General features: G+C 33.4%; 47 protein-coding genes, 3 tRNA genes and 1 riboswitch (1 of these 51 cut by a window edge). Of the genes, 28 read left to right on the top strand and 22 right to left on the bottom strand.

Annotated features, from left to right (window positions below; all coding sequences use genetic code 11):
- The first annotated feature begins 485 nt into the window (after positions 1-485).
- The 10 genes from thrS to E0I61_RS13990 all read left to right on the top strand — a co-directional run bounded on the left by thrS (position 486) and on the right by E0I61_RS13990 (position 9,161).
- A complete protein-coding gene (thrS, locus tag E0I61_RS14035) occupies positions 486-2,432 on the top strand; it encodes a threonine--tRNA ligase (RefSeq protein ID WP_131992610.1) in 1,947 nt (648 codons plus the stop codon).
- 16 nt (positions 2,433-2,448) lie between these two features.
- Entirely contained in the window at positions 2,449-3,006 is a 558-nt protein-coding gene (gene infC, locus E0I61_RS14030; protein WP_369800971.1) for a translation initiation factor IF-3, read from the top strand.
- Positions 3,007-3,121: 115 nt separating this feature from the next.
- On the top strand, positions 3,122-3,319 hold the full coding sequence (gene rpmI, locus E0I61_RS14025) for a 50S ribosomal protein L35 (protein ID WP_022827375.1): 198 nt from the start codon (positions 3,122-3,124) through the stop codon (positions 3,317-3,319).
- A 171-nt stretch (positions 3,320-3,490) separates the two neighbouring features.
- Positions 3,491-3,835, top strand: coding sequence for a 50S ribosomal protein L20 (rplT, locus tag E0I61_RS14020; protein WP_035633036.1), 345 nt, complete (start codon positions 3,491-3,493; stop codon positions 3,833-3,835).
- A 403-nt stretch (positions 3,836-4,238) separates the two neighbouring features.
- Positions 4,239-5,957 (top strand): tetratricopeptide repeat-containing sensor histidine kinase, encoded by a 1,719-nt coding sequence (locus tag E0I61_RS14015; RefSeq protein ID WP_132072159.1) that lies wholly within the window; start codon positions 4,239-4,241, stop codon positions 5,955-5,957.
- Positions 5,958-5,968: 11 nt separating this feature from the next.
- Positions 5,969-6,637, top strand: a complete 669-nt coding sequence (locus E0I61_RS14010; RefSeq protein ID WP_132072157.1) for a DNA-binding transcriptional response regulator — start codon at positions 5,969-5,971, stop codon at positions 6,635-6,637.
- Positions 6,638-6,826: 189 nt separating this feature from the next.
- Complete coding sequence (locus E0I61_RS14005) at positions 6,827-7,114, top strand: hypothetical protein (protein ID WP_131992619.1); 288 nt, start codon at positions 6,827-6,829, stop codon at positions 7,112-7,114.
- Positions 7,115-7,240: 126 nt separating this feature from the next.
- A complete protein-coding gene (locus E0I61_RS14000; RefSeq protein WP_132072155.1) occupies positions 7,241-7,546 on the top strand; it encodes a hypothetical protein in 306 nt (101 codons plus the stop codon).
- Positions 7,547-7,564: 18 nt separating this feature from the next.
- Complete coding sequence (locus tag E0I61_RS13995; protein WP_131992622.1) at positions 7,565-7,855, top strand: hypothetical protein; 291 nt, start codon at positions 7,565-7,567, stop codon at positions 7,853-7,855.
- 502 nt (positions 7,856-8,357) lie between these two features.
- Positions 8,358-9,161, top strand: a complete 804-nt coding sequence (locus E0I61_RS13990; RefSeq protein ID WP_132072153.1) for an endonuclease/exonuclease/phosphatase family protein — start codon at positions 8,358-8,360, stop codon at positions 9,159-9,161.
- 31 nt (positions 9,162-9,192) lie between these two features.
- On the opposite strand, the gene E0I61_RS13985 is transcribed toward E0I61_RS13990, so the two are convergent.
- Positions 9,193-10,035, bottom strand: a complete 843-nt coding sequence (locus E0I61_RS13985) for an isoaspartyl peptidase/L-asparaginase (protein ID WP_131992628.1) — start codon at positions 10,033-10,035, stop codon at positions 9,193-9,195.
- Between the two features lie 74 nt (positions 10,036-10,109).
- Entirely contained in the window at positions 10,110-10,982 is an 873-nt protein-coding gene (locus E0I61_RS13980; protein ID WP_131992631.1) for a cyanophycinase, read from the bottom strand.
- A gap of 259 nt (positions 10,983-11,241) precedes the next feature.
- Here E0I61_RS13980 and cphA point away from each other — a divergent pair, with 259 nt between their 5' ends.
- On the top strand, positions 11,242-13,866 hold the full coding sequence (gene cphA, locus E0I61_RS13975) for a cyanophycin synthetase (RefSeq protein WP_131992634.1): 2,625 nt from the start codon (positions 11,242-11,244) through the stop codon (positions 13,864-13,866).
- 244 nt (positions 13,867-14,110) lie between these two features.
- Here the strand turns inward: cphA and E0I61_RS13970 are convergent, their stop codons facing one another.
- Together E0I61_RS13970 and E0I61_RS13965 are read right to left on the bottom strand one after the other, a co-directional pair.
- Complete coding sequence (locus tag E0I61_RS13970) at positions 14,111-15,022, bottom strand: glutaminase (RefSeq protein ID WP_132072151.1); 912 nt, start codon at positions 15,020-15,022, stop codon at positions 14,111-14,113.
- 66 nt (positions 15,023-15,088) lie between these two features.
- Positions 15,089-16,348, bottom strand: a complete 1,260-nt coding sequence (locus E0I61_RS13965) for an asparagine synthetase B (RefSeq protein ID WP_132072149.1) — start codon at positions 16,346-16,348, stop codon at positions 15,089-15,091.
- A gap of 700 nt (positions 16,349-17,048) precedes the next feature.
- On the opposite strand from E0I61_RS13965, the gene E0I61_RS13960 reads away from it, so the two are divergent.
- On the top strand, positions 17,049-17,579 hold the full coding sequence (locus tag E0I61_RS13960; RefSeq protein WP_132072147.1) for a hypothetical protein: 531 nt from the start codon (positions 17,049-17,051) through the stop codon (positions 17,577-17,579).
- A 122-nt stretch (positions 17,580-17,701) separates the two neighbouring features.
- Here the strand turns inward: E0I61_RS13960 and E0I61_RS13955 are convergent, their stop codons facing one another.
- The 8 genes from E0I61_RS13955 to tgt all read right to left on the bottom strand — a co-directional run bounded on the left by E0I61_RS13955 (position 17,702) and on the right by tgt (position 26,380).
- Positions 17,702-18,382: a response regulator transcription factor gene (locus tag E0I61_RS13955; RefSeq protein ID WP_132072145.1), complete on the bottom strand. Its 681-nt coding sequence runs from the start codon at positions 18,380-18,382 to the stop codon at positions 17,702-17,704.
- A 2-nt stretch (positions 18,383-18,384) separates the two neighbouring features.
- Positions 18,385-19,176 (bottom strand): sensor histidine kinase, encoded by a 792-nt coding sequence (locus E0I61_RS13950; RefSeq protein WP_131992648.1) that lies wholly within the window; start codon positions 19,174-19,176, stop codon positions 18,385-18,387.
- 643 nt (positions 19,177-19,819) lie between these two features.
- On the bottom strand, positions 19,820-20,218 hold the full coding sequence (locus tag E0I61_RS13940) for a hypothetical protein (protein ID WP_132072143.1): 399 nt from the start codon (positions 20,216-20,218) through the stop codon (positions 19,820-19,822).
- Between the two features lie 241 nt (positions 20,219-20,459).
- Entirely contained in the window at positions 20,460-22,004 is a 1,545-nt protein-coding gene (dnaB, locus tag E0I61_RS13935) for a replicative DNA helicase (RefSeq protein ID WP_132072141.1), read from the bottom strand.
- A gap of 140 nt (positions 22,005-22,144) precedes the next feature.
- Positions 22,145-23,098 (bottom strand): acetyl-CoA carboxylase carboxyltransferase subunit alpha, encoded by a 954-nt coding sequence (locus E0I61_RS13930; RefSeq protein WP_131992660.1) that lies wholly within the window; start codon positions 23,096-23,098, stop codon positions 22,145-22,147.
- 121 nt (positions 23,099-23,219) lie between these two features.
- On the bottom strand, positions 23,220-24,101 hold the full coding sequence (locus E0I61_RS13925) for a DMT family transporter (protein ID WP_132072139.1): 882 nt from the start codon (positions 24,099-24,101) through the stop codon (positions 23,220-23,222).
- Entirely contained in the window at positions 24,088-25,176 is a 1,089-nt protein-coding gene (locus E0I61_RS13920; protein WP_131992666.1) for an LptF/LptG family permease, read from the bottom strand. The genes E0I61_RS13925 and E0I61_RS13920 overlap by 14 nt, the downstream gene beginning before the upstream one ends.
- Positions 25,177-25,249: 73 nt before the next feature.
- On the bottom strand, positions 25,250-26,380 hold the full coding sequence (gene tgt, locus E0I61_RS13915) for a tRNA guanosine(34) transglycosylase Tgt (protein WP_132072137.1): 1,131 nt from the start codon (positions 26,378-26,380) through the stop codon (positions 25,250-25,252).
- Between the two features lie 459 nt (positions 26,381-26,839).
- Between tgt and E0I61_RS13910 the strand changes: the two genes are divergently transcribed.
- The 10 genes from E0I61_RS13910 to E0I61_RS13865 all read left to right on the top strand — a co-directional run bounded on the left by E0I61_RS13910 (position 26,840) and on the right by E0I61_RS13865 (position 33,792).
- Positions 26,840-27,469 carry an FEKKY domain-containing protein gene (locus E0I61_RS13910; RefSeq protein ID WP_132072135.1) on the top strand — a complete coding sequence of 210 codons (630 nt, stop codon included), beginning with the start codon at positions 26,840-26,842 and terminating at the stop codon, positions 27,467-27,469.
- Positions 27,470-27,755: 286 nt separating this feature from the next.
- Entirely contained in the window at positions 27,756-28,313 is a 558-nt protein-coding gene (locus E0I61_RS13905) for a YdeI/OmpD-associated family protein (RefSeq protein WP_132072133.1), read from the top strand.
- A gap of 32 nt (positions 28,314-28,345) precedes the next feature.
- Entirely contained in the window at positions 28,346-28,723 is a 378-nt protein-coding gene (locus E0I61_RS13900) for a ribosomal maturation YjgA family protein (RefSeq protein WP_132072131.1), read from the top strand.
- Between the two features lie 105 nt (positions 28,724-28,828).
- Positions 28,829-29,251, top strand: coding sequence for a DoxX family protein (locus E0I61_RS13895; protein WP_132072129.1), 423 nt, complete (start codon positions 28,829-28,831; stop codon positions 29,249-29,251).
- Between the two features lie 101 nt (positions 29,252-29,352).
- Complete coding sequence (locus E0I61_RS13890; protein WP_132072127.1) at positions 29,353-30,063, top strand: DUF4328 domain-containing protein; 711 nt, start codon at positions 29,353-29,355, stop codon at positions 30,061-30,063.
- Positions 30,064-30,100: 37 nt separating this feature from the next.
- The gene (locus tag E0I61_RS13885; protein ID WP_132072125.1) at positions 30,101-30,607 is read left to right on the top strand and encodes a MepB family protein; all 507 of its coding nucleotides are present in this window, start codon (positions 30,101-30,103) and stop codon (positions 30,605-30,607) included.
- Positions 30,608-30,626: 19 nt separating this feature from the next.
- Positions 30,627-30,911, top strand: coding sequence for a rhodanese-like domain-containing protein (locus tag E0I61_RS13880; protein WP_132072123.1), 285 nt, complete (start codon positions 30,627-30,629; stop codon positions 30,909-30,911).
- Between the two features lie 202 nt (positions 30,912-31,113).
- A complete protein-coding gene (locus tag E0I61_RS13875; protein ID WP_131992693.1) occupies positions 31,114-31,683 on the top strand; it encodes a YciE/YciF ferroxidase family protein in 570 nt (189 codons plus the stop codon).
- Between the two features lie 217 nt (positions 31,684-31,900).
- Entirely contained in the window at positions 31,901-32,755 is an 855-nt protein-coding gene (locus E0I61_RS13870) for a transketolase (protein WP_131992696.1), read from the top strand.
- A gap of 83 nt (positions 32,756-32,838) precedes the next feature.
- On the top strand, positions 32,839-33,792 hold the full coding sequence (locus E0I61_RS13865) for a transketolase family protein (protein WP_131992699.1): 954 nt from the start codon (positions 32,839-32,841) through the stop codon (positions 33,790-33,792).
- A 118-nt stretch (positions 33,793-33,910) separates the two neighbouring features.
- Here E0I61_RS13865 and E0I61_RS13860 read toward each other — a convergent pair whose 3' ends face one another.
- Positions 33,911-34,822, bottom strand: coding sequence for a hypothetical protein (locus E0I61_RS13860; protein WP_132072121.1), 912 nt, complete (start codon positions 34,820-34,822; stop codon positions 33,911-33,913).
- Between the two features lie 174 nt (positions 34,823-34,996).
- Positions 34,997-36,007 (bottom strand): FKBP-type peptidyl-prolyl cis-trans isomerase, encoded by a 1,011-nt coding sequence (locus tag E0I61_RS13855; protein WP_132072119.1) that lies wholly within the window; start codon positions 36,005-36,007, stop codon positions 34,997-34,999.
- 79 nt (positions 36,008-36,086) lie between these two features.
- On the opposite strand from E0I61_RS13855, the gene E0I61_RS13850 reads away from it, so the two are divergent.
- Complete coding sequence (locus E0I61_RS13850; RefSeq protein WP_131992705.1) at positions 36,087-36,476, top strand: RNA-binding S4 domain-containing protein; 390 nt, start codon at positions 36,087-36,089, stop codon at positions 36,474-36,476.
- Between the two features lie 81 nt (positions 36,477-36,557).
- Positions 36,558-37,058 (top strand): phosphoribosyltransferase family protein, encoded by a 501-nt coding sequence (locus E0I61_RS13845; protein ID WP_131992708.1) that lies wholly within the window; start codon positions 36,558-36,560, stop codon positions 37,056-37,058.
- On the opposite strand, the gene E0I61_RS13840 is transcribed toward E0I61_RS13845, so the two are convergent.
- Entirely contained in the window at positions 37,050-37,568 is a 519-nt protein-coding gene (locus E0I61_RS13840; protein WP_132072117.1) for a shikimate kinase, read from the bottom strand. The genes E0I61_RS13845 and E0I61_RS13840 overlap by 9 nt on opposite strands.
- A gap of 127 nt (positions 37,569-37,695) precedes the next feature.
- Here E0I61_RS13840 and E0I61_RS13835 point away from each other — a divergent pair.
- From E0I61_RS13835 to E0I61_RS13825, 3 genes are all read left to right on the top strand, one after another.
- Positions 37,696-37,768: transfer RNA gene (locus E0I61_RS13835), tRNA-Lys, on the top strand.
- 38 nt (positions 37,769-37,806) lie between these two features.
- Positions 37,807-37,879, top strand: a tRNA-Lys gene (locus E0I61_RS13830).
- A 42-nt stretch (positions 37,880-37,921) separates the two neighbouring features.
- Positions 37,922-38,004: transfer RNA gene (locus E0I61_RS13825), tRNA-Leu, on the top strand.
- Positions 38,005-38,739: 735 nt separating this feature from the next.
- On the opposite strand, the gene E0I61_RS13820 is transcribed toward E0I61_RS13825, so the two are convergent.
- The 4 genes from E0I61_RS13820 to E0I61_RS13805 all read right to left on the bottom strand — a co-directional run bounded on the left by E0I61_RS13820 (position 38,740) and on the right by E0I61_RS13805 (position 40,882).
- The gene (locus tag E0I61_RS13820; RefSeq protein WP_132072115.1) at positions 38,740-39,273 is read right to left on the bottom strand and encodes a DUF4252 domain-containing protein; all 534 of its coding nucleotides are present in this window, start codon (positions 39,271-39,273) and stop codon (positions 38,740-38,742) included.
- Between the two features lies 1 nt (position 39,274).
- The gene (locus E0I61_RS13815; protein ID WP_235832129.1) at positions 39,275-39,850 is read right to left on the bottom strand and encodes a DUF4252 domain-containing protein; all 576 of its coding nucleotides are present in this window, start codon (positions 39,848-39,850) and stop codon (positions 39,275-39,277) included.
- 62 nt (positions 39,851-39,912) lie between these two features.
- On the bottom strand, positions 39,913-40,386 hold the full coding sequence (locus E0I61_RS13810; protein WP_132072113.1) for a hypothetical protein: 474 nt from the start codon (positions 40,384-40,386) through the stop codon (positions 39,913-39,915).
- Positions 40,373-40,882 (bottom strand): RNA polymerase sigma factor, encoded by a 510-nt coding sequence (locus E0I61_RS13805; protein WP_131992720.1) that lies wholly within the window; start codon positions 40,880-40,882, stop codon positions 40,373-40,375. The genes E0I61_RS13810 and E0I61_RS13805 overlap by 14 nt, the downstream gene beginning before the upstream one ends.
- Before the next feature lie 120 nt (positions 40,883-41,002).
- Here E0I61_RS13805 and E0I61_RS13800 point away from each other — a divergent pair, with 120 nt between their 5' ends.
- Positions 41,003-42,454 (top strand): S41 family peptidase, encoded by a 1,452-nt coding sequence (locus tag E0I61_RS13800; RefSeq protein ID WP_132072111.1) that lies wholly within the window; start codon positions 41,003-41,005, stop codon positions 42,452-42,454.
- Positions 42,455-42,618: 164 nt separating this feature from the next.
- On the opposite strand, the gene E0I61_RS13795 is transcribed toward E0I61_RS13800, so the two are convergent.
- From E0I61_RS13795 to E0I61_RS13785, 3 genes are all read right to left on the bottom strand, one after another.
- Positions 42,619-44,529 (bottom strand): TonB-dependent receptor plug domain-containing protein, encoded by a 1,911-nt coding sequence (locus E0I61_RS13795; RefSeq protein WP_132072109.1) that lies wholly within the window; start codon positions 44,527-44,529, stop codon positions 42,619-42,621.
- 77 nt (positions 44,530-44,606) lie between these two features.
- A riboswitch (cobalamin riboswitch) is annotated at positions 44,607-44,870 on the bottom strand.
- Between the two features lie 46 nt (positions 44,871-44,916).
- Entirely contained in the window at positions 44,917-45,453 is a 537-nt protein-coding gene (gene cobC, locus E0I61_RS13790; protein WP_132072107.1) for an alpha-ribazole phosphatase, read from the bottom strand.
- A protein-coding gene (locus tag E0I61_RS13785; protein WP_132072105.1) for an adenosylcobinamide-GDP ribazoletransferase crosses the window boundary here: on the bottom strand, positions 45,438-45,593 show its 3' portion. Its footprint extends 651 nt past the window's final position; only the last 156 of its 807 coding nucleotides appear in the window; its start codon lies beyond the right edge, outside the window; its stop codon occupies positions 45,438-45,440. The genes cobC and E0I61_RS13785 overlap by 16 nt, the downstream gene beginning before the upstream one ends.

The following is a 45,593-nucleotide window of genomic DNA, read 5'->3' as shown; positions in this document are numbered from 1 at the left end:
ATTAACCCAAACTTTAACTCGCTGAAAACATGATTCTTGAATGACAAAGTTTTTTGACTAAATTAAAAAGAAGAACCGAAAAACACACCAAACCCTCCTTTTATCAACTCTATACTATATATACGTATCCTTTATCTTTATCCTCCTTTTTATTCAATATTCCCAATTACTCAGCATTACGGATGATTTAAGCGAAATATAACTAACCAAAACCACTCTCCTAGCCCCGACAACAGTGAAAATTCTTCTCTCTCGTTTCTTTCACGAAAGAAAAAATTACTCACTATACTTTTATTTTTATTAGACTTCAGTGAATTTCATTTGTAACGAATAGCGGGAAATAGCTCCTAAACAAAAAAAATTGCTCTTTACCTATATATAATGTGTACCTATTTTGTTTTTACACCTATATAGTAACAAACCTTACATATATATTGTATGTATTTTTGTAATGGTCTATATTTGCATTCTTAAAATAACAAACAATGATTAAGATTACTTTGCCCGACGGGTCAGTTAAAGAATTTGCTCCAGGGACAACTCCTATGGATGTTGCCAAGAGCATTAGTGAAGGATTTGCCAGAAATGTAATTTCGGCTTCTTTTGATGGTACAACTGTGGAAACAACAACTCCTTTGACGACGGACGGCAGTCTTATATTATATACATGGAATGACGAAGGCGGAAAAAAAGCTTTTTGGCATTCGACTTCACACGTAATGGCGCAGGTTCTTGAAGAAATGTATCCTGGGATAAAATTAACTCTTGGACCAGCAATATCTAATGGATTTTATTACGACGTAGATTTTGAAGACCAGAAAATCACAGATGCCGACTTTAAAAAAATCGAAGATCGTATTCTTGAAATTTCAAGAGGCAAGCATGAATTTAAACTACGCCCAGTTTCTAAAGCTGAAGCTTTGGAACTATATAAGGACAACGTTTACAAAACAGAGCTGATTACCAATCTTGAGGACGGGACAATTACGTTTTGCGATCATGATACATTTACTGATTTATGTCGTGGTGGTCATATTCCAAATACCGGAATTATCAAGGCAATGAAAATCATGAGTGTTGCCGGAGCCTACTGGCGTGGTGATGAAAAAAACAAACAGTTGACTCGTGTTTATGGAACTTCGTTTCCTAAACAAAAGGATCTAACTGAATATCTGGAATTACTGGAAGAGGCAAAACGTCGTGACCATAGAAAGCTAGGGAAGGAACTTGAACTGTTTGCATTTTCACAAAAAGTAGGCGCAGGTTTGCCATTGTGGTTGCCTAAAGGAGCAGCTTTGAGAGATCGCCTAGAACAGTTCTTGAAAAAAGCACAGAAAAAAGGCGGATATGAGCAAGTGGTTACGCCACATATAGGTCAGAAAGAATTATATGTAACTTCAGGACATTATGCAAAATACGGTGCAGATAGTTTCCAACCTATAAGTACTCCAGCTGAAGGAGAAGAGTTTTTATTGAAACCAATGAACTGCCCTCATCACTGCGAAATATACAATGTACGTCCTTGGTCATACAAAGATTTACCGAAACGTTATGCTGAGTTTGGTACAGTTTACAGATACGAACAGAGTGGTGAATTACACGGTTTGACTCGTGTAAGAGGTTTTACTCAAGATGATGCCCATATTTTTTGTACTCCGGAACAGCTGGATGAAGAGTTTAAGAAAGTAATTGACTTGGTACTATATGTATTCGGTTCATTAGGATTTGAAAACTTTACAGCTCAGATTTCTTTGAGAGATAAAGAAAATAGAGATAAGTATATAGGTACCGATGAAAACTGGGAAAAAGCAGAAAATGCCATTATCAATGCCGCTGCCGACAAAGGATTGAATACTGTTGTTGAATACGGCGAAGCAGCTTTCTATGGTCCAAAATTGGATTTCATGGTAAAAGATGCTTTAGGAAGACAATGGCAATTAGGAACGATTCAAGTGGATTACAACCTACCAGAACGTTTTGATTTGACGTATAAAGGATCTGATAACGAATTACATAGACCTGTGATGATTCATAGAGCACCTTTTGGATCTATGGAACGATTTATTGCGATTTTATTAGAACATACAGCAGGAAATTTCCCTCTTTGGCTAATGCCGGAACAAGCTATAATATTGTCTTTGAGCGAGAAATATGAAATATATGCGAAAAAAGTTTTAGATTTGCTAGAAAATCACGAAATTCGCGCCCTCATTGACAACAGAAACGAGACTATAGGTAAGAAAATTAGGGATGCCGAAATGCAAAAAACCCCGTTTATGTTGATAGTAGGCGAGGAAGAAGAGAAAAATGGCACTATATCTATCCGTCGTCATGGGCAGGAAGGAAAAGGAAATATCAGCGTTACAATAGAAGAATTTGCTGCTATTGTGAACGAAGAGATCAATAAAACATTAAAAGTATTTACAGTTTAACTTAAATTATAAAGTCATAGCAATAAGAAGCAACAGAGGTTACCAACCTCGCGTAGAAAAAAAAGATGCCCACAGAATAAACAGCCTTATTCGTGGTGTACAAGAAGTAAGACTTGTAGGTGAAAATATTGAGCCTGGAGTTTTTAAACTTTCGGAAGCTTTAAGATTAGCTGATCAATTTGAATTGGATTTAGTTGAGATTTCACCAAATGCTGATCCGCCGGTTTGTAAAATCATGGATTACAAGAAATTTGTTTACGAGCAAAAGAAACGTGATAAAATCCTGAAAGCGAAATCTACACAAGTAGTCGTTAAGGAAATTCGTTTTGGACCTCAAACAGATGAGCATGATTATGAATTTAAGAGAAAGAATGCTGAGAAGTTCTTGAAAGAAGGAGCTAAATTGAAAGCTTTTGTTTTCTTTAAAGGGCGTTCGATTATCTATAAAGATCAAGGTCAAATATTATTATTGAGACTAGCAACAGATCTTGAAGAGTTTGGTAAAGTGGAAGCGATGCCAGTTCTTGAAGGAAAGAGAATGATTATGTTCATTGCTCCGAAAAAGAAGAAATAAGTCTTAAAGTCGGAAGTCATAAAGCCGAAAGTCATAAGCTGACTTTTAAACTTTAGACTTTTAAACTTTAGACTAAAAGATAGTAAGTAAGAATAAATTAAAACACTAGGAAAAAATGCCTAAAATGAAAACCAAATCTAGCGCCAAGAAACGTTTCAAAGTTACTGGTTCTGGAAAGATTAAAAGAAAGCATGCTTTTAAAAGTCACATCTTGACTAAAAAGTCTAAAAAACGTAAATTAGCTTTGACACACTCAGCGCTAGTTCACAAAACAGATATGAAAAGCATCAAACAACAATTAAGAATTATTTAATTAAGTCTTAACGTTGAAAACTCAAAGGTCTTAAAGACTTTCGACATTCGACTTTAATAACTTTTGACTAAATAATCTTTAGGTTAAAACAATTTAAAATAACCTTGGAGTATGGCCATTAAGTGCTTTTGATTAAATTCAAGCCGCCTGCTACAAAAACACATCAAAATTATGCCAAGATCGGTAAATTCAGTTGCTAAAAGAGCAAGAAGAAAAAAAATAATGAAGCAAGCCAAAGGTTTCTTTGGTAGACGTAAAAACGTTTGGACAGTTGCTAAGAATGCGGTAGAGAAAGCAATGTGCTACGCTTACCGTGACAGAAAAGTGAACAAAAGAAATTTCCGTGCTTTATGGATTCAACGTATCAACGCTGGAGCTAGATTGGAAGGAATGTCTTATTCACAATTCATGGGTAAAGTAAAAGCTAACGGAATCGAATTGAACCGTAAAGTTCTTGCAGATTTAGCTATGAACCACCCAGAAGCTTTCAAAGCAGTACTTAATAAAGTAAAATAAACGTTTTATCAACTCAATTTAGATTACTTACTTATATAGAAACCTCAATCGAAAGATTGGGGTTTTTTTGTTTTTAAAATTTAGTTTTAAATAATACTATTGTTTTAGATATTTATCAATAATATATTGCGTAATAGGTTTTAATGGTTTATCAGTTACAGGATGTAAATCTGGAGATGAAACTGTCCCAATATCATCTGCTAAAAATAATCAAAATAATACTCAATTCTATGTTTCATAAAGTTTTAACTAAAAAAATTAAAACAATGTAACCATTTAAAACACTAAGAATAATTTAATTGACGCATAGAAACTGAAAACTCTAGCTCTTCTTCTAAAACTATACTCTAAATTGCTTAGGAGATATATTAAGTATTTTAATTAATTTCTGTATTTTCGAGAAATGATTCTAAAAAAGTTACACACCATAGTTTATTTTTTATCATTGTTCTTCTTTTTAATACTTCACTCCTGTGAAAAAAAGACGCTAAACAATCCCAATAAAAAACATAATACAGCTGAAATTGACCGACTGGTTGACCTAGGAGACAAATATTTTGAGGAATCAGAATATGATAGTTCCTATTATTATTTCAACAAAGCTAAATCAGCCTGTGATGAAAAAAAAGATGTTTCTAAAATCATCTATTCAATATCAAATTTAGCTACTATTCAACAAAACCAAGGGGATTATTCTGGTAGTGAAACTACCGCTATGGAGGCGATTCCTTTTTTAGAAAAAACTACAAATCCCAAATATAAATGGAATATTTATACCATAATTGGTATTAACTATTTATATGCATATGATTATGAAAATGCACTCTACTACTACAATAAAGCATTAAATTTAAAAACTGATGAACTTCGAAAATCAGGTATAAAAAACAATATCGCCTTAACATATATGGAAATGGGAAATCATAGGCGTGCAATACAAATTCTATATCCATTAACTTTCAAAAAAGAAGTTTTAAACAATGCCGAATTATTTTCCAGAATAATTGATAATCTAGGATATTCCTATTTTAAAGTAGGAGATTCAAAAGCATTTGATTATTTAAATCAATCCTTAAAAATAAAAACAAAAGAAAAGGATGACTGGGGATTAATTTCAAGTTATTACCATCTTTCTGAGTTTTATAAAAAAAGTAATGTCAATTTAGGTAATAATTATGCCCAACTAGCATATGAAAAAGCAACAAAGCTTAACAGCGTTGACTCAAGATTGGAATGTCTAAAATTATTAATACAAAACAGTCCAGGAAATAAATCCAAAGAATATTCTCTGAAATACCTCCATATCAATGATAGTATAAATAAAGTGAGACAAAAGGCTAAGAATCAATTTGCCAAAATAAAATACGATTCAAAAAAAGAAAAAGATGAAAATCAGAAACTAAGAGCCCAAAAAATACTTCAATCAGAACATCAAAAAAAGAGAAATTTAATCTTATATTTAGTTGTGGGAACCATTACTATAATAAGTGTTTTTATAACTAATTTACTTTTAGCCAGAAATAAAAGAGAAAAGATCAAAGCTTCTTATAATACCGAAATTCGCATTTCTAAAAAACTTCACGATGAATTAGCTAATGATGTTTATCAAACCATGGCTTTTGCTGAAACTCAAGATTTATCCACAAATCATAATAAAGAAATATTGATTTCCAATCTAGACAAAATTTATTCAAGGACACGAAATATATCCCGAGAAAATAATGCTATGCAAACCGGGCCTTTATTTATATTTGATTTGAAAGAAATGATGTCCGGGTTTAATACACAGGAAGTAAATGTGATAACTAATGGAATGGATTCAATCAATTGGATGGCATTAGATAGTAACAAAAAAATCATCATTTATCGTGTTATCCAAGAATTGTTAGTCAATATGAAAAAACACAGCAAATGCAGTTTAGTTGTTTTAACTTTTAAAAAAATAGGAAACAAATTACAAATAGATTATACTGATAACGGGGCCGGAGCAACATTAGAACAATTAAATTCGAGAAATGGGCTCCAAAATGTGGAAAACCGTATTCAGGCCATAAAAGGAATAATTACTTTTGATACTAAATCTAATAAAGGATTTAAAGTGCAATTTATTATTCCAATATAATATACGATTCTATGTTTCATAAAGTTTTAGTAGCCGAAGATTTAGACAGTATCAGTATAGCAGTTATTCAAGCTCTAGAGGAAATTTCTATCTTAGAAATTCATCATGCCAAATACTGTGATGATGCATTTTTAAAAATAAAAAAAGCATTTCATGACAATCAGCCTTATGACTTATTAATTAGTGATTTGTCATTTAAACCAGACCATAGAGAAAACAAGCTCGGCTCTGGTGAAGAACTAATTGAGGCAGTAAAAAAAGTACAACCTGATATCAAGACAATAGTATTCTCTATAGAAGACAAATCCTTTAGAATAAAATCATTATTCAATAACTTAGAAATTAATGCCTATGTATCTAAAGGAAGAGATAGCATTCCTGAGCTAAAAAAAGCGATTCAACGCATTTATAACAATGAAGAAATCAAACCATCATCTGAAATATCTCATGCATTAAGAGACAAATCCCTTTTTGAAATTGAATCCTATGACATTTCACTTTTGAGATCATTATCTAAAGGTTTAACTCTTGAGGATATTTCATCGGAATTTAAAGACTCTGGAATCATTCCAAATGGCAGTAGTAGTCTCGAAAAACGAATCAACAGATTAAAAATATACTTCAAAGCCAGTAATAATGTACATCTTATTGCCATTACCAAAGATTTAGGTTTAGTATAATAGTTTCTGTTTCTCTCCAATAAAAAACGGCACAACAATCATAGAATCCGTTTAAGAAAACCAACAATTTCAAATCTTAGAAATTGAATGCTATTATTTAAAAAAATAATTACCTCTTTTACGGTTTCCCGTAAAGAAATGATTTCTAAAGATATTAGGTTTGGCCAATAAAACTTAAAATCATATAAAATGGCAGATTTCACGAGAGAGGACTTAGCATTTACTGGATATTCGCAAACAATAGATGCTGACGATTACCCTAAAACTATCGAAGTTCTTGATAGGGTTTATGTTGATAAAACAGAAGAATTTGAAGTAATACATTTCTGTAATCAGTTTTTAAAGAAATACAAAGTTCCTCAAACTAAAGCAAGTTTTCAAAAAGCAGAAGGCTTTTTACAACATCCCTCTTTGGAAAACGAAATCTACAGATCTCAATTATTAGACTGGATTGCAAGTAATTGGGTAAAACTATAATAGTCTTTTATTTCAATGTATTCTTTTTTTTGATCGTTTACGGGTTCCCGTAAGGCAATCTCCTTTATCAAACTTACTTTTGATGAGATAAAAAATCCAAGTGATTTTAAAAAAATAATTGTGGTCATGAAGAAAAACGAAGCTAAATCCATTCTGAACGTACCCGAAAAAAATAAAGAGGAACTAATTCTAGACAAATGGGATGAAAAACTCAATGACTATAATAATTATGTCAAAGAGTATCTTATGCAATATAAAAAATCTCTTAAAGGGAATAGCGTTTCATTATCAAAATATCCATATTTGAAAGTAAAGTCTGAAAGCTTAAGCAAAAAACTGAATAAAGGAATAAAGAAAGAGCTATTAACAAAAAAGCAACTTACAAAAGTTTTTAAAATTCGAAAAAAAATAGAGAATGCATGTTGTAACTAATATATTCTTCAAAAATAAATGAAAAAAATTATACTTCTAGGACTCTTGTTATTCATAGCATTATTCTCTTTTTCCTCAAAAGAACAACCAGAAAAACAAAGAGATACACAAAATAAATATGATGCGAATGAAAAGCAACAAATGAATAATCAAAACAAACATCCATTAAATAAATTTGATGATCCCATACAAACCACAATAGGTCTTTCTGATAAGCAACGCCCAGTCAAACATTTTTCCAGACATCGAAAAGGGAAAATTATCTACATAAAAAATAACACAAAAACTCATAATACTGTTTTTGAATAAAATAGTCTGTTTTTTATCCAAATGAGGAAAACCGTAAAATACTATTCTTTTTAGAAGGTAGTTTTACACAAATTTTAAAAAAAAAATCAATGAAGTCGTCAATTATTTTGAAATCCAATCTGTTATTTTCAGCACATGTAGCTATAATTTTTTTGGGTTCAATCTGTATCATTTTTTTAGTATATAAAATTTGGAAAAGGAGATGAAAATAAAAAAATCGTAAAATGATGCTTTATTTTTATGGTTTAGCTTTAAAACAAAAGGAAGAATCATTAATTTATTAAATTCAAAAACTAAAAAATTACATAACAGAAATTTCAGAGTTAATTCACTATTTTTGCCATCACACCTGTCTTAGAAAGAGAAGAAATAAAGAGGAATATCACCGAAAAAAATCAAACAAAATATTCTAAATTCATAATTAAATATGAGGTTCAAACAATTATTGATCGGTAATTTCCGTTATTCTTTAATTAAAAAACTTTAAAATACAATCCCCAAATTGAAACCTCTCTTTTCACTTCTACTTTTACTTATTTCCTCCGTTACTTTCTCCCAAACCAAACTCCTTTCTTGGAACATAGAAAACCTTGGAAAATCTAAATCCGATGAAACGATAAGCTACATAGCCAATACACTTCGTGACTATGATATCATTGCAATTCAAGAGGTTGTAGCGGGTTATGGTGGTGCTCAAGCTGTAGCCCGATTAGCAGATGAACTCAATCGAAAAGGAGCCAAATGGGATTATGTAATTAGTGATCCAACCAGCAGCAGTGCTTACAAAACGGAACGTTATGCCTTTATTTGGAAAACGAGTAAAGTCAAGAAAATAGGGAGAGCCTGGCTCGAAAAAAAATACCATCTAGAGATTGATAGAGAACCCTATTTCTGTACGTTTCAATATGGAAATAAACAATTTACTGTCGTTAATTTTCATGCTATTACTAAAAATAAACAACCTGAAACCGAGATAAAATACTTCAAGTTTTTACCCGATGAATATCCCAACTTGAATTTAATATTTGCAGGTGATTTCAATTGTCCGCAATCACACACGGTTTTTAATCCTTTGAAAGAAATGGGGTATCAATCGATTTTGGTCAACCAGAAAACCTCTTTGAAACAAGAATGTAAAAATGGTAAATGTCTCGCTTCTGAATTTGACAATATGTATTACAAAACTTCAAAAATAAAAACTCTGAATTCGGGAATTATCCCTTTTCATAAAAATTTTAATTCCCTAAAAGAAGCCAGAATAATATCCGATCATATTCCTATTTGGTTTGAATTCTCTTTAAATTAATCTCAAAAATAGGTATCGATTACACTAAAGGCTAATCGAAAACCTCAAATTTATCTCCATCAAAACTGGCAAAAACCATACTGGGATGCGAATCCTTATGAAATATATTTCCTTGGTTGTCAATAGCAATTGCACCCGCAAAACCATCATAAGGTTTTAATTCGTTGAAAGTTTTAATAAAGGCGTCTTGTAATGTAAAACCGTCTGTAACGCGAGTCACAATTTTAGCAGCGGTAGCATTACTCACAATGTCCTCACCTACTCCTGTCAAGCTCACTCCGCAAGATGCATTGGCATAATTTCCCGCTACCGTTGCAGAATCTGAAATGCGTCCAGGAATTTCAAAACCTTTTCCTCCTGTTGAAGTTGCTACAGCAATTTTCCCATTTGTATCTAAAGCGACACAACCCACAGTTCCGGTTCCTAATGATTTTAACTTTGCTTCATATTCAACGCGACGTTGTGGAATTTCAGTCGAAAAAGGTTCAAAACCATTTTCTCTTGCAAAATTAGTTGCTCCACTTCCACCTAAAATCCTATCATCATATTGCATCAATATTTGAGCCACCTGAACAGGATTTTTCACTTCTTCGATATTGATGACACCGCTCATTTTCTGGGTTTCTCCATCCATAATTGCGGCGCTCATTCTGATTTTTCCGTCACTTTGAATTTGGGAACCAATTCCTGCATTAAACAATTCATCATCCTCCAAAAGTGAAACTGCATAAACAACAGTTTCTAATGCTGAATGTGTTTTTAAAAACGCATAGGAATCTTTTACAATTCGTTCTAATGCATTTTGTTTGGCAATTTTTGTTTCGTGATTGGTGGATGATTCCGAAAAAAAACCTCCATGTATGATTAGTTTCATAGTATTGGGAATTAAGTGTTGAGTGTTGGATATTAGACTAAAGCCCTAAACTAAGTACCCAAAACCTAATTAAATTATACGTAATGTGAAGATTGAATGTGCATTTTATGGGTTTCTAGATTGTAGGTGTCAAATTTGCTCATAACATGCGTTACCAAATGTGAGATTGATATCGGCTGGCCTAATTCTACTTTCGTCAAATTGGTATCTTTAATCTCACGGCCATCTACCAAAATAACCAACCCGGAACCTATTGCTTCCATCTCTACATTATTGGTGATCAACAAACCGGTATCTTCTCCAAGTCCTATTCCCAAAACTCTTGGATTCCCAACAACAGCTTGAAAAAGCCTGCCAATTCTCCCGCGTTGTACAAAATGGGTATCGATAATAACTCTGTCAATTAAGCCTAATCCACTTGAAATTTTCACCTCACCTTTCAATAAAGCTTCTGAGCTACTGCCTTGATAAATCATATTATTAGAGGCCGCTGCAGCTCCTGCTGAAGTTCCGGCATAAATAAATTCTTCATTGTGGTATTTATCCAATAAAATGTCATGAAATGGTGTCCCACCAAGAATGGAAGTCAATCGCAATTGATCGCCACCGGTAAACATAACAATATCTGCCGCTTTTAATCGAGTCAAAACTTCCTCTTCTGCTGCTTGTTCCCGTCTTTCGATATGAAGTATATCTATATTTTTAGCATTCAAATATTCAAAAGCCTTAACATATTCTGGGCCAATTTCGCGTGGAATAATTGAAGCAGTTGTGATGATTTCTATTCGTGAATTTTCTTTGTGTTTTGATTCGTTTAGTATCCTTTTTAAAATTCCAGTTTCAAAAAAGTTTAAATTGTTAGTTGCATTTTTATCCAAATCAGTTTCAGTAAAACTTCCTTTATCTACCGCACCACCTATTATTATTAGTTTTCCTAGTATATTCATTTTGTAAAAATAACTAAAAAGATAAAAGAAGCTATTGAAGTACGCCTTTTTTTTAAATTATCACAAACTCAATGTTTATTGTTTATTTTTAAGGTTATAAATTTTGATTCCTATTTTTAAAAAACTACTTTAGTTCTATTCTATTCTTTTTTTTAAAGAATATCCTCTCATAATCAGTTCTTTTATAAGTTAGAATCTATTGTATTCAAATTAAGTTATCACGCATCTATTTTTAGTTCAAAAATAATCTATTCGTTTTATGAAAATAATTAAAGTACAAGCACTTCGTGGTCCCAATATTTGGAGCATACAAAGAAAAAAATTAATCCAAATGCGATTGGATTTGGAAGAAATGGAACAGTTTCCAACTAACAAAATAGATGGATTTAGAGAACGTATCGAAGCTATGTTTCCTACGATGATTGAACATCGTTGTTCAGAAGGTTGTCGCGGCGGATTTTTTTCCAGAGTGGAACGAGGCACTTGGATGGGACATGTTATTGAACACATTGCCCTTGAAATTCAATCTTTGGCAGGTATGGAAACGGGCTTCGGTAGAACCCGAGAAACCAAAACTCCCGGAACTTACAATGTCGTCTTTAGTTATACCGAAGAAAATGTGGGCCTTTTTGCCGCAGAATCTTCTGTAGCAATTGCCGAAGCATTAATTGCCGGAACAGACTATGACTTGAATGCCGACTTACAAAAAATGCGTGAAATACGGGAGCGTGTTCGTCTAGGACCAAGTACCGGAAGTATTGTTGAGGAAGCAGTTTCCAGAAATATTCCTTGGATACGATTGGGAACAAATTCTTTGGTTCAATTAGGATATGGAATCAACCAAATGCGTTTTCAGGCAACAATCACCTGTAAAACCAGTAGTATTGCGGTTGACATAGCGTGCAATAAAGAGCTCACTAAAAAAATGTTGGATATGGCCTCAATTCCTGTTGCCAGTGGAAGCATTTGTGTAGACGAAGAGGATTTGGCTGAGACTATAAAAAAAATTGGTTACCCTATCGTATTAAAACCATTGGATGGAAATCATGGAAAAGGAGCTTCAATAAATGTTACTAATTGGGAAGATGCCGTTTCGGGCTTGGCTTTCGCCAAAGAATACAGCAAACGAATCATTGTAGAAAAATTCATTACCGGATTTGACTTTAGAATATTGGTAATTGATAATAAATTAGTTGCTGCTGCAAAACGTGTTCCTGCACATGTAATAGGAAACGGAAAAGACACTATTCAGGAATTAATTGAAACAACTAATCTGGATCCAAGAAGAGGTTATGGCCATGAAAATGTATTAACTCAAATAGATGTCGATCGAGACACCGAAGATTTATTAGAAAAACTAGGCTATACTTTAGAAACCATTCCGAGAAATGGTGAAATTGTATTCCTAAAATCTACTGCAAACTTAAGTACTGGCGGAACTTCTGTGGATGTTACCGATATGATGCACCCAGAAAATATATTTCTTGCCGAAAGAATTTCAAGAGTAATTGGACTCGATGTGTGTGGTGTAGATATTATGGCGGAGAATTTAACACAACCGTTAAAAGAAAATGGCGGCGTAATTCTGGAAGTCAATGCGGCTCCAGGTTTTAGAATGCACCTTGCTCCATCTGAAGGATTGCCAAGAAACGTTGCCTCGCCAGTAATTGACATGTTGTATCCTCCGGGAAAATCGTGTCGCATTCCTATAATCGCAGTTACGGGAACAAATGGAAAAACTACCACCACCCGACTTTTGGCTCATATTGTAAAAAATAATGGATTCAAAGTGGGATTCACCACATCAGATGGGATTTATATTCAAAACCATATGATGGAAAAAGGCGACACTACCGGACCTATCAGTGCTGAATATGTTTTGAGAGATCCAACGGTGGAATTTGCAGTTTTAGAAACGGCTCGAGGTGGAATCCTTCGTTCCGGTTTGGGCTTTAGCCGTTGTGATATTGGAATTATTACTAATATTCAGGAAGATCATTTGGGTTTAAGTGACATTCATTCCTTAGACGATTTGGCCAGAGTAAAAGCCACGGTTGTAAAAAGCATCAAGAAAGACGGCTGGGCAGTTTTAAACGGTGACGATGAACATTGTATAAAAATAGGTCAAGATTTGAATTGCAATGTCGCTTATTTTAGTTTGAGTGAAGACAGTGATTTTATCAAAAAACTTTGTGCCGAAGGAAAAACAGTTGCGGTATATGAAAACGGATACATTACCATCAAAAAAGGGGAATGGAAAATCCGAATCGAACGCGCCACCCATGTTCCATTAACATTAGGCGGGAAAGCAAAATTTATGATTGCCAATGTACTTGCTGCTACTTTAGCGAGTTATTTATGGGGATTTAAAACCGAAGATATCAGTTTGTCATTACAAACTTTTATTCCAAGTGCCGCACAAACTCCAGGTCGTATGAATATTTTTGAGTTTAAAAAATTCAAAGTATTGATTGACTTTGCTCATAATGCTTCCGGTTATAAAGGTGTCGAAGAATATTTACAAAGTGTTGAGGCTACCAAAAAAATTGGGATTATTGCTGGTGTGGGTGACCGTCGTGATGAAGACATTAGAGAATGCGCTTCAATAGCCGCCAGAATGTTTGACCATATTATCATCCGACAAGAAAAATACCTGAGAGGAAGAACCGAAGAGGAAATCATTGATTTAATCCTCGATGGAATTAAGAATTCAGGTAAAACTGTAACGTATGAAATTATTCCTAAAGAAACTGAGGCGATAAAACATGCCATAAATTGTGCCGAAGAAGGAAGCTTTATCACTGCATTGAGTGACGTAGTTACCAATGCTATCGATATTGTACAAGAATATTTAGACAAAGAAAACGAACACGGAATCGTGTAGTTTTCCCCATTAAATGAAAAAAGCTACTGTAACAGGTAGCTTTTTTTTGAAATTAAACTATTTTTATTTTACCAATGACTTTTTCAATAGCTATAACTTCGTCAGTTCGCTTCGCTTGACTCGAGCTGTCCGTTATATCTTTTTCACTTGTTCTCGATACTCGTTTTTCAAGCGAACTCGAACTGACGTAAAAAAGGTTACCACTGCCATGAGGCTAAAAATTACTGTCTGAAACAAAAACATTTTAGAAAATAGACATCCCCGTTTTAGTGGTCAATAATTCCAATGCACTCATTCCTAACTCTGAATTTCCTTTCTCGTTAAGGCGTGGGCTCCAAGTGGCAACTACAAATTTTTTCGGATACAAAGCAGCGATGCCTCCTCCAATTCCACTTTTTCCTGGTAATCCTACTTTATAAGTAAACTCTCCCGACTCATCATAAAAACCACACGTTTGCATAAGAGCATTCAACCTTTTTACTTGACTTCGCGCCAAAACTTGAACCCCTGATTTGGTTTTACCTTCATTGGCAAGAAAGAAAAAAGCATGAGCTAATTCCTTACATGTCATTTCTATGGAACATTGATAAAAATAAAAATCCAAAACCGTTTCTACATCATTTGTAATATTCCCAAACGACTTTAAAAAATTTGCCAAAGCAGCATTCCTGAAACGAAAGTCTTTTTCAGATTGCGCTACTTTAAAATTGAAATCAACAGTTGGACTTCCAGAAATCAATCTTATAAAATCCAGAAAATCTTGTTTTGGATTTTTCAAATGTGTCACAAGCATATCTGCTATAACTATTGCGCCTGCATTTATAAATGGATTTCTAGGAATACCTTTTTCATATTCTAATTGCACTAAGGAATTGAAAGCACTTCCAGAAGGTTCCACTCCCACTCGTTCCCATATTTTTTCATCCAAAAAGGAAAATGCCAATGCAACCGTTAACGCTTTGGAGACACTTTGAATAGAAAATTTTTCATTACAATCCCCAACTCCATAATCTTCTCCATCAATAGTTGTCAAATGTATCCCAAATTTATCAGGATCAACTTTTGACAATTCCGGAATTGAAGTGGAAACGTTTCCAATAGTTGGAATCATTTTTGCTTCTTGATATACTTCTTGTAAAATAGCCTCGTAGTTCATTGCCTTATCAATTGTAAATATTAATTGTTACCCTGAGCGCAGGCGAAAGATTAAATCCTAAATCTTTTACGTTTTCAATTTTTTCTTTCTCGCAGCGGGAAACAATACATTATTCAAAATCAAACGATACCCCGGCGAATTAGGATGCAAATCCAACACCGTAGGAGGATCACCTACTTGATGCTGGAAATCCTCTGGGTCATGTCCACCATAAAATGTGAACATCCCCTTTCCTTTTTGACCATGAATGTAACGCGCTTCACCATTAACCTCGCAAGTACCCATCACCAGAATATTAGATTTAATTAAAGGAACATCAAAAGCGGTGGTTTGTCCCATGAATCCTTTTACTAATTGGGTATGATTTTGACACAGCATACTTGGAATTGGATCCCATTTTGCCGAAAATTCCATTAATGTAAAATAATCTTTCTCCATAGGAACTCTTCTTTTCGAAGTCATATCAATATCTGAAAATTCATATTGTTCCGGTCTTCTTTCTAAAATAAAATCTTTGAAGGCAAATGAATTACTGTAATTCATTTTTGATTGGTAATTTCCTTGACTCGGATCCCCATCGAACATAGCTTCACAAATATCCACACCATCCGCTGCCAAAGCAATATCAAAACTATCCGTTGCGGAACACATGGCAAACATAAATCCACCACCTATAACAAAGTCTCTAATTTTTTTAGCAACAGCGACTTTTTCTTGAGACACTTTAGGGAATCCTAATTTACTTGCCAGTGATTCTGCTTCTTTCTTTTGCTCAATATACCAAGGTACATTTTTATAAGCTCCGTAAAATTTACCGTATTGTCCCGTAAAATCTTCATGATGCAAATGCAACCAATCATAAAGTAATAGTTGGTCGCTTAAAACTTCTTCATCATAAATTGGTGTGAAAGGAATTTCAGCATACGTTAACACCATAGTCACCGCATCGTCCCAAGGCTGTTTTCCTTTAGGAGTATAAACAGCAATTTTAGGTGCTTTTTCCAGTACAACAGATTCCATATTTTGGGAAGGACTGGATATTTCATTTAAAATGGCTAACTCTTCTCCATCAGAAATGACCTCAAAACTTACTCCTCTAATTTGACATTCTTTTCTAATTTCTTCAGCATCAGGCAATAAAAAGGAACCTCCACGATAGTTAAGTAACCAACTGGCTTTGTAATTTTTATCTAAACACCAATAGGTTATTCCGTATGCTTTCAGATGATTTTGCTGGCTCGTTTCATCCATTGGCAACAAAATAAAAGAAGCCTTAGCTGTTATTGATAACAGAAAAAAAAACGAATACAATATTTTTGTGGACATAAGTATAAATCTATGTTAGCTATAAAAACAGGTAAAAATACGCATTTATACACTGTTCGAAGTCGCTAGCTTTGAATAATATATTAAGACATATGAAGATCATGAATAATAATGCTATACAAGAGAGAAAAAAAAATCAGCCTTTTAAAATTTTTTTAAAAAGAATTGGCTTGTTCCTATTAATCGTAATACTCGTTCTGTATTATGTACTTTCTATTCAATTTATTCTTTCTTAATTTTCAATATTTAAAAAAAATTGACATTTGTTAAAAAACCATTAAAGTAAAATTTAAATTTTTTAAATCCTACTCCTGAAATAAGCTATAGCTCCAAAACTATACAATAGCTCTTTCAAATATAGTTAAAATATTCAAGCGTTAAAAAGTCATGACACCTTGAATCTTGGTCCCCCATTCCAAGTCATTGAGAAAACCTACCCAACATTACTATTGGCTTTTTTATTAATCCATAAAACAAAATGCCTATGACTCTATTTTTTAAAATAGGCCTTAATTCCATCTTTTTATAAAAGCGTAAAAAATAGGGGCAGAGCCTAAAAATCGATTCCATTTTCCTTTATAAAGAAACCATTGCATTATTTGGTTTATCCAATCATCATTTCTATTGGAACAACTGATTATAAGGAAAAATGAATACCGAAATATCATTTTACAAAACATTTTTATTAATACCACACATCATGAAAACATTTATTATTACGTTGTTATTGGTAAGTTTTAGAAATGCAACATACAGTCAAGACAATATGCTTAGTGATTTTGAAAATGGAAATCTGGAAACAGAAGGATTACCTGGCATGGTTATAAAAACAAACGGGAAAGTTTCATATGTATATTTAACCGATAAACATCCCGATGCAGCAGTAAGAGAACTTCAGAAAAAATTTGTAGAATATTCTATTCTAAAAAACAATGGAGAAAATCCCATATACAGACTCGATCTGGAAAGCAAAAAAGGTACTATTCTCGCATTATATAGCGAAGATCAAAAATTAATTAGCGTAGATGAAAAATATAAAAACATAAAACTACCTGCTATCGTTATGCATTCTATTCTAAAAGAGCTTCCAGGTTGGGTAGTTACAGAGGACACGTATTTTTTTTCTCAAAAAAATGGCGTGGTTACAAAAAAACAGTACAAGATTAAAATAGAGAAAGAAAATGAAACACGCACTATTGTAGTATATGCAGACGGTCAGATTAAAAAATAATGCAGCTGTCTTTTAAAAAACTATGATGAATAGACTGCTCAAAATTAATTTTTGAGTAGTCTATTCTGTCTTTTTTTTTTGATAAATATTTCAGCTTATAAACTAACGAACTGGAAATTTCTTTATTCTAATAAATCCCCAAGAGTCACAATCTCGTTTTGTATGGCATAAACCACTAATCCTGCAATATTTTTACATTCCGTCTTCAATAATAAATTATTTCTGTGCCCTTCTACTGTTCTGGAACTGATAAATAGCTTTTCGGCTATTTCATTACTATTATATTGTTTACATAATAACAACAGCACTTCTTTTTCCCTATTGGTCAAATGTTCCTCATCAAATCTGGATTTCGATATTTTATTGGGAGAGACCGCACATTCCTGAATAATTTTCATCACATAATCCGTATAATAAAAACCTTTTGCAGCCACTCCAATTATGGTGGCTAACAATTCTTTGGGTGTTGCATTCTTTATCAGATAAGAAACTGCTCCAACTGCTATCATATTAGCCACGAAAGATTTCGAATCATAACTCGTTAAAGCTATAATTTTAAGTTTAGGAAACTCTTTATGAATAATCTTTGTGGCTTCAACTCCATTTATTACTGGCATTTTCAAATCCATGATAATAATATCCGGGTGATTATTTTTATTGTTGTGGAGGAAAGAAATCAATTCATCACCATTAGAAGCTTCAAAAACAATTTCAATATTTGTTTCACGTCCCAATAAAAAAGAAATTCCTTTTCTAAAGAGAATTTCATCATCCACTAATATTATTTTTATAGTTTTGTTCATTTTTAAAAATTAAAAACTACTGAAACTCCTTTATTCACAGCGGAATCAATAGTGATACTGCCATCTAAAAAGGCCACTCTGCTCTCTATATTTTTCATTCCAAGACCTTTTTTATTGGTATCATTTTTCATGTCAAAACCAATTCCGTTATCCGTGTAATGACAACTTCTCAATCCATTTTTTTCTTCAAAAAGAATAGAAATAGAAATGGCTTTTCCATGACGGAGTGAATTATTCATAAGCTCTTGTAAAATTCTAAAAACATGCAAATGCCTGTCATTATCAGCAATAGCAAATTGCGTTCTATTTTCATAATTTACTGTGACAGCTTTGGAACTACTAAATTCCAAACACAATTCTTCCACACCTGCATCAAGCCCAAATTTTTCTAAAACGGGAGGCAATAAACCATGTGCAATTTTTCTGGAATTATCTAAAGCTTTCGCCGTAAGATTAATAATATTAGCCGTAATTTCATTAATCTCGTTTTCGGACAAATTTGGTGTTGTCAACAAATGAGAATTCAGTGAAACTATATTGAGTTTAGAACTGATATCATCATGCAAATCTTGGGCTATTCGTTTCCGTTCTTCTTCTTGCGTAATAATTACCGCACTTAAAAGCTCTTTTTGATACTGGATTTCTAAATCTTTTTTTTCTATTTCCTGTTGGATAATTTTCTTTCTCGAAAAATAAAAAAATAAGACTAAAACCACTGACATTATTATAAAAAATGCCGAAGTATACAAAATGATTGCAACAATTTCTTTTTCGTATGCCAGATTTATTTTCATCACTTTTATTATTGACGTATCTTATTTGAAAAACTCTTTTTCCATTCTACCAGTATAAACACTTGATAAATAATATACAAAAAGCTATTCAAAATCCACGGCATTTTATTAAATTTTGAATGCAACATAATTGCCAAATTTCCAGTAAGAAATAAAATGGTACTACCGCATAAATACATGAGAATTCCCATATTAATATAATAGAATTCTTTTTTTTCATTCAATAAATTATAAAAATGAAAACTCGCAAACACGATCAGAATAAAAGAAGTGAGGAATATTTCGAATAAATTAAATTTAATAAACAAGCTGACATCAGTGGAATACTGAATTGCTAGGACTAACAAACCGATAATAAATCCTATCTTTACAATCCTTTTTTGATACTCTTCTTTTAAAATTTTTTCATAAAAAAGACTTAATATGACAAATTGCCCAACAAAATAAAAGTGTGATAAAAACAAATTATTACACTTTTGTTGAATCAAAATTTCGGCCCAAATTTGAACGACAAAAACTAATCCTAAATACAAAACAAAAAATTTATAAGCTTTCCCTTGATTGGGAAAACTTATAAAAAAAAGGATTAAATTCAATAATAAAATCAAATATCCAATATATGCTAATATTTGATTCATAAATACTATGTTAGTAAAGGACTACTAGGATCACAGTCAGTTGGACAAGGTCTTGTAAAATCATAAATATCATCCTGCTCGGCAGTCGCATTCCCCACCCCAACGGTAATCATATCTACATAAATTTTTGTTACAGGATCGTATTTCGTACCCACAATCATTAGTTTCTCCACTCCATGATCATCAATCCCAATATAGGCTCTCACGGCATCTACGTCTTCGGCTAATACTTCGATCAAATCTACTTTTGGGATTAAGAATGCATGCAATTCATGGTGTTTGTTGTAGTTCCCTTCTTTTTTGGCCCATCGTTTGGCCCATCTTTGTGCCTCTATTAGCGGAATAGTATTTACTTTTTTTGCAACGCCATTTGCATTATTTCCTGTTGTGGCTTCTTCTGACATAGTGTTTAGTTTTTTTGGTTATACCACTTTTCCGTTAAGAGAAAGAGGAGCTAAATTACTGTTTTTTTTGTGCTTTTATGAAGAAAAGGTTTATATATAAAATAAAAAAATGTCACACTAAATAAATGCCACCAGTTTTGAGAGTTCCAATAATCTACCAAGAAGAATTGAACATGAATTTTAGTTACAAAAAAAGCCTACAAACGTAGGCTTCAATGGTATTTCAAAAAAGGATAGTATTCTAAAAAGGAACATCGCTATCATCATCCGGATCATTCAAATTACTTCCAAAAGCATCGTTGGCTGACGGGAGATTTTTAGTGATAAAAGGATTATCTTCCTGATTCATACTCGATGGTAAATCATCATAACCGCCACTGAAATCTTCCAGATTATCAAATTTTCCCAGATGTCCAATAAACTTTAGTCTAACGTTCTCAATACTACCATTACGGTGTTTGGCAATCATTATTTCTGCCTGCCCTGCAGTTGGTGAGGCTTCATCATCATCCCACTCGTCAATTTTGTAATATTCAGGACGGTATAAAAACGATACAATATCAGCATCTTGCTCAATCGCACCCGATTCACGAAGGTCAGAAAGCAAAGGTCTTTTACTCGAACCACGGGTTTCCACCGCACGCGACAATTGAGAAAGGGCAATAACCGGAACATTTAATTCCTTTGCTAATGCTTTTAAGTTTCGGGAAATCGTAGAAATCTCCTGCTCTCTATTTCCTCCTCCTTTTCCGTTTCCACCAGCCGTCATCAATTGCAAGTAATCGACAATAATAATTCGGATACCATGTTGCGAAACCAAACGTCTTGCTTTAGCCCTTAAATCGAAAATAGACAATGATGGTGTATCGTCAATAAACAAAGGTGCTTTTTCTAAATTCTTAACTTTGGTGCTCAATTGTTCCCATTCATGCTTTTCCAGTTTTCCGGTACGTAATTTCTCTGATGACAAACCTGTTTCAGAAGAAATCAAACGGGTAATCAACTGAACCGATGCCATCTCCAGAGAAAATAAGGCAACTGGCATTCCGTAATCAATCGCCATATTTCGTGCCATCGACAATACAAAGGCTGTCTTACCCATTGCTGGCCTTGCCGCTATAATAATTAAATCACTTGGTTGCCAGCCCGAAGTAATCTTATCTAATTTATCAAAACCTGTCGCAACCCCACTCAGTCCTTCTTGACCGGCAATTTCCTCGATTCTTTTTTTGGCTTGTAACACTAAACTCTGCGCTGTTTCGGAACTTCGTTTAATATTTCCTTGTGTTACTTCGTATAATTTAGATTCGGCTCTATCCAATAAATCAAAAACATCTGTTGTTTCATCATAGGATTCTTCGATAATTTCTGAAGATATTCGAATCAAACTACGCTGAATAAATTTTTGTAAAATAATTCTGGAGTGAAATTCAATATGCGCTGAAGAGGAAATCTTTTGTGTTAGTTGAATTAAGTAAAAATCGCCGCCTGCTAAATCTAATTTTGCATTTTTCTTAAGTTGGGCAGAAACGGTTAATAAGTCAATAGGCTGTGTTTCTGTAAACAGCTGGACAATAGCCTCAAAAATATGTTTGTGTGCCTCTTTATAAAAAGCATCTGGTTGTAAAATGTCAATCACATCATCAACCCCTTTTTTGTCAATCATCATGGCACCCAGCACCGCCTCTTCTAAATCGAGAACCTGAGGAGGCAATTTCCCTTTTTCTAAGCTTATAATTGTTGTTTTATCTACCTTTACAGGGTTTATATTTCTGAAGTTTTCCATGGAGCGAAAGTAGCAAAAATTAAAAAAATATTGTCATTGAGTTGTTACAAATAATTGTTCATAAGTAACTATTTTTTGTTTATAACCAAAAAAAAATCCGAAACGGTAAGGCTTCGGATTAAAGATTGATTTGTAAGATTTTACTCTTTATACTCACCCATTTTACTGTATTTATCCATTCTTTGGGCTATTAATTCTTCTGTTGATAAGTCTTTTAATTCATTAAAACCTTTCATGATATATTGCTCCACCGTTTTGAAAGCAGTCTCTCTATCATAGTGTGCTCCACCTAAAGGTTCTGGAATAATATCATCAACTAATTTTTGTTTTTTCATATCAGCAGAAGTCAATTTTAATGCTTCGGCTGCTTGTTCTTTATACTCCCAACTTTTCCATAAGATCGAAGAACACGATTCTGGTGAAATAACAGAATACCAAGTGTTTTCCATCATGTATACTTTGTCACCAACTCCTATTCCTAATGCTCCTCCAGAAGCTCCTTCACCAACAATTACTGTAATGATAGGCACTTTTAAACGAATCATTTCAAATATGTTTCTGGCAATAGCTTCCCCTTGTCCACGTTCTTCTGCTTCCAATCCAGGATAGGCTCCGGGAGTGTCAATCAAAGTCAAAACAGGAATATCGAATTTCTCTGCCATTTTCATCAATCGCAATGCTTTTCTATATCCTTCAGGATTTGCCATTCCGAAATTACGGAACTGACGAGTCTTTGTATTAAATCCTTTTTGTTGACCAACAATCATAAACGATTGTCCGTCAATTTTTCCTAAACCGCCAATCATGGCTTTGTCATCTTTAAAACCTCTGTCTCCAAAAAGTTCTAAGAAAGTATCACCGCATAAAGCACGCACATGATCCATCGTATACGGACGGCTTGGATGTCTTGATAGCTGGACACGTTGCCAAGCAGTCAAGTTTTTATAAATTTTTCTTTTAGTCTCTTCTAATTTTTTGTTGATCTGTTTGCAAGTATTCGTTACATCAACATCCGATTCCTGACCAATAATAAGACATTTATCTAACTGTTCTTCTAGTTCTTTTATTGGAAGCTCAAAATCTAAATATTCCATAGGATTTTTGCGTTTTTGTTTTTATTTGGAACCGCAAATATAAAATTTTAAATCGTTCAAAAAGGTAAATTTTATATTTATGTGTAAAAATTTGCTTCTCAAAAGGTTGAGAAAGCTATTCTTATTTGTCCTTTTGATAGTGTTTTATAACTCCGTTCAGGATTACGGTGATTACTATTATTAGTGCGCCGATGTAAAACTCAAAGCTCATTTTCTCTTTTCCGCCAAGGATAAAGTACGCCAAAAAAATTCCGTATACCGGCTCTAAATTTGTGGTCAGCATTACGGTATACGGCGTTAATTTCCGCATCACTTTTACTGATGCCGTAAAAGCATACGCCGTACAAATGGAAGCCAGAATCAGTATTAAAATCCAATTATTTACCGTTAGAATAAAGAAGTCAGCGGTGAATTTTTGTTGGAACAAAAAGTAAATGGTAATAAAGAAAACACCTGCCAGAAATTCGTAAAAAGAAATCACTGAAGGTTCGTGCTTTTCTATCAATTTTCCGTTCATTAACGTAAACAAAACACCTAATAGGATAGATGCCAAGGCGTATAACATTCCTTCCAAATAGTTAATTTCGACCTTCATAATCAATGCCAAACCAGCAATAATGATAAGACCAAAAAACACTTCGTACCAAAGTACTTTTCGGCCATAAAAAACAGGCTCTAATATAGAAGCAAAAAAGGCTCCCAACGAAAAAACGGATAGTGTTATGGATACATTAGAAACATGAATGGCTTTGAAGAAAAAGATCCAATGCAAGGCTATCAGCAGTCCCACAAAAATCAATTTCAAAAACGATTTTAAAGGAATCCTAAATGATATTTTTTTGAATGCAATAAACAAGGCTAAAAACAGCCCTGCTAAAACCATGCGGTACCAAACTAAAGCATCGGCTGTAATGGTGATTAAAGCTCCTAAAATGGCAGTAAAACCCCAAATAAAAACGATCAAATGAAGGTTTAAATAACTTTTTAATTTATCGTTTTGCATTTCGTAATAAATAAATGGCTAAAATTCCAAAAGCAATATTAGGCAACCATACGGCTAACATGGGTGGAATACTCGATTTCTCGGCCAATACGCCAAAGATTTTATCAAAAAATACAAAGGCAAAAGCCAATGCAATTCCAATAGCTAAATTGGTACCCATTCCGCCTCTTCGCTTCATGGCCGAAACTGCAACGGCAATAATGGTAAGAATAAATGCCGATACCGGAACGCTATATTTTTTGTATAAAACCACCAAATACACATTAATATTGGATGATCCTCTTTCTTTTTCTTTTTTAATAAAGGCATTCAATTTCCCTAAGCTCAAGGTTTCTGCAATGTAAACCACTGGCGTTAAATCTTCTAAATCAAAAGTAAAAACAGCCTTTTTTTCAGGTAGTTTTTCAATTTTATCATTGAGTTCGCCTACCGTTCTTTTCGTATAATCATACATGGTGTACGTACTGTCTTTCGGGTTCCATTTTATTCTGGAAGCGGTAATTTTATGGACTAACTTCTGGTTTTTAAACTTTTCCAACGAAAAATTAAATGCAGTTTTAGACTCTGTATTAAAACTGTTTACGTAGATAAACTCATTATCACTAATTTGTCTGTAAACGTCCGTATTATCACCACGCATCGCTTCTTTTCCGCCCCCTTTCAAGTACGTATATCTAAAATTATTGAATCCTTCACTCGCTGCAGGAACCACAAAGAAACCCATTAGCAATACAAAAACAGAAACAATGGAAGCGCCAATTATATAAGGTCTTAAAAAACGTGTGAATGAAATTCCGGAGCTTAAAATAGCAATAATCTCCGTATCATTCGCCAGTTTTGAGGTAAACCAAATCACCGATAAAAACAAAAATATCGGAAAAAGGGAATTTGCAAAATAAACCGTAAAGTTGTAGTAATAGAGCGCAATCTCTAAAAACGGAACTTTATTTTCCAACATTTTATTGATCTTCTCGGATACGTCAACAACAATTCCTATGGGGATAAACAACAACAGCATCACCGTAAATGTGGCTAAATATCTTTTTAGGATGTATTTGTCAATTATTGTTAGCATATTTTAAATTATGAGTTATGAGTTTTGAATTATGAGCTACACGCTAACTCCTAATTTATACATCATAATAATTTTATAATCTTTGGTTCATATTTTTCACCATCATTTCTTTCCAAGGTCTGAAATCGCCTGCTAAGATATGTTTTCTGGCTTCACGAACCAACCACATATAAAAACCAAGATTGTGTATCGTGGCAATTTGTTTCCCTAAATATTCATTGGCAGCAAAAAGATGACGCAAATACGCTTTTGTATATTCAGTATCCACATACGTGATTCCCATTTCATCAATTGGAGAGAAATCAGCTTCCCACTTTTTATTTTTGATATTTATCGAACCGTTGGCCGTAAATAACATTCCGTTTCTAGCGTTTCGTGTAGGCATTACACAGTCAAACATATCAATTCCAAGGGCAATATTTTCCAAAATATTTATTGGAGTTCCCACGCCCATCAGGTATCGCGGTTTATCTTCGGGTAGGATTTCACAAACTATTTCGGTCATCGCATACATTTCCTCTGCAGGTTCCCCTACCGAAAGTCCACCAATCGCATTTCCTTGTTGGTTTGAATTCGCGATATATTCTGCTGATTGTTGGCGCAAATCTTTATAACAACTTCCTTGAACAATTGGGAAAAACGTTTGTTCGTACCCGTATTTAAAAGGCTGTGTGTCTAAATGATTGATGCAACGATCCAACCAACGGTGGGTCATTTTCATCGAACGTTTCGCATAGTTATAATCACATGGATACGGCGTACACTCATCAAAAGCCATGATAATATCGGCACCAATGGTACGCTGAATTTCCATAACATTCTCTGGCGTAAAAAAGTGGTACGAACCGTCAATATGCGATTTGAACTTCACGCCTTCTTCCTTAATTTTTCTATTCGCCGAAAGAGAATACACTTGGTATCCTCCGGAATCCGTCAAAATATTACGGTCCCAGTTCATGAATTTATGCAAACCGCCTGCTTTCTCGAGAATTTCGGTTTGTGGTCGCAAGTATAAATGGTAGGTATTTCCCAAAATAATATCTGGGTTGATGTCTTCTTTCAATTCGCGTTGATGCACCCCTTTTACAGAACCAACGGTCCCTACAGGCATAAAAATTGGGGTTTCAATCACACCGTGATCAGTGGTAACAGTTCCCGCTCTGGCTTTGGACTGCGGATCTTTTTTTAATAAATCAAACTTCATAGTAACATATTTCACCCGATTGTTCGGCTGGCAAAGATAGGTTAATTTGAAAATTAGATAATTACATAATTTAAAAATTTAATTAAGATTTGGGAAAAACGTTTTTCAGGTTTCAAAAACAGCATTTAGAACCTAATTCCAATGTTTTTTTGAGGCGTGCCCAAGCCTTCACTAGCGTTACGACTTGGTCGGGCTATTCGTTATAATCTCCCGAAGAAAAATCGGGAGGATTTCCACTGCTATCCCTCACGCAAAATAAGTGCTAATGACAACTAAAATAGTTTCCCTGTAAATTCAAAAAGCATCCAGAAAATAAAAAGTGCTTTTACAATTTGTAAGAAAATTTTAACATATTTGAAGGAGCATAAAACGAAACAAGTTGCAAAACATTTTGAATGAACCGAAGTAAATCTTTAATTTCTAATAAACGAGTTAAAGAAATAAAAAAAATTAATAATTATGAAAAAAATAATTTTAACCATAATTTTAGCTTTGACTTTCACAGTTTCTAAAGCGAATGAAAAAGAAATAATCGTAGAAGTAGTTTTTGAAAACTTAACTGGTAAAAAATTGAATTCTGGCGAATTTTTTATAACTGAAACCAATGAAAGAATTGAAATTAAAGAGACTAAAAGTTTTAAGATAACATTGCCAAATAAAGGCAAATATCAATTCGGATTTGCAACCGACGATTTTACTGCTTATACATTTTATCCATCTAGAATTACAAATAAAAAAAATATAATCACAATTCGATTATTAGAAAAGTCGGAATTGACTTTTAATACTGGAATTCTTTCTTTCCCAATAAATTTGAACACAAATCTGACATATGAAAAAATTGAACAAAGAATTGCGGAAGGAAACTTAAATTTCATTGTTCACGGAATTGACAACTCAATACCTAAAGAATTTATTCAATTTAAAGAAAAATATGGTATTGGTCTTGTAAAAGAAAATTGTGTAATTGACCCTTTATCATTTAAGAAAGCGACTGAAAACAACCAAATGATTTCAGATTTTTTAATTAAAAAATATGGAGAAGATTGGCTAAAAGAATTACCGACAAAACCTTTTGGAATAAAATAAAAATCAGACCGCGCTGATATGCCACAATCGTTAGCGCAGTTTTGCAAACTGTGCCCACAATAATGAGAAAATAGTACAACAAATTATGAGTAATTCATGGCTTTTTGTTATTTTTAAAACCAAAAATGTCTACAAAGTATAAAGTCACAACAGCCGAAGAACGAACTAAAAAATGAATCAGAGGTGATTTTAGTTGCTAAATTGGAATGGGCACAGTTTGCAAAACTGCGCTAACGATTGTTTGTAAATACAAAACGATCTGATATATAATAAACTTCTTTTTAAAATGATACTATCCTTTTTTGCAACACAAGCAGCATTTAGAGAATGGTTAGAAAAGCACCACAAAAAGGAAACCGAACTACTCGTTGGTTTCTATAAAGTGAGTAGCGACAAACCTTCCATGACTTGGTCGCAATCCGTGGATCAAGCACTTTGCTTTGGCTGGATAGACGGTGTACGAAAATCGATTGATACTGAAAGTTACAGCATTCGTTTTACGCCACGAAGAAGCACCAGTATTTGGAGTGCTATCAACATCAAAAAAGTCGAGAAACTCAGTAAAGCCGGATTAATGACTCCAGAAGGACAAAAAGCATTTGATTTACGAACAGAAAGCAAATCCCGAATTTATTCTCACGAGAAAGAACCGGTTGCTCTTGCTCCAAATTACGAAAGCCAATTTAAAATGAACCCATTAGCGTGGGACTTTTTTAACACACAAGCACCTTCTTACAAAAAGGTAATGATACATTGGATAATGACCGCAAAACAAGAAAAAACCAGAATATCACGGCTTGAAAAAACTATACAAATCAGTGAACAACAAAAACGAATGCAATAAAAAGTAAAATACTAAATAATTAAACAACCAAAATGCTTCAATTCAACCGCACTTATTTTGCTTTTACAGTATTCCTTTTTCTACTGGAAACAGCCATCGCTTTGTTTGTTCAAGACAACTTTATAAGACCTTATTTTGGAGATTTTTTAGTGGTTATGCTACTCTATTGTTTTCTGAAATCGTTTCTAAACGTTTCCGTTTGGGTCGCCGCTGGTTTTGTGTTGCTCTTTTCATTTGCTATCGAAATCGCACAATATTTTAATACGGTTGAAAAACTAGGATTACAGCACTACAAAATCGCTAAAGTAGTTCTTGGAAATTCATTTGCCTGGATGGATTTACTTGCCTATATTCTTGGCATTTTGACCGTAATTAGCATTGAAAAAACTCACTTTAAAACGACAAAATAAAATACATCGTTGCAAGAACTATCACTAAAATAAGCTATTTCACGCAGCAAATTCTTATAAAAATATCTTACGTTTGTAAGAACATTACACTAAAAATTTTAAATTATGATTCAAAAACTGTTCTCCCCAAATTCTTGGTCCGCAAATGCAACCGATTGGGCTTCGCTTATTTTACGATTAACACTTGGTTTATTGATGTTGAGTCATGGTATTCCTAAACTGATGAAGTTAATGAATGGCACAATGGAATTTGGTGACCCAATAGGCATTGGTGCTCCTGCATCATTGGCTTTGACTGTTTTTGCCGAGGTTTTGTGCTCCCTATTAATTGTAATAGGTTTGTGGACCAGATTGGCGTTGATTCCGCTAATTATTACAATGGGAGTTGCTGTGTTTGTTGTTCATATTAATGACGATCTGGGAACAATGGAATCTGCATTACTATATTTACTATCCTATTGTGCTCTATTTTTATTGGGAAGCGGTACCTATTCAATGGATGCTGTTTTGAAAAGAAAAGCATTGTAAAAAACAATTTCATATCAGTTAAATCGTATACATTTACTCCAATTAAACTGGAATGAATAAACGCTTTAAAATTGTAGAAATTATAAAATAAGGAATCATAAATGGAAAACTTAAGACCCAACGGCCAAAGAGCAAAAATTGCCATTATGTTAATATGGATTGTGCTTACAGTCGAAATAATTTCAATACTATCTGATTATTTGCAATATGATTTATTACAAACTGTTGCAAATGGCGGGCAAATCTCTACAGAAACAGCAACAGAGAATGATTTAAGACAAAAAATTATAGCAATGATTTATTTGGCAGTATTTATAATTTCGGGGATTACTTTTATACAATGGTTTAGGAGAGCCTATTACAATCTTCATCTAAAAGCAGAGAGTTTATCCTTCACCGAAGGCTGGGCTGCAGGTTGCTGGTTTGTACCAATTATATGTCTTTATAGACCCAACCAAATTATGAAAGAGTTGTATCAGGAAACTCAAAGTTTGTTATCTAAAAAGAATGAAAGTTATGTTCAAAATCTAACAACCCATTCCATTGGATGGTGGTGGGCGTTATGGATTATTTCTTCATTATTAGGCCAATTCATTTTTAGATATTCCTCGAAAGCTGAGACAATTGATGAATTGACTGTGAGTACAGTTGCTAGTCTTATTGCTTCAACAATTGGTATACCTCTCGCCATAATTACTGTAAAAGTCATTAAAGATTATTCTGAAATTGAACCTTTACTTTATGAATTGAACGATGAGGAAGAAGAAGAAAAAATCATACCTGATACTGACTTACAACCTTTAGAAAATTAATTTTTCTTATAAAAAGACCCAAATAATAACACTAATAATGATTCCAGAAAGCCTAATTGAAACTAAAAATCTGGTATTTGACAAATGCGGTTTTGAACTCCGAAATCTTGAAATAGAAAAAGAAAGTACCGAATATGGCGCCTGTAAATTTGATCTTGACACAGTCAAAATACTCTTTCGTGTTGCCAAAATTACCCCTACAAAGATTGGGCAATTTGTAACTTTTTGGAAGAGAATTGAAAAAGGACCTATCGAGCCTTACGCTATTTCAGACGAGGTTGATTTTTTTATTATAAACACTAAAAGTGACAATCAATTTGGTCAATTTATATTTCCAAAATCTGTGCTTTGTCAGCAAGGAATTATCAGTACCAATTTAAAAGAAGGAAAGCGAGCAATTCGCATTTACCCTCCTTGGGATTTGACGGTGAGCAAACAAGCACAAAAAACCCAAAAATGGCAACTGGACTATTTTTTAGAAATTCCATTGAATCAACCCCTAAATTTAGAAAGAGCGAAACAGCTTTATGCCCTGATAGATTAATAATCTTTAAAATAACAAAATGGAAGTAGCAAAAATAATTAAAGAAAAACTGGGAACTATAATCGATGTTCGCTCTTATGATGAATTTATGGGTGGTCATGTTGCTGGTTCCTTCAATATCCCTTTGAATGAGATACCACATAGAATGCAAGAAATACAGGAACTTAAAACACCTTTAATCCTTTGTTGCGCATCGGGAAATCGAAGTGGACAAGGGCAGCATTTTTTGACCCAACACGGGATTGAATGTTACAACGGCGGTTCATGGCTGAATGTCAATTATTATCAATCTCAAATCAGTTAAAAGGGAATTACTAACAACCACTCAAAACTAAAAACAGAAAGTTAATTTCTTTAAAAATCATATATTTCGTATTTACAATTAGTTAATTAACAGTTGATTAAATTTTAATATGTTTAATTTTATCAAACTTAAAATTAAGTAATCCGTTTGTAACGAATTCAGTATTACTTAGAAAAAAAAATTAATCTAAAAAACAACTATTATGAGAACCGTAATTAATAACAAAGAAAATGTGAGTGGAGTTGTAAAAGCAGGTGCAAATCCAGCACATGGCTTGAGAGATTTATTTGAAGTTGGACTAAAAGATATTTATTGGGCAGAAAAAGTATTGACTAAAACGTTGCCAAAAATGGTAAAAAATGCTTCATCACCAGAATTAGTTAACACTTTAAAAAAACAGTTAAGTGAGACACAAGAGCACGTATCACGTCTGGAAAAAATATTTGAAGTAACAAGTATTGCACCAATTGCAAAAAAATGTGATGCCATGCAAGGGATATTGAAAGAGACCAATGGCCTTATCAAAGAAACCGATATTGGTATGGTACGGGATGCGGGGATGATTGCGGCTGATCAAAAAGTAAAACATTATGAAATTACAGCCTATGGCACTTTACATGCTTTTGCTAAAACTTTAGGAGAAGACAAAGCAGCAAATCTATTGGCCATGAGCCTTGATGAAGAGAAAAAAATGGATGCTGCACTAACCGGAATTGCTGTATCTACCATCAATAGACAAGCCTTTAGAGCTGACACAATTACTAATACTTAAATATAATTATAATTTGGAGAATCTATGATTATTTTTTATTTCTCCATCTACAAAAAAGCCCGCCAAATGCGGGCTTTTTTGCGGATTATACAAAGTTAAACCGAGAATTTTATTCCAGTTAAATTCTAACGGAATCTTACATTAAATATTCCTAAAAACTTTTGCGGTAACCCTAAATAAAAATTACATTTGCACCAGTTTAACTTTTACACACAAAATGAAGCCTAACACACAACAATTAAACGATTTAACAATCCAAGTCAGAAGAGATATTCTTCGAATGGTACACGCTGTCAATTCAGGTCACCCAGGTGGTTCTCTAGGTTGTACTGAATTTCTGGTAACCTTATACCAAAACTTGATGGAACGCAAAGAAGGTTTTGATATGGACGGTATTGGAGAAGATCTTTTCTTCCTTTCAAACGGACATATTTCTCCTGTTTTCTATAGCGTTTTAGCGAGAAGCGGTTATTTTCCGGTATCGGAATTAGCAACTTTCCGTTTGATCAATTCAAGATTACAAGGTCACCCAACTACTCATGATAGTCTACCTGGAGTTAGAATTGCATCAGGTTCTCTTGGACAAGGATTATCAGTAGGGATTGGTGCTGCTCAAGCTAAAAAATTAAATGGTGATAACCATATTATTTATACGCTTCACGGAGATGGTGAGTTACAGGAAGGTCAAAACTGGGAAGCAATTATGTATGCTTCTGCAAAAAAAGTGGACAATCTTATCGCTACAATCGATTTAAACGGAAAACAAATTGATGGAACAACTGACGAGGTTTTAGCAATGGGAAGTATCCGCGCTAAATTTGAAGCTTTTGATTGGGATGTTTTAGAAATTGAAAAAGGGAATGACATCGAAGCTATCATTGCCGGAATGAATGACGCAAAATCAAGAACAGGAAAAGGAAAACCAGTTTGTGTGTTGTTGCATACTGAAATGGGTAATGGCGTAGATTTTATGATGAATACTCATGCATGGCACGGAAAAGCGCCTAATGATGCTCAACTGGAGAATGCTCTAGCACAAAACTATAATACTGGAGGCGAGTTAGACTACTAAGAATTGAGATTGTTGATTAACGATTTCTGATTTCAGAATTTTTTAATCTTTCAATTTTTTAATCTTTCAATTTTAAAAGAAAAATGAAAAAATATACAAATACAGGAAGTAAAGATACTCGTTCGGGTTTTGGAGCGGGAATGACTGAATTAGGTCAAAAGAATGAAAATGTGGTTGCACTTTGCGCTGATTTAATTGGATCATTGAAATTTGACGATTTCAAGAAAAATCACCCCGAGCGTTTTTTCCAAATTGGAATTGCCGAAGCAAATATGATTGGAATTGCAGCGGGCTTAACAGTTGGTGGTAAAATTCCTTTTACAGGAACTTTCGCTAACTTTTCTACAGGAAGAGTCTATGATCAAATTCGTCAATCAGTGGCGTATTCTGAGAAAAATGTAAAAATTTGTGCCTCACACGCTGGATTAACATTAGGTGAAGATGGCGCAACACACCAAATTCTTGAAGATATTGGATTAATGAAAATGTTACCGGGAATGACTGTAATTAACACTTGTGATTACAATCAAACCAAAGCGGCTACTTTAGCATTAGCAGATCATCATGGTCCGGCTTACTTGCGTTTTGGCCGTCCGGTTGTTCCTAATTTCATGCCAGCTGATGAGCCTTTCGTAATAGGAAAAGCGATTCTTTTAAGCGAAGGTTCTGATGTAACAATTGTTGCAACTGGACATTTAGTTTGGGAAGCTTTAATCGCAGCCGAAGCTTTAGAAGCAAAAGGTATTTCTGCTGAAGTAATCAATATCCACACCATTAAGCCATTGGATGAAGAAGCGATTTTGAAATCATTGGCAAAAACAAAATGTATTGTTACTGCTGAAGAACACAATATCCTTGGTGGTCTTGGCGAAAGCGTTTCCAGAGTATTAGCATTGAACAGTCCTGCTCCACAAGAGTTTGTAGCTGTAAATGATAGTTTTGGAGAATCTGGAACACCAGAACAATTAATGGAAAAATACAAATTGAACAATCAAGCAATTGTTGAAGCTGTAGAAAGAGTAATGAAAAGAAAATAATCTTTTTTATTTGTTTTTTACTATAAAAAACCTCGAAAGCGTAAACTTTCGAGGTTTTTTTATTTAATTGTTTGTCCCGTCCTAAAATAATAACTAAACAAAAAAATATAAATATTATTTAAAATGTTTGAGTCCAATCAAACCCATTGGAAACCTGCATTCTTAAATTTCCATCCATATTGAAATCAAAACTTTGAAATGGACCTGTACCCATTGTAGCTAATAAAATAGTTTGCGTACCACTTCCTTGATAAACATAACCATTATTTAATGATGAATACCAAGGCTCCACAAAAGCTACATTAAAATATAAAAATCGACCAGTTGTAGTATCTTCTTTGTATGTACATCTCCAAAATGAACAAGATTTATATGTCATAGAAGCTCTTAAATACATTTTTGAAGAAGATACACCATTTACAATAATAGTTTCGTTAAATACAACCATGTAATATCTTTTATCATTAGCTGAGTTCATGTATGTAACCGAACTACCATTTACATTAGGCATTGTAAGCCTACTTGTCGAAGACTCTTTAATTTTTTTTAATTTATTGTTTGCATTAAATACACTACCATAAATTTTTAAGTCATTTATTAAACCAATTAGTTCCACAGAATTTTTATCTTTATTTTCTATGTTTAGCTCATAAAGATTAATACCATTAAGCCAAAGCACTTTGCCATTAATCTTAAACTTTGATTCATCATTAACAATTGCTTTTAAAGCATCAGAATAAATAATACGAGTATTATCTATTATACTATCCTGAATACCCTCAGAAACAATCGAAGTATTTAGAAGAGAAGTATGTCCTTTTTTTGAAATCCATCCTTTAATTTCTTTTGTGCTCTTCAATTCTGACAATGCTGAATATTCTTTAATAAATGACTTATCATCCTTGTAAGATAACAATTTCCCATCTAAAAAGGACGATGAAGTCTCCGCTATAGAATCGGTAGATTCAACCTGATCCTGACTACAGGATACAAAAACAACAGAAACCAATAAAACTAATAATTTTTTCATTTTTTATATATTTAATATTAATCCTACAAACGTACAATTATATTTTTCAAAAAAGTAAGAAAATTATGTTTTTTTTATAAATATATTCTTTAATAAAAAAATATCATAAGGTAACAAAAAAAAGGCTTTCCAAAATTACCTATTGGAAAGCCTTTACTATTTAATATATTCTTATCAGTGACAGTTTTTATCTAAATATTTTTTGATTCTTACAGGATCAGTGGTATTTCCAGCACAACTTGGTATGTCTATAAAAGGAATTAAAACGCCATTAGCACCTGTAATTTCTAATTTTGTACTAAATCCATCTCCATCATCATCTATATCTACAAAATTAGGAATACCATCTTTATCAGTGTCATCCGGATTTACAACACCAGTTGCTAATACTCGCATATAGCCATCACCATCCAGATCCTCTAGATAGGACGGAATACCGTCTCTGTCTTGATCCATCCTTTGCATTTCATATAATTTGAAACTAAAAACTAAAGGTGCATAAGCTGGAATACTAGCACTTCCTGAGCTATAATACCCTAATCCTGACGGAATAAACATCACTCCCGCTCCAAAATCTTTATGAGTTACCGTTCCATCAGCATTAGAAGTATAGGTTCCTGTTTTAAATTGAGGAAAAGCTTCACCCCATCCAGTTATGGTGCCTGGCAAATTTAGCTCTGGTTTTGGATATAAATTTAACATCCCTTGAGGAAATGGAACATCTGTAAATTGTGTAGCAGTAAGTGTTGTGACTTCAGAAACCGTTTGACGTTCTAAATAATTCCCCTTATATGATGTTAATAAATCATCAACATTACATGGAGACTGTCCCACCCCTTCTCTTAGCACTAAATAATACAACTTATAAGTTATATTATGAAGACTAACATCTCTACTCAAAAGTTTAGGAAAAGTGGCGCTATTCAAATAAGAATAAATAGACGGTTGAGCTCCGCCTGTTGTAATTTTTGTAAAAGTAACATCTTGATCATCTGGAAAACCTGCGTGATTAACAACAGTTATAGAATAATTTTTTAAATATTCTTCAATATCAGTTAAATCAGTAGCAAATTGTACTGCATAATCTCTAGGAGGCGTTATATCTGCTGCATCATTATCTTTTGAACATGAAAATAAAGAGACAGTTGTAATTAATAGAATAAAATAATACTTAAATTTGTTCATTATAGCTAAATTTTTAAGTGCGCAAGATACAATATTGATTGATTTTTGTAAACTATTTAACTCCGATTTTAGAAAATTTATGAGAATAGATAAATATTTATGGTGCATGCGGTATTATAAAACCAGAAATATGGTCACCGAAGCCTGTAAAAAGAATCATGTGACTGTAAATGGTCTTGTTGCCAAGCCATCAAAAGAGGTTTTTCCTACTGATAAAATTACGTTTCGGAAAGACCAAATTACCCAAATCATTACCGTTCTGGATATACCAGAGAATCGTGTTGGAGCTAAATTAGTTGATATCTATCGAAGAAATGATACTCCGGCAGAAGCCTATCAACATTTAGAACTACTGAAATTATCCAAAGAGCATTATCGAAAAAATGGCACAGGAAGACCTACCAAAAAAGACAGAAGAGATATCGATGAATTTGGGAATGAAATAATTACTAAAGAGGATGACGAGTAAAACTACAGCATTACTTTTTTAACCTATCAAAATGATTATTTCAATTTTAAACAGTAAACCGTTAAACAACAAACTAAAATAATGAGCAAAAATATCATCTTAACGAATCAAGAAATCGAGCATAAAATAAAAAGAATTGCTTACCAAATCTATGAAACATTTGTAGATGAAGAAGAAATTGTAATCGCAGGAATTGCCACTAACGGTTTTACATTTGCAAAAAAAATAGCTTTGGTTTTAGAAACCATTTCTCCCCTTAAAGTTTCGCTTTGCGAAGTACAAATTAATAAACAAAATCCCGAATTACCAATCCACACTTCCTTATCAAAAGAACAGTACGCCAATAAAGGCTTAGTTCTTGTTGATGATGTATTAAATTCAGGCACCACATTAATTTATGCAGTGAGGCATTTTATAGACGTTCCTTTGAAAAAATTTAAAACCGCAGTGCTTGTTGATAGAAACCACAAAAAGTATCCTGTAAAAGCTGATTTTAAAGGCATATCTCTTTCAACATCATTATTGGAGCATGTGCAAGTAGTTTTTGATGAGAACGATGATAATTATGCCTATTTAAGCTAAAATTGTAACAATATCAAGTACGGTTTGGTCGATTGTCTTATCGTCAACAACAACCTTATATTGTGCTTGATTGTAATAAAAGCTTCTGTCAAAAAGATGCTTAGCAATAAACTCTTTCATCTCAGCGTCGCTTTTATTTGCAATAAGAGGACGCTTACTTTTATTATGGCTCAATCTATTGAACAAAGTATCTATTGAAGCTTTGAGGTAAACAGATACTACATTATCGCCTTTTAGCAACTCATGATTATTGGCATAACATGGAGTTCCTCCACCTAAACCTATGATTAATTGTTCCGGCGAATTCAATAATTCGATAAAAACTTCGTGTTCTAACTTTCTAAAATAAATTTCTCCGTGCTTTTCAAAAATGGCATTTATGGACAAATTTACTTTCTCTTCAATCTTTTTATCCAAATCCACAAAAGGGATTTCGATATTTTTTGACAACTTATTTGCAATTGTGGACTTACCACAACCCATATAACCCAATAATATAATTTTTTTCATCTGAATAAAACCTTACAAATTAAGGTGTTGAGTGATTTTGTTAAAAAAAGACAAATTTATAATAAAATTGCTTGGAAAACTCCAAAATAAGTCCTTATATTTGCACCCGCATTCAAGGAAAGAATATGACTCGATAGCTCAGTTGGTAGAGCACATCACTTTTAATGATGGGGTCCTGGGTTCGAGCCCCAGTCGGGTCACAAATTTTGTGATCAACACATACTTTTCTTGAAGCATTGACTCGATAGCTCAGTTGGTAGAGCACATCACTTTTAATGATGGGGTCCTGGGTTCGAGCCCCAGTCGGGTCACAAAAGGTCGAGTAATTTATTACTTGACCTTTTCTTTTTTAAGGCCACGTGGAGAAACGGTAGACTTGCCAGCTTGAGGGGCTGGTGCTCGCAAGGGCGTGTGGGTTCAAATCCCACCGTGGTCACATCATAAATTAAAAAAACTAACGCAACCCCAATAAACAAAGGAGTTGCGTTTTTTTATACTAAATATTTAAACGACAATGCACACGACAACTATCGATTTACAACTTCAATCTTGTATTATTAGGTTGGTGCGGTATTATAAAGTTCCTTCAAGTTCAATCAAAAAAAATATTATTATCAAAAAAACCATCGATAAACTCCCCGTAATAAAAAAAAATGCCCCTAAATAGAGGAATCTCTTATCGTTTTTGTTTTCTTTTCTCATGCCTTATTATTCCCTTCTACTAACCATTTCTTTACCTTTTGATGCAATATAAACTTCCAAAACATAACAAATTGTGAGTATGTCTATTGCAAAATAACAACCAAAAAACTGTTTCCACAATACCCCCTTTAGGTGATATTTCATTTAATAATAAACGAGTGGATAAGCAAAAAAAAACAATACTTTAAACAAAAAAAAGGAGATGCCTTCATCATCAGAGCTAATATAAACAACATAGTGAAGGACAACAAAGCGTCATTGATGATTGTTCAACGTTCCAATTGAAGTCAAAAAGCGGGCTTACCTAGCGTTTTATTAAAGCTATAGAATACGGAAGCAAATGTGATATTAAAAACATAAAAATGTTTTGCAAGTAATTGCATTTCTATACTCATTATAAAATCAATACCAACAAAAAAAGCGTCTTGACATACTATCAAGACGCTTTTTTTATGATTTAAGAATGCGTTTATTTCATTAACTGCTGCAAAGGCTTCAACTGCTCTAAATCAATATTAGATTGCTGTAAAACGCTCATCATAGTCATAATATTAGCAGGATTCATATCCTTGCCTAAAATTCGAACAATAGCAAAACCATTTTCCTTTTTATTAGCAAAGAACACAAACTCTTCAATATGCTCATCAGTCCCTACAAAGCTCACCGAAGCACCTTCTTTACCTGAGCCAAACTTCATAAGCTGTTGGTACTTTTTGTCTTTTAGAATCAAATTAACTTTGGCGCGTTCAATTTCAAATTCCGCTTTATTCTTACCATTTAATTTGAAAGCCAAAACATTCATCTTGTCAAACGACTTCAAAGCATCACTCTGTGCCATTGATAATTTTGTTTTATCAACATTCAAAATATTAGGTGACATATCAAGAGCGATAAAATTTTTGTTTTCGGTATTTTCCACAAAATACTTTTGCAAGGTTGGTTCCGAGTTACAACTCATCAGAAACAAACTCAATAGCAGTGCTAATCCATAAACAGTTTTCATCTTATTTTTTTCCTTTAGTTGCTTTCTTCAAATCTTCTCCTCCAGGAATTTTCATCTTATTAGTCAGAACAGAAAGTTCATCTAAATCGAAATTACCTTTCAAAGACATTAAAACGGTATCGTCATTTTTAGCCCCTTCAATAAACATAAACAACTCTCTTATTTGCGAATCACTTGCCCCTGATTTTACTAAAATTTTAATGCTTCTACCACTTTCATTCACACGCATTAGTTCTTCTAATTCTGCTGTTTTTATGTATTTATCGGCTACAGCTTTCATTTCGCCTTCTATTCTGGCACTTTTAGTAGTAAATACTTTCAAATCATCCAGTTTTTTTATCAAACTCAAGTATTGTTGTGTTTCCCTATCAGAAGTATCCATTTTTACTTTACTCATCAAGTCAAACATTTTTTTATTGACAATGATAGATGTTACGCCTTCTTGTCCGTCGAATTTATCAAAAGTCGCCTGTGCAAAAAATGTACTTGAAACTAATGCAAATACTAATGTGAGTATGATTTTTTTACTCTTATTGAAATTATTGCTCATTTTGTTGTTATTGATTGTTGATTTCATTTTTTTTAAATTGTTATGGTTTAAAATTATTTTTTTTTGTTTTTACTGTTTACTCAAGGCAATTAAGAACCACCGGACTGTTTTTTAGTATTAATGAATATTTTGTCTTTTGTGGTTTGATATTCTTGAATATACTGTACACTTTCTATGCCAACATTTACATTATCTGACAATAATGACAATGCTTTTTGAGTTGCTCTGAAAGCCTCTTCAGGATCGTCATACGTTCCTAAATCCTGACTTTTATTTACAACATCAGCACTATAATAAGCATAGGCTCCTATTCCCAGCAAAACAACAACTGAAGCCGCAATTGATATCCACGCAACATTACGTTTTTTAGATTGTGGTGGAATTTCTGGCGTAAACTGATGGGCTGCCGCAAGAGAGAAATACCCAAATATGGGTTTGTATTGTTCTAAATGCTGCGCAACATTCGATGAAGAAAAATAATTACGTAATTCATTTTCTTCTGCAATACTGGTTTCTCCCTGAAAGTATTTTTCTAATAAATTTTCTATTTTAACTAATTCCATAATTGTGTGTTTCTGTCATATAATCCCGTATCGTTTTCCTTGCTCTTGAAAGCGCCACCCGAATCGCGCTCTCATTCATGTCGAGTATTTTTGCAATTTCTTCAAATTCATACTGCTCAATATCCCGCATTTGAATTATTAATCTTTGCTGAACGGGTAATTTATCCATTATTTTCTCAACCCAATTCAAACTGTCCAAATCTTCCATTTTCTTCTCCAGACCCGGTTCTCTATCTACATAATTTGTATGAACGATTTTTAGATTTCCGGTTCTTTTCGATTTTAGCTGGTCCAAACAATAATTTTTTGTCATTGTCATTGCAAATGCTTCTACGCTGCTGTACCCCGCTAAATTTCCATTTTTACTCCATAATTTCACCAAAACTTCTTGAGTAGCGTCTTCGGCTTCCTCAGTACTTACGAGCAATCGCTTAGCCAGCCTAAAGACTTTGTCTTTAAAAGGAGTGACGAGTAGCACAAACTCATTTTGGTTCATAAAAAATTAGGTTTTTAAACTGGTTATATAATGTAGACGATTCATTTTTATTTTTGCAACAAAAAACATAAAATAAAACTAAAGTTACTATTTTTACGTTAATTATATTAAAACCTACATATGAGAACAAGTTTCAAAATTACGCTTTTATTATTTATAGCAGCTTTCACTTTCCAAAGCTGTCAAGACAATGATGATGTTGCACCACCAGCCAGTTTAGATATTCAAGATTTTATTTGGAAAGGACTCAATCAATATTACTTATGGCAGGCAGATGTTCCAAATTTATCAGATGATCGATTTGCAGATCAAACTGCATTAAATACGTTTCTAAAAGGATATCCAGTTCCTGAAGATTTGTTTGACGCGCTTAGAGTTGACAAAACTATTGATCGATTCAGTTGGATTGTAGATGATTATTTAGAACTGGAAGGAACACTTCAAGGAACTACTAAAAATAACGGTATTGATTTTGGTTTAAGCAAAAAACCTGGAAGCACTACTGAAATATTTGGTTATGTTCGTTATATCATTGCAAATTCAGATGCATCGAACAAGAACATCAAACGTGGTGATTTCTTTACTGCCGTAAATGGAACTCAACTTACTTTGAGCAATTATGAGGCACTATTGTTTGGTGCAAACGAAACTTACACCTTAAATCTAGCGGATTATAACGGAACTACTATTGTTGCCAACGGAAAATCAGTAGAATTAACGAAAACCGTTTTATCTGAAAATCCAATTTTAATCAACAAAGTAATAACTTCCGGTTCACATAAAATAGGATATTTAATGTACAATGGTTTTTATGCTAATTATGATACGCAATTGAACGATGCTTTTGCTTCTCTAAAATCACAAGGAGTTACCGACTTAGTTTTAGACTTACGCTACAATGGTGGTGGTTCTGTACAAACTGCTACACGATTAGCGAGTATGATTACGGGACAATTTACCGGAAAGGTATTTGCAAAGCAACAATGGAATGCTAAAATTAATGCGTATTTTGAAACTAACAATCCAGCAGCTTTAATAAATAGCTTTACTGACAAAATAGGAACTACCGCAATAAACAGTTTAAACTTGACTAAAGTTTATATCTTGACTAGCGCAAGTTCAGCATCAGCTAGTGAACTTGTTATCAACGGATTAGAGCCTCACATCAATGTAATACAAATTGGCGATGTAACTGTAGGGAAAAATGTTGGGTCAGTTACACTATATGACTCTCCTACTTTTGGTTCAGAAAACAGAAACCCAAACCACAGATATGCCATGCAACCGATTGTATTAAAAATTGTGAATTCAAATGGTTTTGGAGATTATTTCAATGGATTACAACCTGATTATTTAATAAAAGAAACAATTAGTACTTATGGCGTTCTTGGAGACACTGCTGAGCCTTTATTGAGTACCGCTATTGGAAAAATAACCGGAACATCCAGAATGTTGAAACAAAGCACTGGTGTAGATTTTGAGTTTTTTAAAGATTCGAAATCAATAAAAGGAATCCAAAATCAGATGTATATTGAGAAAGCTCCAGAAGGACTTTTGAAAGCATTGGAATAAAATTGATTTCATAAATTATAAAAAAAAGAGGCTTTCATCACTGAAAGCCTCTTTTTTTTATAATCCAAAATTAAAGAATCCGATTTTTCCCAACAAAAAACCCGTTCCAAATTAGGGAACGGGAATTAAGACTAAAACTAAAATAATTTTTTTTTATTTATTTTTTAGAACAAGAAATTCAAACCTAATTTAAAATTTCTTCCTCTAGTAGTGTATCCGCGACTTTCAACAAAATCTTTATCCAAAATATTATCTACTGTACCAAAAATATTCAATCTGTTTTTGATTAATTCATAACGAACATTGGCATTTACTAATTGATAGTCTTTCAAAATTTCGGAGTTTAAAACAGGGTCATAAGTAGGTTCCGGATAAGTGGTATACTCAAAATATCTGTCTGAAATAAATTGATAAGCCAGATTAAAGGCTAGACGTGTCGTTGCTTGCACATCCACGGAAGCATTTACTTTATGTTTTGGATTTAGAATACGAGATTGTCTTTCTAATTCTGTGAAAGTATAATTGGCATTGAATTTTACTTTATCATTAAAAGCATAAGAAATCATTGTTTCAAGACCTTTGGCTTTGTTTTTCCCATCTACATTAAAGTATTTATAAGTCATCAAATCAAATCCTATTGCATCTTCCTCTTCTCTTTGAAAAACAACTGCATTTAGCACCAATTTTTTATTTACTAAACTTACTTCAAAACCAACTTCGGCAGTCGCATCTTTCTCTGGAGATAAATCCAAATCACCATACGGAGAGTACAATTGGTACAAACTTGGAGTGACAAATGCAGTACTATAAGAAGCCAATACCTTTAAGGATTCTGAAAAGCTATACGATGGATTTACGTTATACACTAAATTATTTCCGTATTTACTATGAATAGTATAACGTGCTCCGGCATTTAAATTTAATCCAAAGTCAGAATTATAAACAGCCGTTACATAGGGATCAATCATATTGAATTTTGCTACATCAGTTGTAATTGCATCATACTGGCTTGTGTTTGACATTTCGTGGAACTGGAATTGTGCTCCTGTAACCACAAATAACTGAGATGAAATTTCATATTTATTAAAGGCATCCACATTAACGCTTCTTGACTTTGCCTGAAATAAAGATCCATAACTAAAGATGTCACGGTTGATTACATTTGCACCCGTATTAATTACCAATTCTCCTTTATTGTATTTATATTTTGGAGAAAAACCAACTCTAAATTGCTCTGAAAGACTGAAATTTGTAAGATCATCAGAAAATGAACCTGCATCAAAACCGTTTTTCATTCGGTCATAATTAGCAAAGAAATCCAAGGATAATTTCTTAGTTGGCGTAAAACCAATTTTCACTAAAGAATTTACTCTTGAAAAAGCGTCGCTTTCAAATTTAGTATTTGAATTTAATGGTTTTGCTTCAGAAATCCCTGTAATCTCCGTACTATTCAAAGAAGCAAAATAATTTATTTTTTCAAAACCACCGTTTACCGCAAAGCCCTGATTGTAATCTTGCACACTATAATCTGCCTTTTTAGCAGTTGTTTGTGTGCCTATATTTACATATGCATTTCCTGCAATAGCTTTCTTGCCTGCTTTTTTTAGTGTAATATTAATCACACCAGTCGCTGCTCCAGAGCCGTATAAAGTACTTGCAGCGCCTTTCATAATCTCAATACTTTCAATTTGTTCTACCGGAAGCAATCTCAAATCATACGATAAGCTAATCCCGGAAGCATCAGTTACCGGAACACCGTCAATCAAAATTAAAACCTGATGATTTCTTCCTCCACGAATATAAAGTCCCAAGTCTTTACCATTACGGCTCTGATTCCCATTGATTTCAACACCTGCTACCGTACTTAAAATTGAAGCTACTGATTGTCCTGCTTTTTTCTTCAAATCTTCGGCAGTAATTTTCACGATAACTTTTCCTGATTTTTCTTTTGGCAAAGCAAATTTCGAATCGGAAACAACAACCTCATCAAGTTGTTTTGGCTCTTGTTCTTGTGCATAAGTGTTCATTGCAAATAACAATGCAATCGCACTAAAGCGAATGAATTTTTTGTTCATTTTAAAAATGTAAATTTTAATAATTGTTGGGAGAAAAGCATAGAATGACCCATACCCAAACCTTTTTTCCCGAAAGTTTGATACTCGATGTAATAGGCAGGTCTCCTGGCTTGCGTCTTGTTGTTTACCTTCCCAAGAACTGAAATAAATTCAGCTAACTCAGTGGTTTTGTAGATAACAACAAGCTTGATAGCTTACAGTTGCGGGTACAGCGTGAGATTTTTGAATTTTGAATAATGATTTCGGATTTTTAAATCTGAAATCAAAAATTGTTAATTTTCAATCACTCTCTTCCCTTTTAATGTGGTTTGAAAAAACAAACCTCAACCTCAATACGGCGGCAAAGATAAAATTATATTAAGTTAATAACCTAAATAATTGCGAATTTTATAATTCAATTTTAATTACAGCCCCAAAACCTACTTTATTCTGAAAAGCGTCTTTTAGAGGTAAATCTGAAATTTTACATAAAAAACTTCGTATCACTCCTGCATGCGCCACAATGATTACTGGTTTTGAATTGGTTGCATGAAGTTCATTATTTATAAAATCAACTACTCGATCATGTAAATCTGTAAATGACTCTCCATTGGGTACACGAACATTTACAAAATCAGTCATCCAAGGTGTGAAATCATCAGGTGGAATTACATCCCAATTTTTCATTTCCCAATCCCCAAAATTCATTTCCATTAAACGGAAATCTTCATTAATAACAGCAATTTCTGAATTGTCTTTTATATAATTTGCCAAAAGCACACAGCGAAGCAAAGGACTCGAATATAATATTGCATCTTGAGGCAATTGGCTCAAAACAGAGTAAAAAATAGCGTCATAAGGCTCCATGATTTTCACATCCGATTGTCCATAACAAATTCCTTTTTCGCAAACCGTTTCCGTGTGACGTACTAAATAAACTTCCATAATGCAATAACTGATAGATAAAAAACTACTTCACAAACCTGTTGGGTTGCACCCAAACAATCTCCGGTATATCCGTCAATCCATTTCTGAAAATAACGGGCTAAAAAAAATCGAGTCAGAAAAACAGGGATTAAAACCAA

The organism is Flavobacterium ranwuense (genome assembly GCF_004349315.1).
Classification (GTDB): Bacteria; Bacteroidota; Bacteroidia; order Flavobacteriales; family Flavobacteriaceae; genus Flavobacterium; species Flavobacterium ranwuense.
The sequence above is the reverse complement of the archived record's forward strand: the minus strand, read 5'-3'. Positions and strand labels throughout refer to the sequence as shown.

Coding starts and splice junctions, on each gene's coding strand:
- tgt (WP_132072137.1), bottom strand. CDS start 26,380: ATGAAGTTTGATTTATTAAAAAAAGATCCGCAGTCCAAAGCCAGAGCG.
- dnaB (WP_132072141.1), bottom strand. CDS start 22,004: ATGGAAAACTTCAGAAATATAAACCCTGTAAAGGTAGATAAAACAACA.
- E0I61_RS13920 (WP_131992666.1), bottom strand. CDS start 25,176: ATGCTAACAATAATTGACAAATACATCCTAAAAAGATATTTAGCCACA.
- rpmI (WP_022827375.1), top strand. CDS start 3,122: ATGCCTAAAATGAAAACCAAATCTAGCGCCAAGAAACGTTTCAAAGTT.
- thrS (WP_131992610.1), top strand. CDS start 486: ATGATTAAGATTACTTTGCCCGACGGGTCAGTTAAAGAATTTGCTCCA.
- E0I61_RS13800 (WP_132072111.1), top strand. CDS start 41,003: ATGAGAACAAGTTTCAAAATTACGCTTTTATTATTTATAGCAGCTTTC.
- E0I61_RS13970 (WP_132072151.1), bottom strand. CDS start 15,022: ATGAACTACGAGGCTATTTTACAAGAAGTATATCAAGAAGCAAAAATG.
- E0I61_RS14015 (WP_132072159.1), top strand. CDS start 4,239: ATGATTCTAAAAAAGTTACACACCATAGTTTATTTTTTATCATTGTTC.
- E0I61_RS13860 (WP_132072121.1), bottom strand. CDS start 34,822: ATGAAAAAATTATTAGTTTTATTGGTTTCTGTTGTTTTTGTATCCTGT.
- cobC (WP_132072107.1), bottom strand. CDS start 45,453: ATGGAAGTTTATTTAGTACGTCACACGGAAACGGTTTGCGAAAAAGGA.
- E0I61_RS13885 (WP_132072125.1), top strand. CDS start 30,101: ATGATTCCAGAAAGCCTAATTGAAACTAAAAATCTGGTATTTGACAAA.
- E0I61_RS13865 (WP_131992699.1), top strand. CDS start 32,839: ATGAAAAAATATACAAATACAGGAAGTAAAGATACTCGTTCGGGTTTT.
- E0I61_RS13955 (WP_132072145.1), bottom strand. CDS start 18,382: ATGAACAAAACTATAAAAATAATATTAGTGGATGATGAAATTCTCTTT.
- E0I61_RS13805 (WP_131992720.1), bottom strand. CDS start 40,882: ATGAACCAAAATGAGTTTGTGCTACTCGTCACTCCTTTTAAAGACAAA.
- E0I61_RS13845 (WP_131992708.1), top strand. CDS start 36,558: ATGAGCAAAAATATCATCTTAACGAATCAAGAAATCGAGCATAAAATA.
- E0I61_RS13950 (WP_131992648.1), bottom strand. CDS start 19,176: ATGAAAATAAATCTGGCATACGAAAAAGAAATTGTTGCAATCATTTTG.
- E0I61_RS13965 (WP_132072149.1), bottom strand. CDS start 16,348: ATGTCCACAAAAATATTGTATTCGTTTTTTTTTCTGTTATCAATAACA.
- E0I61_RS13930 (WP_131992660.1), bottom strand. CDS start 23,098: ATGGAATATTTAGATTTTGAGCTTCCAATAAAAGAACTAGAAGAACAG.
- E0I61_RS13810 (WP_132072113.1), bottom strand. CDS start 40,386: ATGGAATTAGTTAAAATAGAAAATTTATTAGAAAAATACTTTCAGGGA.
- rplT (WP_035633036.1), top strand. CDS start 3,491: ATGCCAAGATCGGTAAATTCAGTTGCTAAAAGAGCAAGAAGAAAAAAA.
- E0I61_RS13985 (WP_131992628.1), bottom strand. CDS start 10,035: ATGAAACTAATCATACATGGAGGTTTTTTTTCGGAATCATCCACCAAT.
- E0I61_RS13820 (WP_132072115.1), bottom strand. CDS start 39,273: ATGAAAACTGTTTATGGATTAGCACTGCTATTGAGTTTGTTTCTGATG.
- E0I61_RS13795 (WP_132072109.1), bottom strand. CDS start 44,529: ATGAACAAAAAATTCATTCGCTTTAGTGCGATTGCATTGTTATTTGCA.
- E0I61_RS14010 (WP_132072157.1), top strand. CDS start 5,969: ATGTTTCATAAAGTTTTAGTAGCCGAAGATTTAGACAGTATCAGTATA.
- E0I61_RS13855 (WP_132072119.1), bottom strand. CDS start 36,007: ATGAACAAATTTAAGTATTATTTTATTCTATTAATTACAACTGTCTCT.
- E0I61_RS13980 (WP_131992631.1), bottom strand. CDS start 10,982: ATGAATATACTAGGAAAACTAATAATAATAGGTGGTGCGGTAGATAAA.
- E0I61_RS13840 (WP_132072117.1), bottom strand. CDS start 37,568: ATGAAAAAAATTATATTATTGGGTTATATGGGTTGTGGTAAGTCCACA.
- E0I61_RS13940 (WP_132072143.1), bottom strand. CDS start 20,218: ATGTCAGAAGAAGCCACAACAGGAAATAATGCAAATGGCGTTGCAAAA.
- E0I61_RS13900 (WP_132072131.1), top strand. CDS start 28,346: ATGCTTCAATTCAACCGCACTTATTTTGCTTTTACAGTATTCCTTTTT.
- E0I61_RS13905 (WP_132072133.1), top strand. CDS start 27,756: ATGATACTATCCTTTTTTGCAACACAAGCAGCATTTAGAGAATGGTTA.
- E0I61_RS13815 (WP_235832129.1), bottom strand. CDS start 39,850: ATGAAATCAACAATCAATAACAACAAAATGAGCAATAATTTCAATAAG.
- E0I61_RS13960 (WP_132072147.1), top strand. CDS start 17,049: ATGAAAACATTTATTATTACGTTGTTATTGGTAAGTTTTAGAAATGCA.
- E0I61_RS13890 (WP_132072127.1), top strand. CDS start 29,353: ATGGAAAACTTAAGACCCAACGGCCAAAGAGCAAAAATTGCCATTATG.
- E0I61_RS13925 (WP_132072139.1), bottom strand. CDS start 24,101: ATGCAAAACGATAAATTAAAAAGTTATTTAAACCTTCATTTGATCGTT.
- cphA (WP_131992634.1), top strand. CDS start 11,242: ATGAAAATAATTAAAGTACAAGCACTTCGTGGTCCCAATATTTGGAGC.
- E0I61_RS13850 (WP_131992705.1), top strand. CDS start 36,087: ATGAGAATAGATAAATATTTATGGTGCATGCGGTATTATAAAACCAGA.
- E0I61_RS14000 (WP_132072155.1), top strand. CDS start 7,241: ATGAAGAAAAACGAAGCTAAATCCATTCTGAACGTACCCGAAAAAAAT.
- E0I61_RS13880 (WP_132072123.1), top strand. CDS start 30,627: ATGGAAGTAGCAAAAATAATTAAAGAAAAACTGGGAACTATAATCGAT.
- E0I61_RS13875 (WP_131992693.1), top strand. CDS start 31,114: ATGAGAACCGTAATTAATAACAAAGAAAATGTGAGTGGAGTTGTAAAA.
- E0I61_RS14005 (WP_131992619.1), top strand. CDS start 6,827: ATGGCAGATTTCACGAGAGAGGACTTAGCATTTACTGGATATTCGCAA.
- E0I61_RS13910 (WP_132072135.1), top strand. CDS start 26,840: ATGAAAAAAATAATTTTAACCATAATTTTAGCTTTGACTTTCACAGTT.
- E0I61_RS13895 (WP_132072129.1), top strand. CDS start 28,829: ATGATTCAAAAACTGTTCTCCCCAAATTCTTGGTCCGCAAATGCAACC.
- E0I61_RS13870 (WP_131992696.1), top strand. CDS start 31,901: ATGAAGCCTAACACACAACAATTAAACGATTTAACAATCCAAGTCAGA.
- E0I61_RS13995 (WP_131992622.1), top strand. CDS start 7,565: ATGAAAAAAATTATACTTCTAGGACTCTTGTTATTCATAGCATTATTC.